Source organism: uncultured Bacteroides sp. (genome assembly GCF_905207245.1).
Taxonomy (GTDB): domain Bacteria; phylum Bacteroidota; class Bacteroidia; order Bacteroidales; family Bacteroidaceae; genus Bacteroides.
Window position 1 is genome coordinate 57,672 of record NZ_CAJLKP010000005.1, and the last position, 57,671, is coordinate 115,342.

42 protein-coding genes, 1 tRNA gene and 1 pseudogene (2 of these 44 cut by a window edge) are annotated in these 57,671 nt (G+C 40.6%); 27 read left to right on the forward strand and 17 right to left on the reverse strand.

What is annotated here, in order from left to right; genetic code table 11:
• On the forward strand, window positions 1–580 hold the final stretch of the coding sequence (locus QZ135_RS02915; protein WP_294605782.1) for a carbon-nitrogen hydrolase family protein. 953 nt of this gene lie to the left of the window's left edge; 580 of the gene's 1,533 nt are visible here — the last part of the coding sequence; its start codon lies beyond the left edge, outside the window; it ends in the stop codon at window positions 578–580.
• Between the two features lie 6 nt (window positions 581–586).
• Here QZ135_RS02915 and QZ135_RS02920 read toward each other — a convergent pair.
• The 5 genes and pseudogenes from QZ135_RS02920 to QZ135_RS02940 form a co-directional block, all read right to left on the reverse strand.
• Window positions 587–790, reverse strand: a pseudogene (locus QZ135_RS02920) (SIMPL domain-containing protein); the annotation flags it as partial.
• Window positions 791–887: 97 nt separating this feature from the next.
• Window positions 888–2,150, reverse strand: coding sequence for a TolC family protein (locus QZ135_RS02925; RefSeq protein WP_294605784.1), 1,263 nt, complete (start codon window positions 2,148–2,150; stop codon window positions 888–890).
• Window positions 2,137–5,229, reverse strand: a complete 3,093-nt coding sequence (locus tag QZ135_RS02930) for a CusA/CzcA family heavy metal efflux RND transporter (protein WP_294605786.1) — start codon at window positions 5,227–5,229, stop codon at window positions 2,137–2,139. The genes QZ135_RS02925 and QZ135_RS02930 overlap by 14 nt, the downstream gene beginning before the upstream one ends.
• Window positions 5,230–5,245: 16 nt before the next feature.
• The gene (locus tag QZ135_RS02935; protein ID WP_294605788.1) at window positions 5,246–6,352 is read right to left on the reverse strand and encodes an efflux RND transporter periplasmic adaptor subunit; all 1,107 of its coding nucleotides are present in this window, start codon (window positions 6,350–6,352) and stop codon (window positions 5,246–5,248) included.
• A gap of 682 nt (window positions 6,353–7,034) precedes the next feature.
• The gene (locus QZ135_RS02940; RefSeq protein WP_294605790.1) at window positions 7,035–7,592 is read right to left on the reverse strand and encodes an NAD(P)H-dependent oxidoreductase; all 558 of its coding nucleotides are present in this window, start codon (window positions 7,590–7,592) and stop codon (window positions 7,035–7,037) included.
• A 314-nt stretch (window positions 7,593–7,906) separates the two neighbouring features.
• Here QZ135_RS02940 and QZ135_RS02945 point away from each other — a divergent pair, with 314 nt between their 5' ends.
• The 6 genes from QZ135_RS02945 to QZ135_RS02970 all read left to right on the forward strand — a co-directional run bounded on the left by QZ135_RS02945 (window position 7,907) and on the right by QZ135_RS02970 (window position 14,568).
• The gene (locus QZ135_RS02945) at window positions 7,907–8,461 is read left to right on the forward strand and encodes an N-acetyltransferase (RefSeq protein ID WP_294605792.1); all 555 of its coding nucleotides are present in this window, start codon (window positions 7,907–7,909) and stop codon (window positions 8,459–8,461) included.
• A 253-nt stretch (window positions 8,462–8,714) separates the two neighbouring features.
• Window positions 8,715–12,140, forward strand: a complete 3,426-nt coding sequence (gene ileS / locus QZ135_RS02950) for an isoleucine--tRNA ligase (protein WP_294605794.1) — start codon at window positions 8,715–8,717, stop codon at window positions 12,138–12,140.
• Window positions 12,141–12,168: 28 nt separating this feature from the next.
• The gene (locus QZ135_RS02955) at window positions 12,169–12,549 is read left to right on the forward strand and encodes a TraR/DksA C4-type zinc finger protein (protein WP_009127435.1); all 381 of its coding nucleotides are present in this window, start codon (window positions 12,169–12,171) and stop codon (window positions 12,547–12,549) included.
• A 2-nt stretch (window positions 12,550–12,551) separates the two neighbouring features.
• A complete protein-coding gene (locus QZ135_RS02960; protein WP_294605797.1) occupies window positions 12,552–13,226 on the forward strand; it encodes a lipoprotein signal peptidase in 675 nt (224 codons plus the stop codon).
• On the forward strand, window positions 13,223–14,224 hold the full coding sequence (locus tag QZ135_RS02965; protein ID WP_294605799.1) for a DUF4296 domain-containing protein: 1,002 nt from the start codon (window positions 13,223–13,225) through the stop codon (window positions 14,222–14,224). The genes QZ135_RS02960 and QZ135_RS02965 overlap by 4 nt, the downstream gene beginning before the upstream one ends.
• Window positions 14,224–14,568: a hypothetical protein gene (locus tag QZ135_RS02970; protein WP_294605801.1), complete on the forward strand. Its 345-nt coding sequence runs from the start codon at window positions 14,224–14,226 to the stop codon at window positions 14,566–14,568. The genes QZ135_RS02965 and QZ135_RS02970 overlap by 1 nt, the downstream gene beginning before the upstream one ends.
• Here QZ135_RS02970 and QZ135_RS02975 read toward each other — a convergent pair.
• Window positions 14,519–15,280 carry an RNA methyltransferase gene (locus tag QZ135_RS02975; protein ID WP_294605803.1) on the reverse strand — a complete coding sequence of 254 codons (762 nt, stop codon included), beginning with the start codon at window positions 15,278–15,280 and terminating at the stop codon, window positions 14,519–14,521. The genes QZ135_RS02970 and QZ135_RS02975 overlap by 50 nt on opposite strands.
• 146 nt (window positions 15,281–15,426) lie before the next feature.
• On the opposite strand from QZ135_RS02975, the gene QZ135_RS02980 reads away from it, so the two are divergent.
• Window positions 15,427–17,727, forward strand: a complete 2,301-nt coding sequence (locus QZ135_RS02980; RefSeq protein WP_294605804.1) for a BamA/TamA family outer membrane protein — start codon at window positions 15,427–15,429, stop codon at window positions 17,725–17,727.
• Between the two features lie 85 nt (window positions 17,728–17,812).
• Here the strand turns inward: QZ135_RS02980 and QZ135_RS02985 are convergent, their stop codons facing one another.
• The 3 genes from QZ135_RS02985 to QZ135_RS02995 form a co-directional block, all read right to left on the reverse strand.
• On the reverse strand, window positions 17,813–18,367 hold the full coding sequence (locus QZ135_RS02985; protein ID WP_294605805.1) for a DUF3332 domain-containing protein: 555 nt from the start codon (window positions 18,365–18,367) through the stop codon (window positions 17,813–17,815).
• Window positions 18,368–18,509: 142 nt separating this feature from the next.
• Entirely contained in the window at window positions 18,510–18,944 is a 435-nt protein-coding gene (locus QZ135_RS02990) for a DoxX family protein (RefSeq protein ID WP_294605806.1), read from the reverse strand.
• Window positions 18,945–18,992: 48 nt separating this feature from the next.
• Entirely contained in the window at window positions 18,993–20,285 is a 1,293-nt protein-coding gene (locus QZ135_RS02995; RefSeq protein WP_294605807.1) for an NAD(P)/FAD-dependent oxidoreductase, read from the reverse strand.
• 219 nt (window positions 20,286–20,504) lie between these two features.
• Between QZ135_RS02995 and QZ135_RS03000 the strand changes: the two genes are divergently transcribed.
• Both QZ135_RS03000 and QZ135_RS03005 read left to right on the forward strand, forming a co-directional pair.
• Window positions 20,505–21,695: a BamA/TamA family outer membrane protein gene (locus QZ135_RS03000; protein ID WP_294605808.1), complete on the forward strand. Its 1,191-nt coding sequence runs from the start codon at window positions 20,505–20,507 to the stop codon at window positions 21,693–21,695.
• The gene (locus QZ135_RS03005) at window positions 21,682–23,403 is read left to right on the forward strand and encodes a phosphoethanolamine transferase (RefSeq protein WP_294605809.1); all 1,722 of its coding nucleotides are present in this window, start codon (window positions 21,682–21,684) and stop codon (window positions 23,401–23,403) included. The genes QZ135_RS03000 and QZ135_RS03005 overlap by 14 nt, the downstream gene beginning before the upstream one ends.
• Here QZ135_RS03005 and QZ135_RS03010 read toward each other — a convergent pair.
• The 4 genes from QZ135_RS03010 to QZ135_RS03025 all read right to left on the reverse strand — a co-directional run bounded on the left by QZ135_RS03010 (window position 23,359) and on the right by QZ135_RS03025 (window position 27,189).
• Window positions 23,359–24,582, reverse strand: a complete 1,224-nt coding sequence (locus tag QZ135_RS03010) for an MFS transporter (RefSeq protein ID WP_294605811.1) — start codon at window positions 24,580–24,582, stop codon at window positions 23,359–23,361. The genes QZ135_RS03005 and QZ135_RS03010 overlap by 45 nt on opposite strands.
• A gap of 174 nt (window positions 24,583–24,756) precedes the next feature.
• Window positions 24,757–24,829: transfer RNA gene (locus QZ135_RS03015), tRNA-Lys, on the reverse strand.
• Between the two features lie 93 nt (window positions 24,830–24,922).
• Complete coding sequence (locus QZ135_RS03020; RefSeq protein ID WP_294605813.1) at window positions 24,923–25,726, reverse strand: MBL fold metallo-hydrolase; 804 nt, start codon at window positions 25,724–25,726, stop codon at window positions 24,923–24,925.
• 74 nt (window positions 25,727–25,800) lie between these two features.
• A complete protein-coding gene (locus tag QZ135_RS03025) occupies window positions 25,801–27,189 on the reverse strand; it encodes a peptide MFS transporter (protein ID WP_294605816.1) in 1,389 nt (462 codons plus the stop codon).
• Between the two features lie 162 nt (window positions 27,190–27,351).
• Between QZ135_RS03025 and QZ135_RS03030 the strand changes: the two genes are divergently transcribed.
• Complete coding sequence (locus QZ135_RS03030; protein WP_294605818.1) at window positions 27,352–27,777, forward strand: BT0820 family HAD-type phosphatase; 426 nt, start codon at window positions 27,352–27,354, stop codon at window positions 27,775–27,777.
• A gap of 81 nt (window positions 27,778–27,858) precedes the next feature.
• Here QZ135_RS03030 and uxaC read toward each other — a convergent pair whose 3' ends face one another.
• The gene (gene uxaC / locus QZ135_RS03035; RefSeq protein ID WP_294605820.1) at window positions 27,859–29,265 is read right to left on the reverse strand and encodes a glucuronate isomerase; all 1,407 of its coding nucleotides are present in this window, start codon (window positions 29,263–29,265) and stop codon (window positions 27,859–27,861) included.
• A gap of 236 nt (window positions 29,266–29,501) precedes the next feature.
• Here uxaC and QZ135_RS03040 point away from each other — a divergent pair, with 236 nt between their 5' ends.
• The 4 genes from QZ135_RS03040 to QZ135_RS03055 all read left to right on the forward strand — a co-directional run bounded on the left by QZ135_RS03040 (window position 29,502) and on the right by QZ135_RS03055 (window position 39,746).
• Window positions 29,502–30,563 (forward strand): substrate-binding domain-containing protein, encoded by a 1,062-nt coding sequence (locus QZ135_RS03040; RefSeq protein ID WP_294605822.1) that lies wholly within the window; start codon window positions 29,502–29,504, stop codon window positions 30,561–30,563.
• Between the two features lie 37 nt (window positions 30,564–30,600).
• The gene (locus tag QZ135_RS03045; protein ID WP_294605823.1) at window positions 30,601–32,040 is read left to right on the forward strand and encodes a tagaturonate reductase; all 1,440 of its coding nucleotides are present in this window, start codon (window positions 30,601–30,603) and stop codon (window positions 32,038–32,040) included.
• Window positions 32,041–32,347: 307 nt separating this feature from the next.
• Window positions 32,348–38,977, forward strand: a complete 6,630-nt coding sequence (locus tag QZ135_RS03050) for a DUF6443 domain-containing protein (RefSeq protein ID WP_294605824.1) — start codon at window positions 32,348–32,350, stop codon at window positions 38,975–38,977.
• Window positions 38,964–39,746, forward strand: coding sequence for a hypothetical protein (locus tag QZ135_RS03055; protein WP_294605826.1), 783 nt, complete (start codon window positions 38,964–38,966; stop codon window positions 39,744–39,746). The genes QZ135_RS03050 and QZ135_RS03055 overlap by 14 nt, the downstream gene beginning before the upstream one ends.
• Before the next feature lie 325 nt (window positions 39,747–40,071).
• Here QZ135_RS03055 and QZ135_RS03060 read toward each other — a convergent pair whose 3' ends face one another.
• Window positions 40,072–40,686: a DNA-binding protein gene (locus QZ135_RS03060; protein WP_294605828.1), complete on the reverse strand. Its 615-nt coding sequence runs from the start codon at window positions 40,684–40,686 to the stop codon at window positions 40,072–40,074.
• Window positions 40,687–41,084: 398 nt separating this feature from the next.
• Between QZ135_RS03060 and QZ135_RS03065 the strand changes: the two genes are divergently transcribed.
• Window positions 41,085–43,184, forward strand: a complete 2,100-nt coding sequence (locus QZ135_RS03065) for a VapE domain-containing protein (RefSeq protein WP_294605830.1) — start codon at window positions 41,085–41,087, stop codon at window positions 43,182–43,184.
• Between the two features lie 138 nt (window positions 43,185–43,322).
• Here the strand turns inward: QZ135_RS03065 and QZ135_RS03070 are convergent, their stop codons facing one another.
• Complete coding sequence (locus QZ135_RS03070; protein WP_294605832.1) at window positions 43,323–43,862, reverse strand: FHA domain-containing protein; 540 nt, start codon at window positions 43,860–43,862, stop codon at window positions 43,323–43,325.
• Window positions 43,863–43,888: 26 nt separating this feature from the next.
• On the reverse strand, window positions 43,889–45,025 hold the full coding sequence (locus QZ135_RS03075) for an SPOR domain-containing protein (protein WP_294605833.1): 1,137 nt from the start codon (window positions 45,023–45,025) through the stop codon (window positions 43,889–43,891).
• Between the two features lie 453 nt (window positions 45,026–45,478).
• On the opposite strand from QZ135_RS03075, the gene QZ135_RS03080 reads away from it, so the two are divergent.
• The 11 genes in view from QZ135_RS03080 to QZ135_RS03130 are tightly spaced (at most 57 nt apart) and all read left to right on the forward strand, a layout consistent with a single transcriptional unit that may run on beyond the window.
• Window positions 45,479–46,282 (forward strand): polysaccharide biosynthesis/export family protein, encoded by an 804-nt coding sequence (locus tag QZ135_RS03080; RefSeq protein ID WP_294605835.1) that lies wholly within the window; start codon window positions 45,479–45,481, stop codon window positions 46,280–46,282.
• A 13-nt stretch (window positions 46,283–46,295) separates the two neighbouring features.
• Window positions 46,296–47,852, forward strand: coding sequence for a GNVR domain-containing protein (locus QZ135_RS03085; protein ID WP_294605837.1), 1,557 nt, complete (start codon window positions 46,296–46,298; stop codon window positions 47,850–47,852).
• Between the two features lie 4 nt (window positions 47,853–47,856).
• Window positions 47,857–49,041, forward strand: a complete 1,185-nt coding sequence (locus QZ135_RS03090) for a hypothetical protein (RefSeq protein ID WP_294605838.1) — start codon at window positions 47,857–47,859, stop codon at window positions 49,039–49,041.
• Complete coding sequence (locus tag QZ135_RS03095) at window positions 49,016–50,323, forward strand: lipid II flippase MurJ (protein ID WP_294605839.1); 1,308 nt, start codon at window positions 49,016–49,018, stop codon at window positions 50,321–50,323. Before QZ135_RS03090 ends, QZ135_RS03095 begins: the two co-directional genes overlap by 26 nt.
• 14 nt (window positions 50,324–50,337) lie before the next feature.
• Window positions 50,338–51,315: a glycosyltransferase gene (locus QZ135_RS03100; RefSeq protein ID WP_294605840.1), complete on the forward strand. Its 978-nt coding sequence runs from the start codon at window positions 50,338–50,340 to the stop codon at window positions 51,313–51,315.
• Complete coding sequence (locus QZ135_RS03105) at window positions 51,312–52,205, forward strand: glycosyltransferase (protein ID WP_294605842.1); 894 nt, start codon at window positions 51,312–51,314, stop codon at window positions 52,203–52,205. The genes QZ135_RS03100 and QZ135_RS03105 overlap by 4 nt, the downstream gene beginning before the upstream one ends.
• 11 nt (window positions 52,206–52,216) lie before the next feature.
• Window positions 52,217–53,413, forward strand: coding sequence for a glycosyltransferase (locus QZ135_RS03110; RefSeq protein WP_294605844.1), 1,197 nt, complete (start codon window positions 52,217–52,219; stop codon window positions 53,411–53,413).
• Window positions 53,414–53,452: 39 nt separating this feature from the next.
• Window positions 53,453–54,466 carry a radical SAM protein gene (locus QZ135_RS03115; protein ID WP_294605846.1) on the forward strand — a complete coding sequence of 338 codons (1,014 nt, stop codon included), beginning with the start codon at window positions 53,453–53,455 and terminating at the stop codon, window positions 54,464–54,466.
• A gap of 3 nt (window positions 54,467–54,469) precedes the next feature.
• The gene (locus QZ135_RS03120) at window positions 54,470–55,567 is read left to right on the forward strand and encodes a glycosyltransferase family 4 protein (protein ID WP_294605848.1); all 1,098 of its coding nucleotides are present in this window, start codon (window positions 54,470–54,472) and stop codon (window positions 55,565–55,567) included.
• A gap of 57 nt (window positions 55,568–55,624) precedes the next feature.
• Complete coding sequence (locus QZ135_RS03125) at window positions 55,625–56,245, forward strand: sugar transferase (RefSeq protein ID WP_294605850.1); 621 nt, start codon at window positions 55,625–55,627, stop codon at window positions 56,243–56,245.
• Between the two features lie 4 nt (window positions 56,246–56,249).
• Window positions 56,250–57,671, forward strand: partial view of a capsule assembly Wzi family protein gene (locus QZ135_RS03130; RefSeq protein ID WP_294605852.1) — the 5' portion only. Its footprint extends 15 nt past the window's final position; the window shows 1,422 of its 1,437 coding nt (coding positions 1–1,422); its start codon is at window positions 56,250–56,252; its stop codon lies off the right edge, out of view.

Below are 57,671 nucleotides of genomic sequence, written 5' to 3' on the forward strand. Positions count from 1 at the left end.
TAAGGAAGACGGGTTGTTATATAATGTCGGCTTCCTTTGCCGTCGCGATGGCAGTTACGAGATGTACGAAAAGCTACATGTGACACCCGATGAAATTAAAAGTTGGGGATTGAGTGGCGGAAAAGCTTTGCAAACATTTGATACGGATTGTGCTAAAATAGGTGTGCTGATTTGTTATGATGTGGAATTCCCCGAATTATCCCGAATCATGGCAGACCAAGGCATGCAGATATTGTTTGTTCCTTTCCTGACGGATACGCAGAATGCTTATTCCCGAGTGAAGGTGTGTGCACATGCCCGTGCCATTGAGAATGAATGTTTTGTGGTCATTGCCGGCAGTGTGGGAAACCTTCCGCGTGTACACAACATGGATATCCAGTATGCCCAGTCAGGCGTATTTACGCCTTGTGATTTTGCTTTCCCTACGGATGGCAAGCGGGCGGAAGCTACGCCAAACACAGAAATGATTCTTGTTTCTGACGTAGACCTGGATTTACTGAACGAATTGCATACATATGGCAGTGTGCGCAATCTGAAAGACAGGAGAAGTGATTTGTATGAGGTGAGGATGAAGAAATAAAATCACCCGATAGTTTTCCGGTTTAGATTTTCCGTCAAACTCTTCTGCCCAAAACTCTTTTATTTCAATCAGGTAATGAATTTCGTCGGGCACAAGCGTTATTTCCGAAGTCCCGGTCACCTCGATATACTTATTATTATCACTCTCTTGGCCGAAGGCAATGGTGCCGACAAATAGTAATGCTGCAAATAGTAAAAGTCTAGTTTTCATAACAGAATGTTTTCTTAGAGAATTATTATTTGTAATGATACAAAAAAATGCAATTCAATCAAATAATTGAATTGCATTTTTTTATGTAACTGTTGGTTTATCCTTTGATATCCCAAATGCCGCAACTACGTTCAAGCTCCACAAGCGCTGCATTATAGTTGAACAACGTTTCAATATATTGTGCCTGTACTTCATTGTATGTACGTTGTGCATTCAATATTTCAAGCAAGGAGACTTCTCCCCGGTTATAACTATATATCTTCCCTTCAAGCACGTCTTGTGCTTGTTTCAGTATGCCACCTTCATAATGCTTCAATTGGAGTGTTTGTGACTGAAATTGCTGATAGGCTCCCATCACCTCCTGCTGCACTTGCAGGCACATCTGTTCGTATTGCAACTCGGCTTGCCGGGCTCGGAAACGGGCAGCATTTACAGCCCCCCTGTTCAGAGAAGAGAAGTTTAAAGGAATAGCGATTCCCGCACTGACTCCATTGAATGCCGGTGCCGGAGCTTCCTCATTACGCACACGCTTATTGTGGCTCCATCCTAACGAAAACTCTACATCAGGACGTTTTTCACGTTTGGTTAAAGTCAGTTCCCGACGTGCAACTTCCGTATTTTTTAAAGCTGCCAGCAGGTCAGAGCGATGTTCTACAGCAGTTTCAATCAGTGCGCCCAGCACGAATGCCTGTTCCGGTTTCTTCAGTTCCTCTACCGGATGGAAAAGTGTATCTGTGACTGCGGTGCCAGTGAAAAGAGACAACTGCATGTAAGCTTGTTTCAGGTTTGTCTCGGCTTGCAGCACTTCGTTATACATGATGTCCGCTTCCAGTTTGCTTTGTATGGCTTCCACCTCCATTATTTTGCCGGATGCCAGACGGATGCTATCCGATTGTGCCAAATCGTACATATTGCTCCATGCACTTCTTTTGATGTCATAAAGCTGTTTTTGTTTCATTACCTCCAGATAGGAAATAGTGGCATCTGCCTGCAAATTCCGGAAATAGTCATTTAATACAATCTCCGCCAGTTCGCTCTGGCTACGTGCTAATCTGATACCCGCCGTACGCTTCCCCAATGTTACATTTTGTGAAAGCCCCAACTCATAACTTTGCCCCATCTGCAAGGTATGGTCTTCATTGTTTGAATAGGTGAAGGAAAGTGACGGGTCATCGAATACCCTGGCAGCTATCACATCGGCATGTGCTGCACTGACGTTCATCTTCTCTGCGGCATATTCCAGATTATCCATACTTACTTTATGCATATACTGCTTGTAAGTAATTGGTTCCACAGTTTGTGCCTGCATTGAGCAAGCACAAACCATAGCCGTAAATAATGCAATACTATCTTTCTTCATTTTCCTCATTTTTATCTTTCTTTTTTTCCATCATATAATATAAAGTAGGGAGAATATATAGCGTCACCACAGTGGCAAACAGTAATCCATACACAATAACTGTTGCCAGTGGCCGCTGCACATCAGAACCAATTCCTGTGCTCAGGGATGCCGGAAGCAACCCCAACACGGCAACAGTAGCCGTCATCAAAATAGGGCGGAAGCGATGACGGACACCGGTAATTACGGCATCGCGTAAATTGCGCCCCCGTCCGCGCAGGTTATTGATATGTGAAATCATAATCACCCCATTCTGTATGGCTACCCCAATCAGGGCAATGAAGCCTACGGCAGATGAAACATTCAGCGTCATTCCCCGTACATTCAGTGCCAGCATGCCTCCGAAGAGTGCCAAGGGAATGATACACATCAGCAAGGCAGCTTTCCGAAATTTGCCAAGAGCGGCAAATAGCAACAACAACATGATGCCTAGTGCCAATGGAACCACCACGCCCAGACGACTGTATGCACGGTGTTGGTTCTCAAACTGTCCCGCCCATTTCAGATGATAATCTTCAGGATTATAATCCACTTGTTCATCAATCATCCTGTTAGCTTTCTGCAAGAATGAAGTAAGGTCGATGCCACGCAGGTTGACACGAATGGTCAGATGCCTCTTATTCATCTCACGCGAGATGGTGCTTGCCCCTGTCGTAAGTTTGATTTCCGCAACCTGGCTAAGTGGAATCTTTGCCCCTGTACCGGAAGTTAGCATCAGATTGCCGATGCGTTCCGGCGTGTTACGCGTTTCCTCACTGAAACGGCAGATTACATCATAAGATTTGCTACCCACGAATATTTGTGAAATCGCTTTTCCTCCGATAGCAAGTTCTATCAAATCGGCTACGTCCGAAACATTCAATCCATATTGGGCAATGCGGTCACGGTCGGCTACAATTTGGAGTTGGGGAAGGGGAGGTTCCTGGTCTACAGCTACATCCGTTGCACCAGGAATCTGTTTGATGATGTTGACAATCTTGTCGGCAATGTGGCGTGTGCCTGTAATATCTTCACCGTATATTTTCAGTGCAAGGTCACTGTGTGCACCTGCTATCTGGTCCATCACCATATCTATAATAGGTTGTGAAAAGCCAACGGAATATCCCGGCATTGTCATTAGCGTATCATTCATGGCTTCAATCAATTCTGCCTTATTTCGTCCCGTAGTCCAGGTATCGTAAGGCTTCAGACCTACACCGCACTCCACATGCGAAAGCGAAAATGCCTCGGCACCTTCATCATCACGGCCCACTTGAGTCATCACATACGATACTTCCGGAAACTGCCCGAGCTTCTGTCTCAATTCAGCTCCCATTTCTTTGGAACGTTCAATGGAGATGCCCGGAGGCAATTGTACCTGAATCCAGATGGCGCCCTCATCCAGAGGAGGGAGAAAATCCTTCCCCACCGTATAACTCAGGACACCGGCCAGAATCAGAATCCCTGCCAGCACACCCAGCACCGCTTTAGGGCAATCGATGACACGAACCACTTGTGCATGATACACCATTTGCAGTTTTTCCAGCCAACGGTTATGATATACTTTGCGCGGCTTGCGATAAGCCATATATGCCAATCCCGGAATCAGGAACAAGGCTACACACAAAGCACCAATCAGTGCATAGCCTACCGTATATGCCATTGGAGTGAAAAGTTTCTTCTCGATATGCTCGAATGCGAACAACGGCAAATAGGCAGTTATGATGATGAGGATGGAAAAGAAGATAGGACGCGCCACTTCCGTTGTACGTCGCAGAATGGAATCTTCTTCCAATATTTCTCCGGGATGCCGCTCACGCTTTTTCAAAATAGTTTCCATCATTACAATGGAACCATCCACAAGGATACCGAAGTCAATAGCTCCCAATGAAAGTAAATTGGCGGGAATATCAGTGGCGTGCATCAGGATAAAAGCAATCAGCAATGAAAGAGGAATGGTAACCGCTACCAGCAATGCCCCCCGCCAACTACCTAAGAACAGAATCAGGACAACTATCACCAGAATCATCCCCATGAACAAAGTATGTGAGACCGTATGTAGTGTCATTTCTACCAGATTCGTACGATCCATGAAAGGATGGATGCGCGTTCCTTTAGGAAGCACTTCGTTGTTCAATTCATCAATAGCGGCATGCACTTCTTCAAGTACCTGCGAGGGGTTTTGCCCGCGAAGCATCTGCACAATACCTTCCACACCGTCGGAATAATTACGTTTGCCATCATAGAATCCCAGTACACCTTTGCGCTCCAAGCTTCCATATTTCAGTCTACCGATGTCATCCAAATACACAGGCACGCCATTATCTGTTTTGATAACGATACGTCCCAAGTCCTTCAAATCTTTCACCAGACCGATACCCCGGATTACATAGCTCAGATCACCCCGGCTCAACATACTGCCACCGGCATTCACATTGTTCATTTCCACTTTTTCGGTTACGTCAGAAAGTGAGATATCATACTCTTCCATTTTCCGCGGGTTCAGTTCAATCTGATATTGGGTAGTAATGCCGCCATAATTGCTGACATCGGCCACCCCCGTTACTTGTTTCAGCCGGGGAATAATCACCCATTTATGCAAATCGGTCATCTCGCGCAAATCCAGATTATCACTTTCAATAACATAGCGAAATATCTCACCGGTGGGAGAGGTCAGGGGATTCAATCCCGGTACGGCATCATAAGGCAGCTCTACATCTACCAACCGCTCTTGTACGCGCTGGCGTGCCCAATAGTCATCAATACCATCATCAAACACTAATACCACAGTGCTCAGCCCGAAAGTATTCTTGCTTCGCATCACATTTAGCCCTGGCAGACCGTTCACGGCTCGTTCTATAGGAATCGTAATCTGCTGTTCTATTTCCTCGGCTGCCAGTCCCGGTACTTGGGTTACAATCTGTACGGTGGTATCCGCAATGTCCGGATAAGCATCAATTGCCAGCCTTGTCCACGAATAATAGCCCACCACGGCAATGAAGCTAAACAAGACGAACATCAGTCCTCGACGATGTATCGCCAGATAAATTAATTTCTTCATATGTGCAAGCCGGTGTTTAGTTGGCGTTCAGTAGATAGAAAGCGCCATCGGAGATGAATTTCTCTCCCGGTTGCAGACCGGAGATGATGACGCACTTGTCACCATCGGTAGCGGAAGTTTCCACTTTTCGTTTCAGAAACTGATTGTTGCCTAAAGATACCAGTGCATACGCCTGCTCTTCCTCTTGTAAGATGGCGGAAGTGGGAATCAGGACGCTTTCGGCAGGTTCATCAGTCAGTTTTACTGTGGCATACATGGCAGGTTTCATCAATCGTTCTTTGTTGTCACATGCCACCAGTACTTCTACCGAACGTGTATCCTCGTCCAGCATTTCGTTGATGTGATAGATACTACCATTAAAGGTGCGCCTTGGCTGCGATACCAATGAAATTTCCACTTGTTTCAAAGAAGAAAGTAGCGGCATATCTTTCTCTTTCACATTGGCAGCCACCCATATTTCATTCAAATCTGCAACAACGACAATGGGGTCTGCATCATCTTTCATGAACTGTCCGATAACAATATCATTCTTTACTACTTCACCGGAAATGGGTGAGCGGACAATCATAGGTTGCCCCAACACCAACTCATCCGGTTCTATCTGGAAGACTTTCAGTGCTGCCAACGCATTTTCATAATCTTTCTTTTTGAGTTCGTAGTTCACTTCGGCTTCTTCCACCTCTTTCTGTGCACTGACCTTATGCGCATACAAATCCTGTTCCCGGCGCAGGTTTTTGGAAGCCAGTTCCATTTCTTGTTTGGCCTGATAATAGACTTTTCCCGTTTCAAAAAAGTCGGGCGAGCTGATTTCAAATAGCGGGCTGCCTTTATCCACTTTCTGTCCCAGACGGATAAAGGAGCGCGTTACGCGTCCTGCAAATGGGGAGGCAATTTCTGCATAATGATTTGGGATGGCTTTCACTATACCGGATACAGTGAATGTCGTTTCATGCAATTCTTTATGTACTTCGCTTATTATCAGTTTTTTTGCTACGGGAGATTCTGAAGATACAGTAATAGTATCTCCTGAGACAGAAAACTCTTGCATTTCCTGTTCTTTTTGCCGACCGGTACAGGCATAACACATCATGCCGGTCAGGCACAATAAATATATGTATTTCATTTCTTTGTTGTTATGTTGGAAACTTGTTTTTACTCATGTATTAAGAATAACAGGCATAGTCACCTGTTCGGAATACATGGCAGGGAGGAGAACGTAAATGGAATAATCGGAAAGGGCGTACAATCCGATTCGTTCCATCCGGCAAAAAAATGAAACCTAAGAAGAATAAGATAAAGGGGACAACCGGTAACTCATGCGAACTGTCCAGGCATAACAGATTAAAACAGGAGACAGTTTCCCATTCTGTTTCTGTATGCGAATGATGTGTACCTGGTAGGTATGGATGGGAGTGAGTTACGAGGAAATGATCGACTACATGTGTATGGACAAAGGCTGTGTTTCCTACATAGTAATAAGCGAATACTACTATTAGTAAAAACTTTATGGTATTAGAAAGTAACCTTTTCACATGCAATGGTTTTGCTTTGGCGGCAAAGGTAGTACATATTTCATACTCCATCAAAAAGGATGCTGAATTATTTCTTAAAATAATTCAGCCAAGGAGGATATTGTTATCAAGTCCGTACTTGCTCCGTATCTGCTCCGTACCAGGCCCGTAGCATCTCCGTACTCTATAGCACGGACTTAGTACGGAGTTGGTACGGAGCAGATACGGAGCAAGTACGGACTTGATATGGAGCAGGTAAATGAATGAGCTCAAAAAAGTTCTTTTAATCGATAATCACCAAACATCTTCAGTTTTGTCTTCTCCTACAAATGCTGTCAGCTTTTTCTTGTAAATATCCACTCCTTTGGCTATATTTCTTTCTGCATCAGGAGTTCCCATCCCATATACCACAAAAGGAGTCTGCCACATCATTCCACCATGTACGGCACCTGCCTGATAGGGACGCAACAATTCATCTACCGTGAAACCGTTCCTTCCACCGCTTCGGTATGCCTCGAATTCAGAACCGGTGGTTGTAGCTACCATCAACGGTTTACCTGCCACTGCGGGAGTCTTTGCCAGATGGGTAAATATCTGGTCTTGCCATTGTTTTAACAAAGAAGGGGCCGACATCCAATAAAACGGAAACTGATATACCACAGCCGTGGCATGTGAAATAATGCGACTCCATGCGTCCATATTGAAGACATCATCTGCCGGCATCTCATACAAATTATATACAGCCACTTCTTCTATATCCTTTATAGCATCGACCAAGGCTTTGTTTGCTTGCGATTTTTCCATGTTGGGGTGTGCCAGCAATACCACAACTTTCTTCAGAACTTTATCCATATTATTTTTGAGGTTTTGGTGAATAATCAATGTGACAGGCAAAAGTAATAAAATATTTGATAAATAAATATCTGTTTATTCAAAAACAATTGCTTATATTTGCAATGATAAAAAAAGTTTTATGTTTAAATCTAAGAAGAGTTTGGTGAGGTAAATAATCTGTAGCTCTATTTGCAGATTATCCATTCGTTTTTTGCTCGGGCATATTCTTGTCCGGGTTATTTCTATATTATATAAGTTATTAACAAATAGCGAATTCGCATAGGGATAAGTGTATTCTTATATGTAGTTTGCATCCTAAAGTAACAGAAGCAATGAACTTAAACAATATTCAAATCAGAGAGACTCAAATAGAAGATTTTAACGCCGTTATGGAAATCCACGAGCAGGCATTCCGCAATAAAAAAGAACCTGAATTAGTTGCTAATCTGCTGGCTGACGAGAGTGGTCAACCGGCAATTTCATTACTTGCCCTATACAATGGTCGACCCGCCGGACATATACTTTTTACCCGAGCTTATTTTGACGGGCAACAGGTGCAACCCATGATGCACATTCTGGCTCCATTGGCCGTGAAGCCGGAGTTTCAACGTCAGGGTGTAGGAGGAGAATTAATAAAAGCAGGCATCAGACTGCTGCAGGAAATGGGAACCAATCTTATTTTCGTATTAGGGCATAAGGAATATTATCCTCAATATGGATTTTTGCCACATGCTGCACGCATGGGCTATCCGGCCCCCTATCATATCCCCGATGAATCAGGTGAATACTGGATGGTTCAGTCAATCTGTAAAACTGGTTTTGGCATAGGAAAAGGAAAGATTAAATGTGCCGATGCCATGAACAGACCGGAGTACTGGAGGGAGTGATGAATAAAGCAAATTATCATTATAATGAAAATCTTGTTTGATATATATCTTATGAAATTTTCATTATAATGATAATTCGCGACGATTATCCAGAAACTTCAATAGGGTTGTTTTTTTGTTTTTTTCTATTCAAAAATATCTTTTCTCTAACTTTTTTGTAACTTTGCACCCTTAAAATAAAGAGGGTTATTGTTTCATATAGAAAAGTACCCCCGAATCGTAAAATTGTAACATCGTTAAATTGCAAATAAAGATGGGTAAGAAGTTTGCCGAATATTCGCAGTTCGACCTCTCAAAGGTAAACGCGGAAGTGTTGAGGAAATGGGACGAGAACCAGGTTTTCGCCAAGAGTATGACAGAACGTGAAGGCTGTCCTTCTTTCGTTTTTTATGAAGGACCGCCCTCTGCCAATGGTATGCCGGGCATTCACCACGTAATGGCTCGCTCCATCAAAGATATTTTCTGCCGCTACAAAACCATGAAAGGTTTCCTGGTGAAACGTAAAGCCGGATGGGACACACACGGACTTCCTGTGGAACTGGGGGTGGAAAAAGCAATGGGCATCACTAAGGAAGATATCGGTAAAACGATCTCCGTAGCCGACTATAACGCTGCCTGCCGCAAAGATGTGATGAAGTTCACCAAAGAATGGGAAGACCTGACTCACAAGATGGGGTATTGGGTAGACATGACCGATCCTTATATCACCTACGACAACCGCTACATCGAAACTTTGTGGTGGCTGTTGAAGCAACTCTATACAAAAGGGTATCTTTATAAAGGATACACCATACAGCCGTATTCTCCCGCTGCCGGAACAGGACTGAGCTCACACGAATTAAACCAGCCCGGTTGCTACCGCGACGTGAAGGACGTGACTTGTGTGGCACAGTTCAAGATGAAGAACCCGAAGCCGGAAATGGCAGAGTGGGGAACTCCGTACTTTTTAGCATGGACCACCACTCCGTGGACATTGCCTTCAAATACCGCGCTTTGCGTAGGTCCGAAGATAGATTATGTAGCCGTACAAAGCTACAATGGATACACCGGAGAGAAAATCACCGTTGTACTTGCCAAAGCTTTGCTCTACACGCACTTCAATAAAAAAGCGGAAGACATCGCTCTGGAAGATTACAAACCGGGAGATAAGCTGATACCGTTCAAAATTGTAGGAGAATATAAAGGTCCGGACCTTGTGGGTATGGAATATGAGCAACTGATACCGTGGGTAAATCCGGGCGAAGGCGCATTCCGTGTAATCTCAGGTGACTATGTGACTACGGAAGACGGTACAGGTATCGTACATATTGCTCCGACATTCGGTGCGGACGATGCCCAGGTAGCGAAAGCCGCCGGCGTTCCGCCTTTGCAACTCATCAATAGGAAAGGTGAACTCCGCCCGATGGTGGACCTGACCGGTAAGTTCTATAAATTGGACGAACTGGATGAGAACTTCGTGAAAGAGCGCGTAAACGTAGACTTATATAAAGAATATGCAGGCCGTTTCGTGAAGAACGCTTACGACCCGAATCTGACAGATCAAGACGAAAGTCTGGACGTAAGTCTCTGCATGATGATGAAAGCCAACAACCAGGCATTCAAGATAGAGAAGCATGTGCACAATTATCCGCACTGCTGGCGTACGGATAAACCCGTATTGTATTATCCGTTGGATAGCTGGTTCATCCGCTCTACCGCTTGCAAAGACCGCATGATAGAGCTGAACAAGACGATCAACTGGAAACCGGAAAGCACCGGTACGGGACGTTTTGGCAAGTGGCTGGAAAATCTGAACGACTGGAACCTGAGCCGTTCACGTTACTGGGGTACTCCGTTGCCTATCTGGCGCACGGAAGACAACAGCGAGGAAATCTGCATCGGTTCGGTTGAAGAGCTTTATAATGAAATAGAGAAATCCGTAGCTGCCGGATTCATGAAGTCCAATCCTTATAAGGATAAAGGTTTCGTACCCGGTGAGTACAATGGAGAAAATTATGATAAGATAGACTTGCACCGTCCGTATGTGGATGACATCATCCTCGTATCCAAAGATGGCAAGCCCATGAAGCGTGAAGCGGACTTGATAGACGTATGGTTCGATTCCGGAGCCATGCCGTATGCACAAATCCACTATCCGTTCGAAAATAAAGAACTGCTGGATAGCCATCAGGTTTACCCTGCCGACTTTATCGCCGAAGGTGTGGACCAGACACGCGGTTGGTTCTTTACACTCCATGCCATCGCTTCAATGGTATTCGATACCATTTCTTACAAGGCTGTTATCTCTAACGGATTGGTACTTGACAAGAATGGTAACAAGATGTCCAAGCGTCTGGGCAATGGTGTAGATCCATTCTCAACTATCGAGAAGTATGGGTCCGACCCCTTGCGCTGGTACATGATCACCAATTCTTCTCCGTGGGATAACCTGAAATTCGACGTAGACGGCATCGAGGAAGTTCGTCGTAAATTCTTTGGTACCTTATATAATACGTATTCTTTCTTCTCACTCTACGCCAATGTAGACGGATTTGAATACAAGGAAGCTGACGTGCCGATGGCTGAACGTCCTGAAATCGACCGTTGGATACTCTCCGTACTGAATACACTGGTGAAAGAAGTGGATACTTGCTATAGCGAATACGAGCCGACAAAAGCCGGACGTCTGATATCCGACTTCGTAAACGACAACCTATCCAACTGGTACGTTCGTCTGAACCGTAAACGTTTCTGGGGTGGTGAATTTACACAGGATAAGTTGTCTGCATACCAGACTCTGTACACTTGTCTGGAAACCGTTGCCAAATTGATGTCTCCCATCGCTCCATTCTATGCCGACAAGCTCTATATGGACTTGATCACCGCAACGGGACGTGATAACGTGGTATCCGTACACTTGGCCAAATTCCCCGAATACAACGAGGAAATGATAGACAAGGAACTGGAAGCCCGCATGCAGATGGCACAAGATGTAACTTCCATGGTATTGGCTTTGCGCCGTAAAGTGAACATCAAAGTACGTCAGCCGTTGCAATGTATCATGATACCGGTAGTGGACGAAGAACAACGTGCCCACATCGAAGCTGTAAAGGCACTTATCATGAGCGAAGTGAACGTGAAGGATATCAAGTTCGTAGACGGCGCTGCCGGCGTGTTGGTGAAGAAGGTGAAATGTGACTTCAAGAAGATGGGACCGAAATTCGGAAAACAGATGAAAGCCGTAGCTGCCGCTGTAGCGGGAATGTCACAGGAAGCTATCGCCGAACTGGAAAAGAACGGTTCCTATACCTTGCAACTGGATGGTGCGGATGTAGTTGTGGAAGCTGCCGATGTAGAGATATTCAGCGAAGACATTCCAGGATGGCTGGTTGCCAATGAAGGAAAACTGACTGTTGCCCTGGATGTAACCGTTACAGAAGAACTTCGCCGCGAAGGTATTGCCCGTGAGCTGGTTAACCGTATTCAGAACATCCGTAAGTCAAGCGGTTTGGAGATAACAGACAAAATAAAGATTACATTATCAAAAAATCAGCAAACAGATGATGCGGTAAACGAATATAAAGACTATATTTGTAACCAGGTTTTAGGAACCTCACTGACGCTGACCGATGAGGTGGAAAACGGCACGGAACTAAACTTTGACGATTTCTCCCTGTACGTAAGCGTTGTAAAAGAATAATAATACTAACGATTAAACACGTAAAGTTATGGCAGAAAAAACAAGATACTCGGATGCTGAATTGGAAGAATTCCGCGCCATTATTAATGAGAAGTTAGAGTTGGCACAACGCGATTATGAATTGCTGAAAGCCAGTTTAACCGGAGCCGACGGTAATGATACCGACGATACATCTCCGACATACAAAGTTTTAGAGGAAGGTGCCAACACCTTATCTAAAGAAGAAACTACGCGTCTGGCGCAACGTCAGCTGAAGTTTATCCAAGGGCTGCAAGCCGCATTGATACGCATTGAGAACAAGACGTATGGTATTTGCCGCGAAACCGGCAAATTGATTCCTGCTGAACGTCTACGTGCTGTGCCTCATGCTACATTGAGCATTGAAGCCAAAAATAACGGTAAAAAGTAAGGATGAACAAATATCTTACGAAAGGTCGTATTGCGCTGCTCGTTATTTTCTCGGTGCTGATTATCGATCAGGTAATCAAGATATATGTCAAAACGCACATGTATTGGCACCAGAGCGAGAATGCTATAAAGTGGATATACGAGAAATTGGGAATAATAAATGCAGAACCACCAACGTGGTTCTACATTTATTTTACTGAGAATAACGGCATGGCATTCGGTATGGAAATATTTGGCAAGCTGTTTCTCACTTTATTCCGCATTATTGCTGTAACAGCAATAGGATGGTATCTGATAAAGATTATAAAACAAGGTCTGAAAACGGGCTATATCGTATGCGTTTCCCTCATATTTACGGGGGCATTGGGTAATATCATCGATAGTGTATTCTACGGTGTATTGTTCAACGAAAGTACGCATTCACAGATAGCTTCATTCATGCCCGAAGGTGGAGGATATTCTTCATTATTCCATGGAAAAGTGGTGGATATGTTCTATTTCCCTATTATTGATACGAACTGGCCTCAATGGATGCCATTTGTAGGTGGGGAACATTTCATATTCTTCAGTCCGATATTCAACCTTGCCGATGCTGCTATCAGTTGCGGTATCATAGCTTTGTTACTGTTTTACAGCAAATATTTGAATGATTCTTATCATGCAATAAAGAAATCATGAAAAGGTTGCATCGAATTCAATGGCTTAATATATTCCTGTTAGCACTCTGTTTTACTGCCTGTCAGGTCAAAAGACCTAAGGTAGTTATTTCAGATGCTAAAATGGAAAATGTACTCTATGACTATCATATAGCAAAAGCTATGGGAGAAGAAGTCCCATATACCGATGGTTATAAACGGGTGTTATACATTGAATCGGTGTTCAAAAAACATGGTATTACGCAAGCTGTTTTCGACTCCTCTATGGTTTGGTATACGCGTAATCCGGAAGTCCTCACTAAAATTTATGAGAAAGTAAATGCAAAGTTGAAAGCTGAACGGGATGGCATTAACCACCTGATTTCCATACGTGACAACAAACCTAAGGAAAGCCTTCCGGGCGACAGTATTGACGTATGGGCATGGCAACGTATCTATCAGTTGACGGGTATGCCAATGGATAACAAGATAACTTTCTCATTACCCTCCGACACTAATTTCAAAGATCGCGATACTTTGCGATGGAACGTGCGTTTCCGCTTCCACAACGGCGCGGTGGATTCTATGTATGCTCCTATTATGGCTATGCAGATTATATATAAGAATGATAGTATCATTAGTGATCTTCAGAAGGTATATAAATCAGGAATGGAAACTATATCCCTCTTCGCCGATACTTTGGGAGAAATCGTAGAAGTACGTGGCTCAATCTACTATCCGGCGGCACAAGCCACTCACACATTGTTGACCGACCGTATTTCTCTTATGCGTTATCATGCTACAGATACCTTATCTTTCGCAAAAAATGATTCTATCCGGAATGATTCTATTCAAGAAAAAAAGGAAGTGAATAATGCTGAACAAAAAGAGGAAATCAAGTCTGTAGAACAAATAGAAGAAAAAACAGACGGAAATCCCCGTAGACGTGATGTAGGACGTCCTCGTCCGGTTTCGACAGAGCCAATAAAGAAAGTAGAAAAACCCGGGAGTCTTCAATTCCGTAAAGATAAGCCGCAATAATGAAACGATACGCTGCGCATTTCATTTTCATTCCCGAATATGGTTATCTCAAACAATATGTGGTAGAAGTGGAAAAAGGATGTGTTGTGTCTGTTTTTCCACTGACAGAAGAAATGGAAGGAGTGGAGTGGTTTCCTGGAGTAATTGCTTTGCTTACAGATAAAGATGATATTTCAGCAAAACTTCATGATATTTTTCAAAAGCAAAAGGAAGTATTGAAAAAAGTGCCGGAAACCCTCTACAAAGAACCATTTTTTGCAAGGTTAGTGCCTTATCTGTTTTACCCCTTTGATTTTACAACGATGCAGCCTGTCGGCGGAACTCGGCACAGACAACTGCTGTAGCAATAGCAACATTCAGTGACTCGGATGTTTCCCGTTCTGCCGGATAATTGGGAATATAGAGTTTGCGATTGATGAGTTGCTCTACTTCTTTTCCTATCCCGTTACCTTCATTACCCATCACTATCAGTCCGTTGGAAGATAATTGTCGCGTATATATGTTCTCGCCGTCGAGGAAGGTACCGTAAACCGGAATGTCGGACAAACTACGGATAAGCTCGGGCAGGGGAGTATAATGCAGTTTCACACGGGCAATACCGCCCATAGTAGCTTGAATGGTCTTGGGATTGAAAACATCTACGGTATTCGGAGAGCAAAAGATATGCTCTATACCGAACCAATCGGCCAGACGAATGATGGTACCCAAGTTTCCGGGATCTTGTACATCATCCAGAGCTAAACAAAGGGAATGGTTGATAACAGAAGCATCCGTTTTATATTCCGGCTGCTCAAAAACAGCAAGTACCTGTTGCGGTGTCTTCAGCAAACTGGCACGAGAAAGTTCTTCAGCAGAAACTTCCGAGATATCTTCTACCGGAAGTTGAGGGTATTGCGACAACCATTCTGCTGTAGCCACCAGAAAACGACAAGGAAAATGCCCTAACAAATCTCCTACTAGTTTAGGACCTTCGGCCAAAAATACTTTCTCCGTTTTACGGTTCTTTTTCAATTCCAGCGAATGGATATATTTGATGCGGTTCTTGCTTAGTGCCATAGCTTAAATGTTATCGTTTGGCAAAAGTACGTGATTATTTCTATATAATCAAAAAACGGAACACACTTCATCCGGTTTTTTATTTCGGGAAAGAAAAAATAGATTTATATTTGTAGTCTATTTATGCGCAATTTACAAAATCTGGTATGAAAAAAGGTTTCCACTACGCAATACTTACTGCTGTCATACTTACATTGGCTTCCTGCTCGACTACCAAATATGTGCCCGATGGCTCATACTTGCTGGATGAAGTGCGCATACATACCGATAGTAAAAATGTGAAGCCCTCTAATTTATCCATTTATGTACGACAAAACCCAAACTCCAAATGGTTTAGTTTAATTAAGACCCAGTTGTATGTTTACAACTGGTCGGGGCGTGACTCTACCCGTTGGGTGAACCGTGCGTTGCGCAGATTGGGAGATGCACCGGTGATATACAGTCAAGAAGATACTGAACGCTCCCGTGAAGAAATGACGAAGGCTGTGCAGAACATGGGATACATGAGTGCCACCGTAGAATACATTCCAAAAGTAAAAAAGAAAAAACTGAAACTGGCCTACAAAGTGACTACCGGTGAACCCTATATAGTTCGTAGCCTTAAATATGATATTGCAGATGAAAAAATATGGGATTATATGCAGAAAGACTCTGCAACTACTTATATTTCTGAAGGTATGTACTTCAATGTCAACATACTGGATAGTGAACGCCAGCGCATTACGAATAATCTGCTGCGGAATGGGTATTATAAATTTAATAAAGACTACATCTCATATACAGCAGATACAGTGCGTGGTACCCACCAGGTAGACTTGACCTTGCATCTGGCACGCTACAAACAACACTCTGATGATGAACCACGGAATCATCCCCAGTACACTATCAGTAAGGTGAACTTCATTACAGACTACAATGTGTTGCAATCATCCGCCTTGAGTAGTGTTGAAATCAATGATTCAATTCATTATAAAGGATTTCCCATTTATTACAAAGACAAATTATATCTACGTCCCAAGGTACTGACTGATAATCTAAGCATAACCCCCGGGGAACTTTATAATGAACAGGAGGTGCAACGCACTTATTCTAATTTCGGACGTTTGCCGGTACTGAAATATACAAATGTCCGCTTCTTTGAGACACAGTCAGGAGACAGCACAAAGTTGAATACCTATGTAATGTTGACGAAGAACAAGCATCAGTCTGTTTCCTTTGAAGTGGAAGGCACCAACTCTGCCGGTGATTTGGGAGCTGCAGCATCAGTTTCTTTCCAGAACCGCAATGTATTCAGAGGGTCTGAAACTTTCCTGGTCAAACTTCGTGGAGCTTACGAGGCTGTTTCCGGCTTAGGTTATGGACACAATAATTATACAGAGCTTGGTGTGGAAAGCAGCATAAACTTTCCCCGCTTCATGTTCCCCTTCCTATCCAATGATTTCAAACGAAAAATACGGGCAACTACTGAATTCGGCGTGCAATATAACTACCAGATACGCCCGGAATTTGCCCGTATCGTCGCATCGGCCTCCTGGAGCTACAAATGGGGATTGCAACGCCAACGCTCACAACATCGTATAGATTTGTTGGATGTCAACTATCTGTATATGCCTTGGATCGGAAAAGAATTCGAGGATAAATATCTGAATAATGAACAGAACTACATTCTGAGGTATAACTATGAAGATCGTTTAATTGTACGCACCGGTTATAGCTACACATATAATAGTGCCGGGCAGGCATTAATGAACAATACAGTTATCGGTAATTCTTATAGTGTACGCTTCAACTTCGAATCCGCCGGAAATCTGCTATATGTGATTTCCAAGATGAGCCATCTGAAGAAAAATGATCAGGATGAATATACGATATTGAATATTCCATATGCACAATATATAAAAGGAGATTTGGATTTTGCCAAGAATATCGTGATCGACAATCGTAACTCGATAGCATTCCACATCGGAGGCGGCATTGCTATTCCTTATGGAAATGCACAGGTTGTTCCTTTTGAAAAACGTTATTTTTCGGGTGGTGCCAACAGTGTGCGCGGATGGTCGGTTCGTAGTCTTGGCCCTGGTTCTTTCCCGGGTGACGGCAATTTCCTGAATCAATCGGGAGATGTCAAGCTGGACGCGAGTATTGAATATCGCACACGGCTGTTTTTGAAATTCAGAGGTGCAATGTTTATAGATGCAGGAAATATCTGGACGCTTCGTGAATATGAAGATCAACCGGGGGGTAAGTTCAGATTTAATACGTTTTATAAGCAGATAGCAGTAGCTTACGGATTAGGATTACGCCTTGATTTGGACTTCTTTGTACTTCGTTTTGATGGAGGTATGAAAGCCGTCAATCCTGAAAAAGGAAAAGACCGTTTCCCAATTATACGCCCTGATTTCGGACGTGACTTCGCTTTTCACTTTGCAGTGGGATACCCATTCTAATAAATTTAAAATTGAGAATTAAAAATTGAGAAATAGGCTGCGCTTTTATGCCGCATGGCTATTTCTCAATTTTTATTTCTCAATTTTAATTCTCTGCAAAGTAAGTGTTGATCATTGTAGCCTGACGAGCAGCAGCTACGCCTTGTGCATCCAATGTCACGTTCATTGCTTCTCCATTTGGCAGATACATTTGTGCAGTACCATCACCGTTCATTTGCAATAATTCAGTACTAACACCTTCTGCAACAACATTCCAAGTGCTTAATTCCTTGTCGTAAACTAACTCCATAGCAGTAGTTTCACCCTCTTTTGTAATAGAGTAACCATTCTCCAATGTCTTTACGAGATAGTTTCCGTTTTCACCTTTCACTTTTTTCACGTCACCCACATTAGCCATAGGATTAGAACCGCTCCAAAATTCAATGGAGTTGATTACCAATGCATCTGCCAAGTAGCAAACAGGGTATACAGGAATAATGTTGCAAGCCAGATAAACAAGCTCATTTACAAACTTCGTACCAATACTCTGGTTCCAATTTACCAACTTGCTGTGCAGTCCGAAAGAACCGATACAAGAACTGAAAAGAAATGCGCCACAAATCATCACGGTTGCAGCCAAATTCAAATTACTCTTTTTCATAATTACTTTCTTTTATATTACTGAGTTTCTTGAGTTTAACTCTTTTGCTCTTTTTCTATCCAGCAAATATAAGTTGTTTTTGTGAAAAATTTGCCTGATTTTACTATAAAAACAAATTTTCAGTTAAAAAGAAGTGGCGGTTTTAAGCCTTTTTGGATGTCAGTACTTTACTCAACCAATGGTCTACAGCAAACTTTCCGGGACCGACAATGTACATCAGTATAAACACGACCAGATATATGAAGGCCAATTCTTTTACAGCAAACGGATCGTTACCGTGAATAACGAAAAAGGCTACCCCCATTGTAAATATCATCGGTAGCATTGCCAAGCGATAAAGGAACCCAATAATAAATGCCATAGAACAAGCCATCTCACCGAATATGGCCAAACCTAATGAAAGAGGACTGCCTATGCCCAGCGGATCAGGGAATGCAGTAGATAGTTCCTGGTAATTTGCCCATTTTTCAATACCGTGGTTCATTAATAAGATACCAAATACAATTCTCACAATCAATAATATAGTAGATGCTGCTGCACCATCCGGCTTCGACGGAAATAAAAATTTATAAAGCATAGTCGTTCATTTTAATTAGTTATATTTTATATAACAAAATATAAGGGGTTATGGTTTATCTCTGCGCAAAGGTTTTATGATTACCCGCAAAGAGGGATCGTATGTAAAGTAGCTCCACATCCAGTCCACGAAAATAAACAGTCGGTTTTTGACTCCAACAATACTCATTAAGTGAATGAATAACCATGCCGCCCATGCAAGAAAACCACCAAAACGTAACTTCTTCAATTCTACAACAGCATGATTACGGCCAATGGTAGCCATAGAACCTTTATTGTGGTATACAAATGGCTGCATTTCAAGTCCGCGCTCTGTTCTATCCAAATTGCTAATGAGGTTATGTGCCTGTTGAATGGCGGGTTGCACCACTTGCGGATGTCCCTTCGGGTATTCCGGAGAAATCATAAGTGCCGTATCACCAATGGCAAAAATATTAGTGTAGCCCCGAACACGATTGTAATTATCCACTTGCAAACGATTGCCGGGACCGTAAGCTTCTTTTGCCAGTCCATCTATACTGTTGGCGCGTACACCTGCAACCCAGAAAACGTTCATTGTTTCCAGTGTATTGCCGTCATTAAATGTTATCACACCATTTTCATAGTTGCTCACTTGTACGCCGGTTCTGATTTCAACATCGCGTTTCAACAGGTAATCCGCAACTTCTTCTGATGATTTCTCGGAGAAAGCGGAGAGAAGGCGGGGAGCACCATCCACTAAAATTATGCGCATGAGGTTTATATCGAGATCAGGATAATCTTGTGGAAGCACAAACTTTTTCATTTCTGCCAATGCACCGGAAAGTTCGATTCCGGTAGCACCACCACCCACAATGACAAACGTCATCAGGCGTTTCCTTTTTTCCAGATTACTGGTATTCTGGGCTTTTTCAAAACTTTCCAATATCTGGTTGCGGTTAAACAGTGCTTCTGCAGTATTTTTAAGAGCCATAGTCTGTTGAGCCAGTCCGTCATTGCCAAAGTAGTTGGTGCGACATCCTGTAGAAACGACCAGATAATCATAGGAAAGAGTTCCGATGGAAGTCTCCAGAGTATTTTCTTCAGGTACAACCCGTTGCGCCTCGCAAATACGTATGTGGAAATGCTTTCTTCTTTTAAATATCTTGCGGAAAGGGAATGAGATGGCACTCGGTTCAATGCCTGCTGTTGCCACTTGGTAAAGTAAAGGTTGGAAAATATGATGATTATTCTTGTCCAGTAATACTATTTGGAATTTATTGTTTTTCAACTTTCGTGCTAACTTCAATCCACCGAAGCCACCACCGACAATAACAAGTCGTTTCCGTCCCTCTTTATCGGGAATATCCATTTTTGTTTTCATAATAAGTCAGTTATTCGTTATGTAAGAATAACATCGCAAGAGAAATAAAGTTCGTTTTTTTTCCGGATAATCAATCTGGTCAGTTTTACTTTTTCTCTAATCACATTTTCTTATTACTGCGTAAAAGGAAATAAGCATGAACAAAATATATATCATTATTGTTGTATTAAAATTGAAATAAAACTAAATTTGCTGACGGAGTTTTCCGAAAGTAAGATTATGGACACTAAACTAATGAAATGGATACTTCCGGTACTGTTGTTAATGGCAGAAACCGATGTATGGGCACAAGCTAGCTCTACAGGAACTGATGTTCCGGTAGCATCTCCTGTTTCCATGACCGATTCGTTACCACTAAAGCGAAGTCTCTTCAGAAAATTCCTGGATTATTTTAACGATGCCAACAAAGAGAAAAAAAATAAAAAGTTTGATTTCAGCATCATTGGCGGACCTCATTATTCCAGTGATACAAAGTTCGGCATCGGGCTGGTAGCTGCCGGATTATATCGTACAGACTACAATGATTCTATTCTTCCGCCATCTAACGTATCTCTGTATGGCGACGTTTCTACGGTGGGCTTCTATCTTTTGGGTGTACGTGGTAATCATCTTTTTCCACAAGATAAATATCGTCTAAATTACAATCTTTACTTCTATTCGTTCCCTAGCCTGTATTGGGGAAAGGGGTACAACAATGGCTCTAATGATGACAATGAAAGTGAATACGACCGCTTTCAGGCACAAGTCAAAGTAGACTTTCTGACAAGGATATCCAGAAACTTGTACATTGGCCCGATGGCAGTCTTCGATTATATTTATGGCCACGATTTTGAGAAACCCGAATTGTGGGAGGGCATGAAGGCTCGGACCACAAATATCAGCCTTGGTTTTTCATTGCTCTATGATTCACGAGACTTCCTTACCAATGCCTATAGCGGCTATTATCTGAGAATAGACCAACGTTTCAGCCCTGCATTTCTGGGAAATAAATATGCTTTCAGTAGCACAGAACTGACTACCAGCTACTATCATCCTGTATGGAAAGGGGGAGTGTTGGCGGGACAATTTCATACATTGCTGAACTACGATAATCCTCCCTGGGGGCTGATGGCTACATTGGGCAGTTCTTATGCAATGCGCGGTTATTACGAAGGACGTTACCGGGACAAATGTGCTATGGATGCCCAGTTAGAGCTTCGTCAGCACGTCTGGAAACGAAACGGTGTAGCAGTATGGATAGGAGCGGGAACCGTATTTCCTAAATTCTCCGAGTTTGAAACTAAACATATCCTTCCCAACTACGGCTTCGGCTATCGCTGGGAATTCAAAAAGAGAGTAAATGTAAGATTAGATTTAGGGTTTGGAAAAGGCCAGACCGGATTTATATTCAATATCAATGAAGCTTTTTAAAAACATAAAACAATGGTTGAGCAATCAGGAGCATCTTTTTTATTTGTTTCTGATTATCCTGATAACACCCAATATCATCCTCTGCTTTACAGAGCCAATGCCTGTGGTGGCAAAAGTATGCAATGTACTGTTACCATTCGCTTTCTACTATCTGTTAATGACCTTATCGAGAAACTGCGGAAAAATGTTCTGGATACTTTTCCTCTTTATCTTCTTCGGGGCTTTTCAAATAGTATTGCTGTATCTCTTTGGACAGTCAATTATCGCCGTAGACATGTTTCTGAACCTTGTAACTACCAATTCGAGTGAAGCTATGGAGCTGTTGGATAATCTGATTCCGGCATTAGTAAGCGTAATTATCCTCTATATTCCTGCCTTGATTCTGGCAGCAATCTCTATTATAAAGAAACGAAAACTTTCTCCGGTATTTATCAGTCGTGAACGAAAAAGAGCACTTGTAGCCTTAATTGTCGGCTTCATATCATTAGGTGCTGCCTATGGACTGGATAAACGCTATGAACTGAAATCTGACTTATATCCGGCTAATGTATGTTATAATGTACTCCTTGCATTTCAACGTAATGCCCAGACACGAACTTACCATCAGACTTCAATGAATTTTACTTTCAAAGCCCAGGCTTCTCATCCGGAAGACAAGAGGGAAATTTACATCATGGTAGTGGGTGAGACATCCCGCGCCATGAACTGGAGTCTTTATGATTACAAACGGGAAACCAATCCTAAGCTTTCCAATATAGAAGGAATTATTGCTTTCTGCCATGTATTGACAGAATCTAATACTACACACAAGAGTGTACCGATGTTGCTTTCTCCGATTTCAGCTACTAATTTCGATTCCATTTATTACCAGAAAAGTATTATAACAGCTTTCAAAGAAGCCGGTTTTCAGACAGCTTTCTTCTCAAATCAACGCTACAACCATTCCTTTATCGATTTTTTCGGGATGGAAGCAGATACTTATGACTTCATCAAGGAAGATTCGGATGATTCCAAATACAATCCGTCTGATGACGAACTTCTAAAGTTGGTAGAGAAAGAACTTGCAAAAAGGAATCAGAAGCAATTCATTGTACTGCATACCTACGGTTCGCACTTCAATTACCGTGAACGCTATCCGGAGAACCATGCTTTTTTCCTGCCGGATTTCCCGGTAGATGCAGAAGTGAAGTACAAAGACAACCTGCTGAATGCTTACGATAACTCCATCCGATATACAGATGATTTTCTGGCACGTATTATAAATTTATTGAAAGAGCAGGAGGTAGATGCTACCATGCTTTACACCTCCGACCATGGAGAAGATATATTTGACGACAACCGACACCTGTTCCTTCATGCATCGCCTGTTCCTTCTTATTATCAGTTGCATGTTCCGTTCCTACTATGGACATCCGCAAGCTATCAGAAAACATACCCTGAAATACAGAGAGCAGCCCTGATGAACCGGCAGAAAAACATATCATCCAGCGCTTCCTTCTTCCAAACTATGATGGAACTGGCCGGAATAAAAACTCCGTACCGGAATGACAGCTTATCCGTCACCAGTCCTCTCTATACTGAGAAATCGAGGGTTTACCTAAATGACCACAACGAGCCACGCCCATTGGATGACATCGGGATGAGAAAGGAGGACTTTGAAATGTTACAAAGAAGAGGGATAGTCTTCTTTCTCCAGATTCCTCACTGAAGGAATACACATCATTAGAATGGCTGTCAGTACAATAGCAAACCCGCAATAGATAAATATATTGCCTATGCCCAAAGCATCTGCAACGAAACTCGTTACAAACAAACCGAAAATGGAAGGGAACAAACTTATGCTATCGAACAACGAAAACACACGCCCCAGATAAATCGGCTTGAATTGCGTTTGCAATAAAGCAGTAAAGGGACCGGAAAGAAACGGAACAATCAGTCCTTGCATTACTGTCAGTATGGCAAAAAGTACATATCCTGTACTGGGCAACATTCCACAAAGCGCCAATGCCAGACCAAGAATCGCATAAGAGAACGCAATCATCAATATCTTCCTTATCTTAGGGTTCCAGATTCCCAGTAAAGCCCCTCCGGCCAACATGCCCGCCCCGAAAAGCGTCTCTATCAAACTAATCTGATAAGCTGTTCCCGAGAAAGTGTGCAACGTCATCAATGGCATCAGAGCAACCACCGGCATCACAAAGAAAGTAATTAATATCTCTGTAACCATTACCCAACTCACCCCTCTGTTCTGCATAATTACCCGGAATCCATCACGCATATCATTCAATACACTCTTTGCAGAAATATTTTCTTTCTTAGGATTCGGAATATACACAAAAAGAAGAGCAGTACAAGCGATGATTGCGCCTGCCACGTCCAGCAACATAACAACACTCATATCAAACGCCAGCAGCAAAACTGCTCCCAACGCCGGACCACCAATATTACAAATAGACTGAATGGCCTGATTAATTCCCGCAATACGGGTCAGTTCCTTTTCCGGTGCCAACAACGGAACGGATGATTTCATTGCAGGCGAGTGAAATGCTCCGCCAATAGAACGAAGCGCCAGCAACACATAGATATGCCATAACTCTATCGTGTCCAGATAAAAGAGTAAGGCAATGATACCGGAGCAAAGTGCAACGAAACTGTCTGCGCCAATCATTGTCCATTTCCGGTTCCAACGGTCAACATATACCCCTGCAAAAGCTCCCAATAAGGCTTGTGGCAACAATGCCGCAATCATGGCGAAGGATAAAACTTCGGCAGAACCCGTTTTGAGACTAATCCACAAGACGATAGAAAATTGAGCTATGGAACTACTTAATATGGAAAATAGTTGTCCGCTCCATATTATGATAAACTTTTTCTTCCAATTATTCATGATAAGATCGAAACTATATATAAAAAACAGATAAATCCTTCCTGTTGTTGCATCGATACAGGAGATTTCAGGTACTATTTGGTCTAGTTATTGCAAAAATATGGCAATTAAAGAAAAAAGGTTCTGAAAACACTTGATTTTCAGAACCTTTTCAGTATTTCCTTAATTCACTTGTACACCCTCAGGGACTCGAACCCTGGACCCATTGATTAAGAGTCAATTGCTCTACCAGCTGAGCTAAGAGTGCATCGTTTTTTTCGTTTGCGGGTGCAAAAGTAGTTCTTTTATTTTATTCATGCAAACAAAATTAAGCCTTTTTTCTCGATGAAAGCGGCTTTTTTTAGTCAAATTCGTATAGTTCGGAAGGAGTACTACGCTTTAAAGCACAGAGTTGCACATCTTTACCTACCAATATCCCCTTACTCTTTAATTTCCATTCCACCGTCTTGTAAGCGAGTTCCGGATGATTATTGTCTTTACTTAAATGGCAAAGCCAGATATATTTCAAGTCTTCCGTAATATTTTCCGCCAGAAATTCTGCAGTCGCGATATTACTCATATGTCCTGTACGACTTGTGATACGATCTTTCAGATATTGTGGATACGTACCCATCCGCAGCATTTCATCATCGTAGTTAGCTTCCAATATCAGGTAATTGGCTTTACGGATAAACCGCGCAGCAGTAGGAGTGATTTCACCAAGGTCAGTGAGGAATGAGAATACCTTACCATCTATTTCAATACAATATCCCACATTGTCCGTACCGTCATGGGGTACTTCAAAAGACTCAATACGGAAATCTTCCAATTGCATGGGTTGTTCTTTCTCCAGATAGTGAACGGAAGAGTGAAGTTTCTCCGTCATACAATAACTCTTATTGATTCCTTCATGAATGCGTGCAGTGGTATAAATAGGAATATGCAATTTCTCCCCCAATCCGCCTACCGATTTAATATGGTCGGCATGATCATGAGTTACAAATACAGCTCGTATCGTCTCCATGCTGATGCCTGCTTCCTTCAATGATTTCTTGATGGTACGTGCTGCAATACCAGCATCAATAAGTATTCCGTATCTTTCAGTGCCTATATAATAGCAGTTACCACTACTTCCGCTAGCAAGGCTTATAAATTTTACTTTCATTCTATTCTCCTTAATTAGAAAAAGCCGCCACTTTTATGGCAAAGTGACGGCAAATATACAAAAAAATGAGATATTCAGACCCCAGCTTCCTTCTTTTTGTCGATGGATGCGGTGATTTTGGCAAATACTAATAAGGCAAGGGCGGATATCAGACCGATAGCAGCGAAATAATACCAGATATAATGTGCATTTACACTGGCAGCCTCCCATGCCTCACGGGTTTCAAAGAGCACAGGATCGGGACAGTATTTTGTCAACAATACTCCGGCAATACCAAAACCGAAAATAGAAGAAAGGAAGGAATGGAGATGACTGAAACCAAGATACATGCCTTCCTCACCCTTAGGCGCTTGCAAGGAGAAGTATTCCAAATAACGCGGTGAGATGAAGCATTCTGCCAAAGCCTGTATCACAATACCGGCTATCATCATCAACGTGATATTGCTCATTCCGGTTATCACATCGTTACCAAGAAGATTGCCGCATGCCATCAGCAGAGCCGAGAACGGAATAAGGAACATACCTATATTCATGGAAGTAATAGCCGAACGTTTTGCCATCAGTCGCGTTACAAAACTTACGCAGCAAACCACTACAAACGGATTCACATTGGCTATCCACCCCGGTTTTGCCGTTTCGCCCGCCATACGGATTACATATTTGGGCATCGTAGCATATAACTGTTGCTGCACCATCCAGAAACCTGTTACAATCAGAATAAGAATCAACAGGCGCCAGTTCGTAATAATACGCATAAAACCTTGCCCGATTTCGCGCATGCTTTTACCTTCGCCTGCCGTGTGGGTAGATTTATAGAGCAGAATAACCGAAAGCAGTGCCATTATCGTCATCGCTGCTGAGAAGTAGTTGATATAAATATAAGCTTGTTCACCGATGACGTTACGCAATGGGTCGATTACGGTCTTTCCGGTGAAAGCACCGATATTTACCATCATATAAAAGATAGAATAACCGCGTGCACGGGTTGCCTCCGTTGTCTCTTTTGCCACCGAAGCCGAAATGATAGATTTAATAAACGAGCCACCCACCATGATAACAAACAGTACGGGAACAATCATCCAGCGGTAGTCACTATTCGGCAACCCAATGAAACGGGTTACTTTGCCGTATTCCACTAAACCTGCAGCTTCAAGCAGGGTAGGGAGAATTCCCAATCCCAAATACCCGACAGACAGCAGCGAAAAAGCAACAATCATCGATTTTCGGAAACCTATTTTATCGGCATAAGCTCCCGTAAAGATGGGCAAAAGGTAAAGACCACCGGAGAATAAACCGGAAATCATACTCGCTTCAAAGTCATTGAAGCCTAAAATTGTAGAAAGATAAATGGTAAGAACAATGAAAACGGCATAATATGCCATACGTTCGAAGAGCTCGACCGTATTGCTTACCCAAAAGGCTTTAGTGAACCCTTTAGATACATTTCTGGGTGATTGAGTCATCCTAATATTATGTTGTTAGTGAAAAATTAAGCGCAAAAATACATTATTATGAAATTATATGCAAATTTGTTTCATATTTACCTATTGTAAAAAGAGAAAGAACACTTTGTTTTTTCAATAAGATTCGTATCTTTGTTCTGTAATTTTTTTCAGCATAAAACTATGACAATAGCAGTTGATTTCGACGGAACTATAGTAGAACATCGCTATCCCCGTATCGGTAAAGAGGTTCCTTTTGCAATAGACACTTTAAAACTGTTGCAACAAGATCAGCACAGGCTCATTTTATGGAGTGTGCGCGAAGGTGAGCTTTTGGAAGAAGCCCTTGTCTGGTGTAGAGAGAGAGGATTGGAATTCTATGCTGTCAATCGTGATTATCCCGAAGAAAAGCAGCAGGACTATGGATTCTCCCGCAAACTAAAAGTAGACCTTTTCATTGATGACCGCAACCTGGGCGGTCTTCCCGATTGGGGCATCATCTACCGGATGATAAACGAACATAAGACATTCCAAGATATCTACGCACAGGAAGAAGATGCTACTGTAAAACAGGGTAAAAAAGAAGAAACAGTGGCTTTGAAGAAATGACATTGTCATTGAGAATGAAAAAAGAGTGAGATAAAAATATAAAGAAATAGCCGGAACAAAATCCTGTTCCGGCTATTATTTTTAGAACTTGAAGAAATTCTTAGCGTTGTAGTAGCTAATATCTTCAATCATCTGGTTCACGCGTTCCATCTCAGAAGCCGGAATTTCACCATTTTCAATGTCACGACCAACAAGGTTACATAACGTACGGCGGAAATATTCATGACGCGGATAGGAGAGGAACGAACGGGAGTCCGTCAACATACCTACGAAACGACTCAACAGACCAAGTACGGAAAGAGCATTCATTTGTTTCTCCATGCCATCCTTTTGGTCGAGGAACCACCAGCCGGAACCAAACTGTATCTTACCTGCAATTGTACCATCCTGGAAGTTACCTAGCATAGTGGCTATAACTTCGTTGGCACACGGATTCAGGTTATACAGGATTGTCTTCGTCAATTTACCTTGAGAATTCAGGCGATCGAGGAATTTAGACATTGCTTTAGCTGTAGTAAATTCGCCGATAGAATCGAAACCGGTGTCAGGACCAAGCAATTTGAGCATCTTGCTGTTATTATTGCGGATAGCACCATAGTGGAACTGTTGTGTCCAGCCTTTTTCCCAATCCATTTCGCCAAACACAATCAACATAGCCGACTTGAACTTCAAAATTTCTTCTTTTGTCAACTCTGTTCCGCCATACACTTTATTAAATATAGCCTTGATTTCAGCATCCGTATAGTCTTCGGCGTAGAACTCTTCAATACCGTGGTCGGACAGTTTACAACCTTGTTCAGCAAAGAAGTCGTGACGCTTGCGCAGGGCAGCCACCATATCATCAAAATTAGAAATAGCAACACCGCTAACTTCAGACAGCTTCTCAACATAAGCGCGGAAATCGGCGGGAACTTCTACAGCCATTGCTTTATCCGGACGCCAGGTAGGCAACATCTTCGTTTCAAAACCGCTTTCACGGGTCTGGATGTGATATTCCAAAGAGTCAATAGGATCATCTGTAGTACAAACAGCTTCTACATGATAACGGCGCATCATGCCACGGGCAGAGTATTCCGGCTTAGCCAATTTCTCGTTACACTCGTCATAAATCTCACGCGCAGTCTTCGGGCTCAGGATTTTGTCGATACCAAATGCCGTTTTCAGTTCCAGGTGTGTCCAGTGATACAACGGGTTACGGAAAGTATAAGGAACTGTTTCCGCCCACTTCTCAAACTTTTCCCAATCGGTGGTGTCCGTACCGGTACAGAAACGTTCGTCCACACCATTAGTGCGCATTGCACGCCATTTGTAGTGATCGCCGCCCAACCAGATTTCAGTCAGTGACTTGAACTGATAGTCGTCTGCTACCATTTTAGGGATTAAGTGACAGTGATAATCGATAATCGGCATCTTGGCCGCATGTTCATGATACAACTTCTGTGCAGTTTCTGTTTGCAACAGGAAGTTTTCATCCATAAATTTTTTCATTCTACTGTGTTTTAAGTATATAAAAATATTACTTTCCAATTATTATACCTATATAGTATTGATTGTAAAGCTAATAGGTGAGATATTGGTTTTTACTTTTATTAACCGTTATCGAACACAAAAGTAGAAAATTTACTTGGAGAAACAAAATAATTCGTATCTTTGCGGCAAATATTTATAATATTTAAGTTTTAGACATCGAACCTTTATCACCTTAAAACAAGGAGAAAGAGAATATGGAAAACAAGAACTACACCATTAAGGATATTGCCCGCATGGCAGGTGTTTCCGCCGGAACAGTGGACCGCGTGCTGCACAATCGGGGAGACGTTTCTGCTTCAAGCCGTGAAAAGGTTCAAAAAGTCTTGGATGAAATAGATTATCACCCTAATATGTTCGCCATCGGTTTGGCGGCCAAAAAGCGCTATTGCATTCTGTGCATTATACCTTATTATATAGAGTACGATTACTGGCATTCCGTTTCGGAAGGTATCAACCGTGCAGCGCAGGAGATGCGGCCGTTCAATGTCAGCATTGAATTTCTGTATTACCATCATGCCGACAGGCTTTCTTATGAAAAGGCGTGTGCAAAAATCCGCAGGGAACCGGTGGATGCGGTACTGATAGCTCCCAATTTCCGTGAAGAAACGATGGCGCTCACTTCCTATCTGGAAGGGAAGGGGATACCCTATGCATTCATCGATTTCAATATAGAGGATACTCACGCGCTTTGCTATATCGGACAAGATTCCAAGGCAAGCGGGTATATCGCCGCTAAAATCCTGATGCGCAAGTATGAGGAAGGGCAGGAGTTGATATTATTCCTTAATAACAAGAAAAATAGTCCGGCAGAAATACAGATGCAACGCCGCATGGATGGTTTCATGAGCTTTATTGCCCAAGAACATAGCAATCTGGTGGTTCATGATGTTGTACTGAACAAGGAAGATGATGCCGCCAACCGCCGGACACTAAAAGAGTTCTTTACAGCACATCCGCAAGCTGTGCTGGGTGCTGTTTTCAATTCACGCGTTTACCAGGTGGCAAACTACTTGCAGGAAACAGACCATCATCTGGCAGGCTTAGTCGGTTATGACCTTCTGCAAAAGAATGTGGAGTATCTAAAATCCGGTGAAGTGAATTACCTCATCGGGCAGCGTCCCGGATTACAGGGATATTGCGGCATAAAAGCGTTATGCGACCATATGGTCTTCAAACGTCCGGTGACCGCCGTGAAATATATGCCTATCGACATCTTGATGAAAGAAAACATCAATTTCTATTTTGAATTTGAATAAACATAATAGTATCAATCATTTAAAACGATTTTTTAAGATGAAAGCATTAAACAAACAAACCGCTCCCAAAGCTCAACGCCCGGAACGCATCATTCAGTTCGGTGAAGGCAATTTCCTGCGTGCATTTATTGACTGGATTATCTACAACATGAATGAAAAAGCTGACTTCAACAGCAGTGTTGTAGTAGTTCAACCCATTGATAAAGGTATGGTGGACATGCTGAATGCACAGGACGACCTTTACCACGTAAACCTGCAAGGTCTGGATAAAGGAGAAACCGTAAACAGCCTGACGTTGATTGATGTAATCAGCCGTGCACTGAACCCTTACTCTCAAAACGAGGAGTTTATGAAGCTGGCCGACCAACCGGAAATGCGTTTTGTCATCTCCAACACAACGGAAGCCGGTATTGCTTTCGACCCCTCCTGCAAACTGACTGACACCCCGGCTTCTTCATATCCGGGCAAACTGACTCAACTCTTGTACCGTCGTTTCAAAACTTTCAACGGTGATAAAAGCAAAGGTCTGATTATCTTCCCTTGCGAACTTATCTTCCTGAACGGCCATAAACTGAAAGAAACCATCTACCAATATATTGAATTATGGCAATTAGGCGATGAATTCAAGACTTGGTTTGAAGAAGCTTGCGGCGTATATGCCACGCTTGTTGACCGTATCGTTCCGGGATTCCCGCGCAAAGATATCGCAGCTATCAAAGAAAAATTGCAATATGATGATAACATGGTAGTACAGGCTGAAATCTTCCATCTTTGGGTTATCGAAGCTCCTCAGGAAATTGCCAAAGAATTCCCTGCTGACAAGGCTGGTTTGAATGTATTGTTCGTTCCTTCTGAAGCACCTTATCACGAAAGAAAGGTTACTTTGCTGAATGGCCCGCACACTGTTCTTTCTCCGGTTGCTTATCTGTCTGGCGTAAATATCGTACGCGATGCTTGTCAGCATCCGGTTATCGGCCAGTATATCCATAAGGTAATGTTTGATGAGTTGATGGAGACTCTGAACTTGCCGAAAGATGAGCTGAAGAAATTTGCAGAAGATGTATTGGAACGTTTCAACAATCCGTTCGTTGACCATGCCGTAACCAGCATCATGCTGAACTCTTTCCCGAAATATGAAACCCGCGATCTGCCCGGTTTGAAGACTTACCTGCAACGCAAGGGTGAACTGCCGAAGGGATTAGTTCTCGGTCTGGCTGCCATCATTACTTATTATAAAGGTGGTATTCGCGAAGATGGCGCTGAAATCGTTCCAAACGATGCTCCTGAAATCATGCAGTTATTGAAAGATTTGTGGGCAACAAACGATACTCAAAAAGTAGCCGAAGGCGTACTTGCCGCAACTTCTATCTGGGGTGAAGATTTAAATAATATTCCGGGACTTACCGCTGCTGTAAAAGCTGATCTGGATTCTATTCAGGAAAAAGGAATGCTGGAAACAGTGAAGGGTATCCTTTAATTAATCTACAAGTATCGTAAAGAAGGGTGGAGCAGTGGCTTCACCCTTCTTTTTTTATGTTAAGAAGCATAACTATGTATTTCTTGTTCCGAAAAATTCTTTTTATCATTCTCTTTTGGTATATTTAAAGCGTTAATTCTTAAAATCAAACTGCTATGGGGAAGACACTATGTACTGTTCTCGGGGTGGTCTTATTCTCTCATTCAACCCAATAAAGGTAGTAACCAACAAGTCTGGAATTTCACAGATATTAAGCTCCAGGATGCGAATTATGAATTAAAGTATGATATCATTAAAGACAATAATTATGAAAAAACATATTTTGATTATAATATATTTAGTAACAAATATATTTAGTATGCATTGTAGCCCGTTATCCAATGATACAATAGAATTGTTACGATTTTCTGCAGATAGCATAAATTCTTTGATTAGAAAACAGCAAAATGAAAGATATGAAACGAAATTCATGCAACGAAGTAATACAGACATGAACAATAACCTCTTAAATGTATCGGATTATACGCCACCAACACCTGAAGCTGCCGGTATGAATTTATATGGAAATATTCCTGTTAATGAATATACAGGCACTCCTGATATCTCTATTCCCCTATATACACTAAAAAGTGGTCAAATAGAATTACCCATTACTCTATCATATCATGCAAGTGGTATAAAAGTTGCACAAGAAGCAACATGGGTGGGATTAGGATGGAATTTGCTTGCAGGAGGATGTGTTACCTTGAACGCTATTGGTAATGTAGATGCATGTTCCGCAAATTATCCATCATGGGAGGAATGGGAGAAAATTAAATATCAATGGAAGGTTATTGGTGGAGATACAGCCAATATTCGCACAGGTATTGAAGATCAATTTCACAAATGGGGATGTTTATGCTATGATCAATACACAAGTACAACTACCGATGATGTATTAAATCAAGGGTTATTCGGACAAGGGGAAAGAGATGTTTTCGAAGTTTCTCTTCCTAACGGGAGTTCATTCAAATACATATTACATCCTAAAAATCAAACTCCTATCATTATCGGGCCACGTCATAATTACAAAATAATACACTCTACGGGAGATATAGTGGTAACTGATGATTCTGGAATTCAATATACTTTCACAGTCTATACTTTCAATGGCAAGTATGCACCATTGACATATTTGTTAACTACAATCAAAGACACGAGAGGTAATGTTATATCACTTTCTTATGTTGATGCGACCTGTTACTCTATTCCTGTTATCTCTGAATATTACACAATTGGCTATCCTCTTTATAATGATTTTACTAAACGGAACTTCAATTCAACAACTAATAAAGCTCCTTATCTATCGAAAATAGAATCTAATACTGAAGAGATAAAATTTACATTAAGCAACAGAGAAGATCTTTCTCCTGGAACAATAGGGAGACTAGTTTCCATCGAAATAAAGAATAAGTTAAACAATGAAATTATATACTCATATAATTTTGACTATAGTTATTTCATGTGTGCTACGAATGCAATTGGAGGTAATGCATTAAGTAGTGAAGATTGTATAGGAGCAGCAGGATATGTTTCTCAAAATCCAGAAGTAACTTTACGTAAACGTCTCAAACTACTTTCTCTTTCAAAACAAAATAACAACATGCAAGGAGAAACATATTCATTCATTTATAATGAAGAACAACCATTACCATATAAGACATCCTTCGCTGTGGATTATTGGGGATTTTACAATGGTGCAGAAAATATATCTTCACTTACCGGCTATCGCCACACACTTATACCTTCTATTGAAGGATTAGGAATTAACCAAGACGCACTTATAATTCAGGGACAGGAGCTACCAGCACAAACAGCTGTCAGGAATGCGAGTCATAAATATATAACGGCTAATATGCTAAAGAAAATAACATACCCGACGGGAGGTAGTATAGAATTCGAATTTGAACCTCATACTTTTACTAATGCCAAAGTCATTTCAAAAGAGGATTTAGAAAAGTATGCTCCTAAATTGGCATATTTAAATACGGTGAATAACAATAATGCAGAGTTTTCCACTCCATTTGTAACTTTCAATATTCCATTTGCACAAACTGTAACCATAAATGTAACAGTTCGTTTTGATGATTATTCAGCGAGTCAAGTCGAAGGTTCAGGAACAATTATCAGGCAGGTTGGTTCTACTGGAGGAGGAATTATAAAATCATATAAAGTAACATCACAAAATGCAACTGATGAACACTCATATCATGTTGTTGAATCATTTACCTTGGAAGCCGGAGATTATGTACTGTCATCCACTTTAGCGTCAATAGTCCCCAATCAAGGTTACACCGCCCGTAATGTTAGTGCTGCAACATTAACTTACAAATCACAAATATTCAATGTAGATATAGATACTTTGGAACATATTGGTGCCGGAGTGAGAATAAAAACTATTACCCAAAGGAATAACACAGGAGAAATCTTAGAGAGGACCAAATATCTTTACGAATTGGATAATCATAAAAGTTCCGGTCTGTTGATGATTCCTATTAACTTTGTGACTGATCACAATATTCGTCATGGTCTGGATAATTGCCCTATACATAGTATGGTAGATCATCAATTTCGTAGATATGATGCACAAACATTATCTCCTCCAGCTTCTGCTTCCAATGGAAATCCAGTCGGTTATAGTCGTGTGATTAAACAAAAGGAAATAATCAATATAGGAAAAGAAGTATTTGTCTTTGCTAATGAAAGTTGTGAAGTTATTGATGCTACACTTTGCTATTTTCCAGAGAACTATAGTGGACGCTTAATCAGGAAAAGTATATATGATGCAAATAATAAACTCGTAAAAGAAGAAAATAATAAATATTCCATTGTCAATAAGGTTAAAGAATTAGTCAATATAAAAGTCATAGACAATTATGTTGGCCCTGTAAATCATTGCCTTTCACTTGAAGGACATCCTTTTTGTAATCCATACATATATAATGGACGTTTTTTTATAACTTTATATCCATACATTGCTTATGACATCCAGTTAACTCAACAAACAGAAACTGAGTACCTCAATTCAGTACCAATAAGCAAAGAGAAACTTTATACATATAACCAACGCAATCAAATATCAACCTGTAAAACAAGTACCAGTCGTTCTGACTACATTCAGGAGACATATAAATATGCTGCCGATTCTTCTTTCTATAAAGATCACTTGGACTATAATGTACTTACTGCAGTAATGAGATATAAACGTACATCAGGCAGTTCAACTGCCATTTTAGAAAATAAGTATGGAAATGTATTTACTAAATTTACATTGCTTTCAAGTACGGAGTCAAGCAATGTATCGCCCAAAAGACGTACTGTTTCATATAAATATGATAGTAAATGGAATCCTGTCGAAGTAACCTATCAAGACAGTTCGTCGGTTGTTTATTTATGGGGATATAAATATTCCCGGATTATTGCAAAAATTACTAATATTACATATGCCAAAGTACTGTCCCGACTGGGAGAAAGTTCATTGAATACTCTATGCAACTCCAATATCCCCAATAGTACTTCAGTGTATAATTTGCAAAATATATTTCCTGATTGTGAAGTTACCACATGGCTTTATAATCCATCATACGGAGTTAGTGAAGTGAGGTCACCCAATGGATTAAAAACATTTTATGAGTATGATGCTGTAGGCAGAGTTTCTGAGATATTAGATTTAAACAGAAAAACAATCATGTCATTTCAATATCAGTTATCCCATAATGGAACATCACAAAATTTCTTCAAAACTCGTACTATGATGAATGAGGAAGGGAATAAATATATGGAAGTATATAGTTATTATGATGGTTTAGGCCGCCCATACCAGACAGTGGAATGTAAAATAACTCCATTCCAAAATTTAATCACTTTACAAGAATATGATGCTGCAAATAGGAAAACATATACATGGTTACCCGTTGAGTCTGCTACCAGTACATATATGCCATCTGCTTCTGTTAAAGCTCAAGCTGTAGCTGATTATGGAGATACACATCCTTATACAAAGACAGAATACGAAGCTTCTCCTTTGAATAAAATAGTCAATCAATACGGAGTAGGGGAAGATTGGAATAATCACCCTGTACACATTGAATATATGACAAACACCACTTCTTCTCCATTGAACTGTCTTAATTACATGGTTAATGACAACGGAGCTTTAGTGTCCAGCAATCAGTATTACGCCGCAGGACAGTTATATGTAACCAAAAGTACTGATGAAGATAATAACGTCGGGTATACCTTTACTGATAAGTCGGGACACACTATATTGACACGACAAATCTCAGGAGGTCAAAATCTTGATACCTATTATGTGTATGATGGACTCGACAATTTACGATACGTCCTTCAACCGATGTATCAGACAAATACCAATCTGAATATGTATGCTTTCCAATATAAATATATGGGAAGACAATTGTGCATAGAGAAAAAGATGCCGGGAGCAGAAGCTATTAAATATGTATATGATAAATTAGACAGACTTATATTCTCGCAAGATGGCAATCAACGATTACAAAACGAATGGACTTTCTATTTGTATGATAGATTGAATCGTCTTACAATACAAGGCATTTGTATGGAGATAGACCGGCTAAATTTAATTCCCGATGTAGTAGTAACTTGCTACAGAGAAAATAGCAATACAGGTTTAGGGGGAAGTGGATATTATTCTACATTTATACCGGTTGACAAGGTCAAAGAAATACATATTGTAAATTATTACGACGATTATAAGTTTTGTTCATTAACAGGATTTTCCGGTGTACCACATTTCTCAATGGGCAGCAATGCCAAAGGCTATCTAACCGGTAATGTCGTTACCATTTTGGAAGATGGTAAGAAACTATATTCCGCTAATTATTACGATGTTAAAGGCAGAATTACAAAAAAGGTCTCAAGCAATCATATGAATGAATATGAAGTGGATAACATTACTTATTCTTTTACTGATAAACCATTAACAATAAGTCATACCCATACAGCAATAAATACAACAGAATTATATACTTATGTTTATGATCATGCAGAACGCCTGCAAGAAGTAAGACACAAGTTAAATGGGAATAGTGAAGTAAAGCTTGTTATCAATACCTATGATAAGTTAGGGAGATTAAAAACAAAAACGCATCATGGCACTTCAGGACATAAGCTGACTTATGAATATAATATACGTAATTGGTTGACCCAAATCAGCGGAACACTTTTCGAACAAAATCTTTATTATAACACAGGAAATGGAAGTCAATGTTATAATGGCAATATTGGAAGTATGACTTGGAAGAGTGGGGAAGACGGTATACGTGGTTATAAGTTTACTTATGATAATATGAGTCGCATGAGAAATGCTATTTATGGCGAAGGAACAAGTATCACTCCTTCTACAGGAAAAAACTTCTCAGAGAATGTGATCGGTTATGATTATAATGGAAATATTACCGGTCTACAAAGATATGGTAAGATGAGTGGAAGTACTTATGGAAAGATTGATGATTTAACCTTAACGTATGTGGGCAATCAACTTAATAATGTGACCGATGCCGCAACAGATCCTCTTTATAATGGTGCATTTAACTTCGTTGATGGCAATAAAACTTCTATTCAGGAGTACAAATATGATGCTAATGGTAATTTAGAACAAGATTATAATAAGAAAATAGCTAATATTCAATATAATAGTTTAAATTTGCCAAGTACACTACAATTTGCAAATGGTAATAGCACGGATTACTTATATGGTGCTGATGGTATGAAACGACGAGTAACTCATAAAACAGCAATTGCCAATATTTCCGTACCAATGGGACAGATAAAGGAATTGGCAAATAGTCAGATTTCTCAGACTAATACTACTGACTATTGTAATAATGTGATCTATGAAAATGGAGTTCTAAGCATGATTCTCACTGAAGAAGGTTATGTGACGTTAAATGGAGATACTCCTATTTATCATTATTACCTGAAAGATCATCAAGGCAATAATCGCATAGTCATGAACCAAAATGGGACAACGGTTGAACAAGTTAATCACTATTATCCGTTTGGTGGCTTGTTTGGCGAGGGAATAGCTACTAGTAACCAGAATTACAAGTATAATGGGAAAGAGTTGGATCGTATGCATGGATTAGATTGGTATGATTATGAAGCGAGGCATTATGATATGGCATTAGGAAGATTTACGACGATAGATCCATTAACAGAAAAATATTATTGGATTAGTTCTTATACATATTGCCTGAATAACCCTGCAAATCTCATTGACCCGGATGGTAGGGACTGGTATCGTATTAAAGATGAGAATAATGAATGGACATACCAGTGGAGTACGGAAATTCATTCACAAAAAGAATTGGATAAGACTATAAAAGGAGCAGAATATTTAGGACTAACATATAAGTCTGATAATACATATTATAGTTTATTTGGTCAAACAGAAGATGCAAACACAAAGGAGGGTAAAGCTATGAGCAAATTGGACGCTGCGATAATTAACTATGTTGATTTTCTAAAAGAGAGTGTAATTGATCCTGAAATAAAACAAAGACAAACAGATTTTGACATTGGGGCATACGCAAGAACATCCGCTCTTGGTTTAACAGAAGATACCTATTTTAGTTTTGAATATGGAGCACAGGGAAATACTGGTATAGCCTATTATTATATGATAGGTAGAGGGCAACAAAATAAGGGAATTTTTGAAAGCTGGACAACAACAAATAGCTTCATTTATAATTCAAACAGGGGAACTGGTAGTATGAAATCTGGATATAATTTAAGATTTCCGAGAAGTGGTGGATCAAGCAACAACTGGAGTGCACGAGTCGTCTTTACTACTAAAGAAGCAAAAAATAACACCTATTCTATATTCAAAAAACTATTTTTTTATGAAAACAAATAATTTTTTTTGTATATACATTGTATTATGTCCATTCTTTATTTTTTTCACCAACGAGATAGATAAAGAATTATCATCCCCCTTTTACTCTAAAGATGGAAAATTTGAAATTGACAATAAAGATACAATCTCTGCGCGCTTCCCCTTTTTAGCAGACATATTAGACTTCTATTATGTCTATTACTTGGCAATGCCTGATAACCTTGATGAATTGGAGGAGTTTATTGATAGTATGCATGTTGCATATCCAGAAGAATTATATTATTATGACATACTAAAAAAACAAACTCTTGTAACTCTGAAAGAAAATAAAGTACATCTATTTTTTAGAGAAAATGAGTGTGAATTTCAACTGTGGATGCAAGAAAAGGATAGTACTATATTATTGTATAATGTGGGTAAGAAATGTTGTGATTTGGATTGTTTCCCACATCCGGAGGAGAAATTTGCAATAACAAATCAGTTAGTTAATTCTACACCAAAAGCATTTAATGCAAAAAATAAAATTATTATAATGAAAACACAGCTCTCTAATGTTCTTCTAAATGAGATAATGACCATTTCTCAGAAATATAAGATGGATAAAGATAAAGCTATTTTAATTGGCTATATAAGGAATGATGGGCTCTTTAATTATTGCAATAAAGAAAGAATCGATAACAATGAACCTTATTTCAAAGAAATAGAAATCATGTTGAAGCAATTCTGTGATGAGAATGGTATATATAGATTGGTATTTTATACATACTGCCCTCATAGCAGCGTTCTTTAGAATCTTTTCCCGCTAGTATGTGATTATGTATGAAGTAACATCAAATGACATAGGTTCTTATTTATCAGATAACATCAACTGATAGTCCCTTTGTGGAATGGAGTCTCGAAAGACCAGAAAGAGTGATAAAGTGCAAGGCTAACAATAAGATATTGCAATCTGCTCATACTAAACTAAAATAAAAGTTTTCATCAATATTGCCTACATCCTACACCAATTAGCATTTTCCTCTGAATATCAGCTATATATCGGGGAGGAAAGAGGTGTAGGTAGGTGTAGGGAAAAAGTTGCCTACACCTGAAATATACCCTGAAACGCCCTCCGATTATTTCGTAACCTCCTTATTATCAGCACGTACATATACTTTATGCGAACCTTGCCCTATCACATTCAGATATCCCTTTTCTACGAGCAAATTGAGGTCATTTAGCGCTTTATTCTTCAGAAGTCCCGTAATTCCGCTGTAATCATGGCGGGTAATGAAAGGATGTGTCTCCAGAAAAGCCAGTAAACGACGATAACGTTCCGCACCAGTAAGCTCAGCGCTTTTCCGAAAACCATATTTGGCACGTTCCACATAACCCGCACAGCGTTTGCGAAAGTCGGGAGATACACGCAAATGTACTTTTCCAAAGAAAATAGTCTGCGAATGAATTTCTTTAGGATCCATCACCGGACGGGCTTGCAGGCCTGCCGAAAAATATCCGATATCACCCAATTGCACATGGTGCCCTTCGGATAGATAATAAGAGATGCGATCCTCAATCAAAGCCATTACGCCCGTCACATCACCGGGTGTAAAACTGGACATACCGGCTATATCCTGAACCAGACGTTCCATCTTAATCGTACCCTTATTTACAATACGCGGATACAAAGGTTGTAATTCGTCATCTCCTTTCGGATTGGGACGCCTTTGAAAATCATATTCTGCTGCCATAATGCTATGTTATTAAGTTATTAATCATCATTTGCCCTATTCCTTTTCCTCATTTGCTTCAAGGAAAATGCCATTAAGCTATAGACAAAACTTCGTTTTCCAACCGGGGGCTGTCCATCCTGCAATCGCAGGCTGCACAGCCCCCGGTTGAAAACCGTCCGGCACACAACTGCAAGACGAAGTTTTGCTACTGACAAAGATACAAAAACAATAAGGGAAAGTCAAGTTTTCAACCGACTATATTTCAATTTTTATTATTATTTTCAGACAACAAAAAGAGGGAGGAGTTATTTCAATAAAAGCCCTGATTTATTTGATTCAAATGTATTTTATGCGTACCTTGCAGCTTCTTAGAAAGGCCTCCTTATTAATAAATTATTTTTTAAATAGAAACGCAAATGAAAATAACTCTAATCAGAGAAGAAAAAGAAAGTGGTAAAGAAACCGTCAGCACCTGCAAAGCAGACGTATTATTAGAAAAAATAAGAACAGAAACCAAAGCAGCACACGTCACGGCACTACGGACTATGCTACTGTACACCACCCCTGATGCCTGTGGTCGCTACGAGCATATCGACAAATTGCCACGTATCTATCCGTCTATTGAATACGGGAGAAACCGCGACGGCAGCAGGAAGATGAAGCGCTACAATGGTGTAGTGATGCTTGAAGTGAACAACCTGGCCGGATTGTCCGAAGTGGAACTGGTGAAAGAACAGGCAAGGCTGTTGCCACAAACCTGGACAGCAATCACCGGAAGCAGCGAGCGAAGCGTAAAGATATGGGTAAAATTTGTGCTTCCCAACGGAAACTTACCCGTAAAAGAGGAAAATATCACTCTCTTTCATGCCTGCGCCTATCGCATGGCCATACAGTGCTATCAACCCATATTGCCGTTTCCCATAACCCTGAAAGAACCCATTCCCGCACAAAGTTGCCGAATGACACTGGATACTGACCCTTATTTCAATCCTGATGCCATACCTTTCTGCCAGGAGCAACCATTCAGTATGCCCGGTGAACAGACTTTCCAGCAACGGAAATTGGCAGAAAGAAACCCGTTGCTGAGACTGAAACCCGGATTTGAAACATCAGAAACCTTCACCATACTGTTTGAAACAGCCCTCAGCAAAGCATTGGACGAAATGCACGACTGGAAGCGGGGAGATGACTTACATCCGTTACTGGTGTGCTTGTCGGAGCATTGTTTCAAGGCTGGGATACCGGAAGAAGAAACCGTACGTCAGGTTATGATGCACTATTACAGGCAGGCCGACGAACAGGCTGTCAGAATAACCATTCACAATCTGTATCGTGAATGCAAAGGCTTCGGCAAGAAGTCGGCACTAACACCGGAACAAAAACTTTCGCTGCAACTGGAAGAATTTATGGAGCGCAGGTATGAATTCCGTTTCAACACCGTCAGCAATGATCTGGAATTCCGCCAAAAGGACTCCATCCATTTCTACTTCCAGCCCGTTGACCAACGGGCGCGGAACAGCATATCGATGGATGCCCTACAGGAAGGTATCAAAGTGTGGGACAGGGATGTGAACCGCTATCTGGCATCCAACCGCGTGCCGCTATACAATCCGGTGGAAGATTACCTATGCAGCGTAGGACGTTGGGACGGTAAAGACCGCATTCATGCGCTCGCCGACCTCGTGCCTTGCAATAATCCGCATTGGCGGCAACTTTTCTATCGCTGGTTTCTGAATATGGTGGCCCATTGGCGCGGGCTCAATAAACAATATGCCAACAGTACGTCGCCGCTTCTGGTCGGTGCGCAAGGTTTCCGGAAATCAACCTACTGCCGGATTATTCTTCCACCCGAACTTCGTTTCGGCTATACAGATAGTCTGGATTTCGGCAGCAAGCGGGATACGGAAATGTATCTGGGACGTTTTATGCTGATTAATATTGATGAGTTTGACCAGGTCAGCATGAATCAGCAGGGTTTTCTGAAACATCTATTACAGAAGCCTGTTGCTAATCTGCGTAAACCTTATGGCAGCAGTATCCGGGAAATACGGCGCTATGCTTCATTCATCGGTACCAGCAACCAGAAAGACTTGCTGACCGATCCGAGTGGCAGCCGCCGTTTCATCTGCATTGAAGTAACGGCACCCATAAATACGAACGTCACCATCAACTACCGCCAACTCTATGCACAGGCGATGGAAGCCATCACAAAAGGGGAACGCTACTGGTTTGATGATACGGATGAAGCTGTCTTGAAGGAATCTAACCGGGAATTCGAACAAACCAGCCCATTAGAACAGCTTTTCCATTGTTATTTTCGTTCACCGGAAGAAGGTGAAATGGGAGAGTGGATGACCTCAATGGAAATCATCGAATACCTGCAAGGTAAATCAAATACTATCTCATTGTCCAATAGTTGCATAAGTACATTTGGACGCATCCTTAAGAAAAATCAGATAGAGTCAAAACGAACCAAAAGAGGGATGCAATACGAAGTTATATTGTTGAATAAATAAAAAAACAGCGGTGTAGGGAAGCATTTTGCCTACACCGCTATTCATATTCTTTATATAATATAATCAGCAGATAATAAGAGGATTAAAAGAGCGGGTGTAGGATGTAGGCAACTTTATCCAAAACTCTGATTGTAATTGCTACTTACTGAGTTCATCGCTTGTTCCGCTATGCAAAATAAACGTGGTAGCTCCAATGGTGACAATTGCACCATCTTCAATGCGGATACGGTCTTTATCACTCAGGATTTCATTATTCAGGAAGGTTCCTGTCAGGCTGGGAGCATCTCTCAATGTATAAATCAGTCCACCTTGTTTATTGCGTTTCACATTAATGATGCAATGGCGGCGATCCATACTCATATCCGATGTTTCAATGGGAGTATTTATATTAGTCCCCACACAGCGACGACCTATTACATTATCTCCTTCTTGCAAGGGCAACACTTGTTTGAAGCCAAATACATTCTCAATCACTGTAATATTACCAAAAGCTTCCTTAAATTCCTCTTCATCCGGGCGTTCTTCCTTTCGGGGAGCAAGCATCTTTGTTTTCCCCAAGCGAATACTGAATTGCTTGCCGCAATGCTCACAAACAAAGACCAAAGACTGACCTTCGCTGTACTTTGTTTCATCAAATAAAAGATAGTTCTCACACTTGGGGCAACGGATACGCTTCATGAAAATTAAAAATTAAGAATTAAAAATTACTTTTTTAGTACCCAAGCATTCTTATAGGTCTCGTTCTCACGAACTCTTGCCAAAGCTTGATAGGCTTCCACTTCTGTTCCGCAAGACTCAATGCTGACACGCATCTTACCATCTCCTACAATAGCTTTCGCACCGGAAAAACCTTTGGCAACCAATTGCGCCGCCATAGCTTCTGCGTCTTTCTCAGTGCCTACGCTGGCAATGATAATATGATAAGGTCTTTGGGGAGCGGCAACTGCAGGTTTGGCAGCAACAGGCTGTACATTTTGTTTAGGTGCATCGGCAGTCGTTGCAACCGAGTGGGAAGCTTGTTCTTTTGCTTTTGTTTCAGTAGATGCAGCAGACTCCTTAGCAACTTTAACCTCTCTGACAGCAACCGGAGCTACAACCTTCTTTGGTGTTCCTGTTTGTTTGTTAGCGGTTTTACGCGTAGGAGTATTTTGTTTTAAAACAATCGGTGTAATTGCCAAGGATTGCTTTTCTATCTTTTCAAACAATTCATCCGGAAGCAATGTCGCATAGTTTTCTTCTATCACTTCCGTATTCTCTATTGGAGTGGAAAAGAAGAAAGAGAGGATAATGACAGCCGCTACTGCAGCCGCATTGGTCAGATACGCCCGATTGATTTTGATTGCAAAAGTACGTTTCTCCTTCTTGGTGGTAGTAGGAACTATGGAGAAAGCTTCTTTCTCTGCCTTCGGTTTTTCCAAAGCAGATAATTCCTGCATTTCAAATGCGTCCAGCCCGTATAAATAAGGAGTTGTGATCTTGTTGTCATAAGGTGCGAAGTCAAACGTATTATAAATCGTATAACGTACTTCGCCAACATTTGGCAGGTCTACTTTACCTTCTTCATGTAAAGCGGCAATCAGCTCATCAACCTCACGCTCCACCATTTTGGTGGCATCTGAAAAGTTGGTCCCATACACTGACATATAAGATTGAACCAGTAAGCCATCATTCATCTTCAGTTGCGGATTAAAACCGATGATGCGGGTAGGGGGCAGAAATATGTTTTCTTCTTCCACTCTCGTAGCCGGAGCATAATGAGCTACAAATCCTCCTAAACCCGGAACAATGACGCAGTCATTTTCCAATAACAAAGCTTCTATATGTTGTGCCAATTCAATCATGGTGCAAAAGTAAGGGAAATCTCGGATATAAGCCAGTTTCAGGGGATTTTCTTTTCAACAAATTATAAACAATATAATCGGCTTAGTGCTTTTTTATCTTAAAAAGCTGACTGACTCACTCATGAATCTGCCGACTTTTAATGTCAAATCGATACAATAGCTATAAAATTATACTTTAGCTACAATCATCCTCTTTGTATCAATCCAATTACCATCTGCGAGCAATGAACAGAATAGGGAGCATTAATCTAAGTATAAATTATATAATTCAATAAAAGCATCACATCATATAAAAATAAGGCAATTGGACTTACATTTCATGAAAAGCGTTCCAAAATCAATGAACAAATTATAGACAACCCAACAATAAACCCACCTGACTAACGTTTATTGACTATAGAACTATTACTTTTGCGATAGTTCATATTAATTAAATAACAGATTAGATATACGATGAAAATAAGAACGCTGATACCCGCTCTCTCATTGCTGCTACTGATGTCGTGCAAAACGGCGACTAATAATATTACCTATTTTCAGGATTTAGATAATCAGGCGACAATTATTACCGAGCAGGCTATTAATTATGCCCCACGTATTGCTCCAGATGATCAGTTGTCAATCATCGTATCAGGAACAGAGCCGAATGCAGTAGCAGCATTCAATATGCCACTTGCCAGTTATTTGGCCCCAGGAGAAACAAACGTTACCTCTACACCTGTACTCCATACTTATTTGGTAAATTCCCGAGGGGAGATTGATTTTCCGGTACTTGGGAAATTGCAGGTTGCTAACATGACACGCAGTGAATTGACAGACATGTTGACTGAAAAAATCTCAGCTTACGTCAAATCCCCCATTGTCACAATACAAATAAGGAATTTTAAAGTTTCAGTATTGGGAGAAGTTAACAAGCCTGGAACAGTAAATGTACCCAATGAACGCTTATCTGTGCTTGATGCGCTTGGTATGGCAGGCGACTTGACTATTTATGGCAATCGTGCCAATGTACTTCTGATTCGTGATAACAATGGACGAAAAGAATATCATCGCTTCGACCTTACTTCTGCAGAAATACTAACATCTCCTTATTATTATTTGCAGCAAAATGATGTACTTTATATAGAACCAAATAAAGCAAGAAAGGGAAATGCCAAATATAGTCAGAGTGGGCAGTTCAATGTTTCTTTGGCATCAACAATAATCAGCGCCTTATCGGTATTGGCATCATTGGGCATTGCACTGCTGGTAAAATAAATATCTCTCGCTTATGAATGATGAAAATATACATATCGGAGCTCTACTAAAGCAATTCCTCGGTTACAGGAAAATATACGTGCCTATCGGGATCATTTGCCTGATTGCCGCTATCTGCTTTCTTATGGTTACCCCCAAAGAATATGGTTTTACTGCCCGAATGCGACTAATTGGCGATAATCAAGGCATGATGTCTGAGTTGAAAATGTTAAAAAGCAGTGGTCTTAATGCTTTACTTGGTGGTAGCGCTTCAGGCATTAGTGTAGAAGATGAAGTTATCGTTTTAATGTCACGTAGCAATATGACTAAAGCGATTCTCCAAACCGGTTATCAGGTGGAGACACGGCAACAGCGCGGTCTGAAAAAAGTATTACTTTATGGAAAGGACAATCCTATAACCCTTCTCTTTCCCGAACAGTTTTTAGATACTATCAGTGAATCAATAAAGATAAAGATGACATTATCTGATGGAATGTTGCAATCAGCCAAAATACAATCAAAGCTGTTTGAAACAGTGAAAATACAGGAACAAACTTTACCTTACCGTTTACAACTCCCGGTCGGCACGATAATGGTTGCCCCCAATGCTGACATTTCAATTTCCGGTAAGCAAACGTTCAATATTCAAATCACTCCGCTGCAAAAGGTATATGAAGATTTATATAAAAACATAGCAGCCGGAGCGGAAGAAACCATTTCAGATATTATTCTGTTAGAATTTGATAACGAAAATAAGCAACGCGGGTGTGATTTTCTGAATGAACTAATGTCCGTCTTTAACCAATACTCACGAGATGTAAAAGTAGAGGAAGCTGATCTGAACGCCCGGTTTGTAAGAGTACGCTTGGATACCATCACTACAGAACTTGCTTATTTGGAACATCAAATTGAAGCTTACAAAAAGCATAACAATATTCCAGAACCAACTCTGTATGCCAAAGCCGCCATGACAGGGAAAATGGAATTGGAAAGTTTGATTCTGGAAACGGAAGCACGTGTGAAAATGATGGATTATGTAGTGGAATATATGCAAAAAGAAGAGAATGAATATGCTTCCATTCCCTCCTTTGACGGAATAGGAGAGAAGTCCATCGCTTTGTACAATCAATTGGTACTTGACCGAGAACGCCTGCTTCTTGCTTCTGAGAAAGGTAATCCTGCTTTGATTCTTGCCGATAAGCAACTGGCAGAACAACGCAAAATGTTATTAGAAACAATTGCTGCAACTCGGAATAGTGTCAAAGCCAGCCTGGAAGAACTCCATAAGAAAAATCAGGTATTCAACGGTCAACTGAACGAGTTACCCACACAAGAGCGGGAGTATATTGAGATGAAACGACAACAAAAAATCAAGGAAACCATTTATCTGTTTCTAATGCAGAAACTACAGGAAAAAAGTCTGGTGAACTCTCCCGACGAACAAGCCGGAAGAGTTGTCGATGCAGCTTATTGTTCCGCAAAACCGGTTTTCCCCAAAAAACTGATTGTACTGGCAATAGCTTTTGTCGCAGCTTGCATCCTCTCCCTGATTGCGATTTATATGAAAGTATTTGTTTTCACTAAAAGATAATCTCATGCTTTCACAGCTGGTCTGTTCCAAAAATAATTTATTTTTCGCCTTTCTTGTAGCAGGCTACATCTTTGGTGTCATATTATATGACTTCATTGAATTTAAATATACAGATGAGCTAATGGCACTTTTCCTATGCCTGTTTGCAGGTATCATTGCTTGGGAAAGAAAAAACTGGAAAGAATTGATACCTGTCATCATAATTATTTCTATATTTCTTTTTTACGCCATTTATTCTTTCATCATACAAAGTAATGTCCCTAAAGCCATTTTTACCGACCTGCTCATTCAGATAAAACCTTTTCTCGGTTTTTATTGTGCCTATTTAATAGCACCACAATTTTCATCCTCCCAGAAATATTTTATCAGCATTCTCTGCTTAGTTGTGGGAGGATTACTAATTATTGTCGGATTGTCGGGTCAGCTTTATACCCTATTCGGGCATCCTTCCCGCTTTGCGACGGCTGCCATCGCCACCGCCTTTTTATTTCTTTATTGCAGTACTTATAAATGGAGTGATATTTTCATATTTCTATTTTTGTTGACCATAGGCTTCTTCTCCACCCGGGCGAAATTTTATGGTTTCTGGGCAGTAGCCACCAGCCTCATAATATTCACCAAATTGGGCGGACAGATACGGTTAAGCTGGAAAAGCATTATAGCAGGTATCTTTATATGTCTTCTTGCCATTTGGTTTGCCAGAGAAAAAATAATAATCTATTATATTGATGGAATGATGAATTCCCGCGAAATGTGGAGCCGACCTGCCATGTTATTCACCTCCGGACAAATCTTATATGACTATTTCCCATTCGGCTGTGGGTTAGGCAGTTTTGGCACATTTGCTTCTGCTGAATATTATTCTCCCATTTATGAAACATATAGCCTCAACCATATATGGGGACTATCAAAAGATATGCCCATCTTTATTTGTGACGCTTTTTATCCTGAACTGGCTCAGTTTGGGGTAGTCGGAGTCATCCTGTATTTCTTCTTTTGGTATACAATTGTTCGGAAGTCTACTGACATGAGCATACATAAAAGTGCATATATCTGGATGGTCTTTTTGTTCTTCCTTATAGAAGGTATAGCAGATTCCACTTTCACACATAACCGTGGATTATTTGTTTTAATTATATTATCCCTCATGATGAAAAGAAAAGATGAAGTTGAACAGCGAAACATATAAGAAAGGTGCCATCCATTCATCTTTCTTTAGCGTGTTGGCTAAAGGAGTGGCATTTGTGCAACATTTATTGATTGCCTATTATTTTGGTGCCAATACCGGAACCGACCTGTACTTTTATCTCTTCAATCTAGTGATACTGATAGGAGGGATGATACAAACAATCGCAACTTCAATTCTCATACCGCAATCTATGTTGTTGCGGCATTCTGTTTCAACAAAAGCGGAAATGAAATATCTGAATGCTTTTATGTACAGTTTCATTTCTCTTATTCTTTTATTCATATTGCTTGTGAGTCTGGCAGGAGATGGAGTACCGGAACTAATAACCAATTTTCCATCGGAAGATATAGAAAAGTACATACATATCTATTATGCGTCGCTTTGGCTAATGCTACTTATGGCTACCAATTTGTATCTGACAGAAATATTAGTTTCATTCAAATTTTTCTCTTTACCCTTAGTCTGCAACCTGCTATTGAACGGCGGAATCATTCTGGCCTTACTTTTATTTAAAGAGACTATCGGTGTCACATCCATGATATATGGAAGTTGTATAGCCAGCGTGATTAATTCAGTTATACTGATTATTCTCATGAAGAGAAAATTACAATGGAAATTCCTCCTGACAGACTTCTCCGCTATATCTCATCAATGGAAATCCATAACAGGGTTGGCTTTTAACCAAGGAGTTGTCATTTTCGCTTCAACATTCCCCATGTATCTGTTATCATATTATCAGCCAGGTGTCATAACTATAATCAATTATGCACAAAAGTTCATCCAAGCACCTTTAGCATGGATACAACAATTTGCAGCCGTACTTCAAATTAAACTCAATAATCTGAAAGGAGATGGAAAAGAACATGAAATCTACCAATCCGCATCCCGGATAGCAGTCCGCTTATTCTTACTCACTTTTTTCACATCATTGGTGATATTCCTGTTGCGCGGCTTCATTGCCGAAACCCTTTTCGGATTAGGGAAAATGCCCGCTGAAGCAGCAACTAAGCTTTCATATCTTATCGGTCTGCTCACATTTAGTATGCCTTTCACTGCCATGAGCTTGGCTTATATGAAAGTCTTTTTTACACAAGGGTACATCCGGCAATATGTTGCCATTATGCTATTTGTGAATGCAGTATCATGTATCATGTACGCCATATCCATTTTCTACTGGCAAGAAAACGGATATGCCTTTGTATATATACTCATTGAGATGCTTACCACTTTAATCATATGGCTCTATTTACAAAAGCGATTGAAAAAGAAAGTATACTATTAATAATCTGAGGATATATGAACTATATTGTATTCGATAATTCCTGTGATAATCATGAATATATAGCTGGTGCATTGAAAAAAAATGGTATCAGCATAGAAGAGATATATTCTCCTAGCAGCAAATATAAATGGATAGCCTGGCTAAAAGGAGCATCGAGTGCTATTTGCAAGTCTTCATCCAATGACACGCTAATTTTTTGGTATGATTTTCAGGGGATTATCTCTTTTTGGATTTGTAGATTACTGTTCATGAAAAGAAGAATCATCATATTGAATCTTTTATTAAAGAACAAACCGACACTAAAAAATAAGATGGTATCATACTTGTATAAATCAGCATTACAATCAACCAACCTGGAAGCTACCGTCACATCTATGGAATATGGAAAAGCGTTAAACCATCAACTAGGAATAAGGAAATCATACACACTGCTACATGATGTCTATCCTTTCAGCGAGGAAGAAGAAAGAGAATATAAAGACTGTGGCAATAAAGTGTTTTGTGGAGGAAACAATGGCAGGGACTGGGAACTAATCATAAAAATAGGCCAAAGTATGCCGGATGTGCAATTCACTTTGGTTATGCCCGATTCGGCTTGGAAACATTATTCAAAGATGACATTACCCGAAAACATACATATTTTTAATAATGTACGGCTAGCTGAATTTAACAAGTTATTGCAAGAATCATCTATTGTGGTGCTCCCTCTAAACACTGATGCACCAGCAGGGCTAATTGTGATATTTCAGGCTGCATTACAGCAAAAACCGATTATTACAACATCCACTCCGGTCACCAAAGAATATATTGATGAAAAATCAGGAGTATTATGTAAAAGCATTCCTGATCAATACATTAAAGAAATTAAATATCACTTGCAGCATACCGATATTGCCAGAGCAAAAGGAAAGGCATTACGTGATAAACTGAAATCAGAGTGCTCTAAAGATATATACACCAAAAAACTTTATAATATCTTACTTCAAAAATGAAAACAGTATCAATCATACTCGCATCATATAATGGTGAGAAATATATTGAAGAGCAATTAGACTCCATCTTGGCTCAGACTTACCCCATCCATGAATTACTCGTAGGAGATGATGGGAGTACGGATAACACAATGACTATTCTGAATGATTACGCACATAAATATAAGAATATCAAAATCATCAGTCCAGATGATAAGCATCATGGAGTCAACTACAATTTTAAGCGATTGATGGATATGGCATCAGGCGATTACATCGCTATTTCAGACCAGGATGACATATGGTTTCCTGAGAAAATAGAAGTTATGATGGAAGAGATAGGAAATCATGCGCTTGCCTATAGCAGTGCCATACCTTTTTCTGGGTCTATCTCCGGTTTTAAAGACCTAACCTTTGAATGTAATTCTTCTATACCTGAGAATCAGATTGAAGATATCATGTTCAATAATATAATCTCAGGACACCGGATGTTGGTAAAAAAGGAGTTTATTAAGGAAATTCACGAATGGAACTTTGATGTTTATTATGATTGGTGGTTGGCTATTTCGGCAGCATATCGCAATAGTATAGTGTATATTTCTTATCCTCTGGTCCTTTGGAGAAGGCATAACGACTCCATGACACTCCTTAACCACAAAAAACAAAAGAAAATATTCAAGATATTTAAATTTATCAAAAGACGATATTTGTATTTTCAATCTCTGCTAAAGCTATTTGAAAGTTTGGGTATCGAGAACAGAAAGCAGCTTATAATCTATAAATTAGCTCACAGGTTCGCCTCAAAATCTTTATGTATTAATCTATATGGTTGTCTCTATTATTGCATTAAAATAAAGTCTGAAATATCATATACTAACTTTATAAAGCCACTGAAAATGTGGTCTAAATAAATATATCAGCAATGAAAATTCTTCTTGTCAATAAATTCCTATATCCCCGGGGAGGTGATTGTATTCATACCCTGACCCTTGGCCAGATGCTGCGCGAAGCGGGGCATACGGTACGCTTTTATGCTATGGATTATCCGGAAAACATACAGGATAAAGACAAACCTTTCTTTGCAAAAGAAATCAACTTCGCTTCAGCAAATCTATCCGGTAAAATAAAAGCCGCCAAGCGTATCTTATGGGGTACAGGAGTAAAAGAAGCTTTTAAAGAACTCTTGAGAGATTTTCAACCGGACATTGTGCATCTGAATAATATTCACTCTTATCTTTCTCCTCTGGTTGCCCAGCTTGCGCACGAACAGGGAATTAAGGTTATCTGGACACTGCATGATTACAAGTTGCTATGCCCTGCATATAATTGTCTATGTAAGGGAAAAGTATGCGAGGTCTGTTTCTTCCATAAAAAGAATGTAATACTCCGTAAATGCATGAAAGATAATCTGCTGGCAAGCATTTTAGCCTGGGCAGAAGCTAAAAAATGGAATAAGAAAAAACTGATGGAATGGACAGATACATTTATTTGTCCCAGCCGTTTTATGGCAGAGAAAATGCAACAGGGAGGTTATTCGGCTGAAAAGCTACAAGTTATTCACAATTTCGTATCAGAGGAGCAGAGCAAATCCAATGTAAATCCATCCGGCTCGGAACGAGAAAAATCCTATGCATATATCGGACGTTTATCAAAAGAGAAAGGAGTGGAACCACTCTTAAAAGCTGCAATCCGGTTACCTTATACATTATATATTGCCGGTACAGGACCTTTAAAGAATGATTTAGTACGAAAATATACAGCAGATAATATTGTCTTTCTTGGACATTTGACGTCGAAAGATATTACAGAGCTTTTAAAGAAAGTATCATTTACCGTAATTCCTTCTATCTGGTATGAGAACAATCCTCTCAGCGTCATCGAATCTTTGTGTTATGGTACTCCTGTATTAGGCAGAAATATCGGCGGTATTCCGGAACTATTGGAAACCGACAAATGTAATTGTCTCTTTGAACAGGATAATGAATTGCCGGCACTCATTACCAAAATGTTTGCTTCTGCAACTTCTATAAATCGGGACAGTCTGGCAGCAACTTCACTCCGGCGTTTTTCCGGTGAACGATATTATCAAAAGTGGCTTCAAATAGCAGCAAGAGAGTAAAAAGTACCAAGTTTGTAAACTTATTAATTTTATATATACATGAAATCAGCCATTAGCTCACCTACTGATATTTGTATTATCGTCACATACCGCTGTCCTATGCAGTGCCAAATGTGTAATATCTGGCAAAATCCGACCGATAAAGATAAGGAGATTACTCCTGCAGAGATAGAGAGACTACCTAAAGTGAAATTCATTAATATAACCGGCGGAGAGCCGTTCATCCGGGAAGATTTGGAGGAAATAGTAGAAGTAGCATTCCGCAAATCTCCCCGTGTTGTTATTTCAACTTCAGGATGGTTTGAAGAACGCATCATTCATTTGGCTGAGAGGTTTCCCAATATAGGAATACGCATCAGTATCGAGGGATTATCTCAAAAGAATGATGAGCTTAGAGGACGTCAAGGTGGATTTGATAGAGGAATACGTACTTTATTACGATTAAAAGAAATGGGTATCAAAGATATAGGCTTCGGCATTACAGTTTCCGATTCTAATTCAACTGATATGCTTTCTCTCTATCGTTTGTCACGTTCACTCGGTATGGAATTTGCAACTGCTGCTTTGCATAATTCGTATTACTTCCATAAAATAGATAATACTTTTACCAATAAGGAAGAAGTTTGTAGCAACTTCGGCAAATTAATTGAATGGCAATTGAGAGAGAAGCATCCCAAAGCTTGGTTTCGCGCTTACTTCAATTGGGGATTAATAAATTATATACAGGGAAAACCACGTTTGCTTCCTTGTGAAGCCGGACTGGTAAACTTCTTTGTAGCTCCTTATGGTGATGTGTATCCATGCAATGGATTGGAAAGTAAATACTGGAAAGAAAGCATGGGAAACATCCGCACAATGTCTTCTTTTCAGGACTTATGGAGAAGTGAACAAGCCGAGCGTGTCAGAGACCACGTACGTAAATGTCCTAAGAATTGCTGGATGGTAGGCACTGCCGCTCCCGTAATGAAGAAATATATTGCCATCCCATTACGGTGGGTGTTACATCAAAAAATACAGTCCGCAATGGGACACCCTATAAATCTGAAAGGCTAAAAAATGAAAATCGTAGTTACAGGTACCAGAGGTATTCCCGGCATACAAGGAGGAGTAGAGACGCATTGCGAAGAGCTATATCCTTTAATCGTAGATGAACAACATGAAGTGATTGTGGTTCGGCGGTCAGATTATGCAGTAGACCATACCGTCAAAAGCTATAAACAAGTTACTATAAAAGACATAAAAGTACCTCGAAACAAACATCTGGAAGCTTTCTTACATACGTTTCTGGCTGTATTGTATGCACGAAAAATAGGAGCAGACATCGTGCACATTCATGCAGTAGGCCCGGCTCTGATGGCTCCTATTGTACGTATGTTAGGAATGAAAGCGGTAGTAACACATCATGGTCCGGATTATGACCGGGAAAAATGGGGAGCATTTGCCAAATGGATACTTCGGATAGGAGAAAAGGTCGGCGTACGTTATGCAAACCATATGATCGTGATTTCAGGGCACATACGGAATATGATACAGCAACGGTATCCATCGAAAAACAATATCACTTTAATACACAACGGAGTCAATGTTAGCTCCGAGATATCTGATACAGGCTATCTTCACAGTCTGGGGCTAACCGAATACTCTTATATTCTGGCTGTTGGCCGTCTGGTAAAAGAAAAAGGATTCGACAGGCTGGTTGAAGCATTCAAAGAACTGCCTCCATCTTCCGTAAAGTTAGTAATAACCGGTGATGCCGATCATCAGGATGAATATGCCCAAAAATTAAAGGGAATATGCCAAAGAGAGGAAAATATACTTCTGACCGGTTTTATAAAAGGAGATAAATTAGCACAATTATACACATATGCCCGAATATTTGTATTACCGTCAACTCATGAAGGATTGCCTATTGCATTGCTCGAAGCTATGAGTTATGGATGCCCTATACTTGCAAGCGACATACCTGCCAACAAGGAAATAGGATTGCCGGATGAATGTTACTTCAAAAATGGTAATCTTGCCAGCTTGCAACAGGCATTAGAAAAGAAAATAAAAAGTATTCAGACTGAACGGATTGCTTATGAACTTTCCTCATATGATTGGCACCATATTGCCCGGCAGACTAAAGAAATTTATGATTCTTTGATAATCTAAAACAATATAGAATCAGATTTACCGTTCTATTAATCAAAAGTATTGTAATATTTTAGCATGAATATACATTATCCATCATATCATTTTCCGCTGCAACGGAAATGTAATAGAATCCTTAAACGTATACTAGATATTGTATTTGCATCTACAGTCTTAGTCCTGATATACCCATGGGCTTATATCATCATAGGATGTTGCATCAAAATTAAGATGCCCGGTAACATTATATTTTCTCAGAAGAGAAACGGACAGTATGGCCGGGAATTTACCTGTTACAAATTCCGTTCTATGCTGCCTAACTGTAAAGCAGATACCCAACAAGCCTATGATGACGATCCCCGCATCACTCCATTCGGACGCATCCTGCGTGTTACCAGTATTGATGAATTGCCCCAATTTTGGAACGTGCTCATTGGAGATATGTCGATAGTGGGTCCCCGGCCCCATATGCTGATACATACAGAACAATACTGCGGCATCATTCCTGACTATAACAAGAGATTACTGGTGAAACCGGGGATAACCGGTTGGGCGCAGATACACAACCTGCGTGGAGAAACGGAGAAATTGGATAAAATGAAAAAAAGAGTGGAATATGATATTTGGTATATTGAACATTGGTCATTTGCACTGGAGCTGAAAATCATGCTCAACACCCTGAAAATTATATTCCGATAAGCCTATGCGTACAGTCTGTCATATTCTTGCCATTCTATTTTGCTGTTCCACCGGATTGGTAGTAAAGGCGCAAAATGGGTGGAAACGGCAAAATTTATCTTCTTTTGTAGAATATGGTGCCTCTGTCCACACAGGGAAGAATACTCCTCTATGGCAAGTGAGCAACCAGCACGGCTTCTCCTCAATCGACAATAATACTTACCTGAGAGGAGGAGTTTTTTATACGGATACACTTCGTAATTGGCGTTTCGAAGGTAGCTTGGATATGGCAGTAACTTCCGGTTTCACATCTACCTTTGTACTGCAACAAAGCTATACGGATATTCGGTACAAATGGATAGGATTACTTATTGGTAGTAAGGAGATTGATTCTCCATTATTAAACCAACAATTGAGTAGTGGTGGATTGACCTGGTCGGGAAATGCAAGACCCATTCCGCAAGTATGGATAGGGCTTCCCGAATATGTACAGATACTTCCGAGGCTTGCCCTGAAAGCGGAAATTTCGTATGGATGGTTTACTGACAACAATTATCAAAAGAAACAGGTAGGAGAGGATTATTGGTATACCAAGAGTATTAAGTATCACCACAAAAGCGGTTTCCTTCGCATCGGTGTGCCGCAAGGCAAATGGCAACTGGATGTAGGCATGAGTCTGGATGTACAATTCGGCGGCTATAAAAGTGCCGGAATGGATGCAGGAGATTTGGGAAATAGCTGGAAAGACTATTTCAAAGTATTCATCCCCAGCCGTGGAGATGAAAGTAGTCCGGAAGGAGAACAAATAGCTTACCAAGGCAATTTCATGGGTAGTGAGCATATCCGCATGACCTATCGTCATGACGACTTCTCCATAAGTGCCTATCTGGAAAATTATTACGACGATTTCAGTGGAATGGGGAAATTGAATGGTTTTGATGGTTTGTGGGGAATTGAATATAAATCCAACCACCGGCAAGCCATCAATGGCTTCGTGCTGGAATATTATCAGACTACCAACCAAAGCGGCCCCATGCATGGAGTGGATTTCACAGTAGTGGAAAAGACGGGTGGGGCTGATGACTATTATAATAATGCCTGGTATCCCGGCTGGGTGCATTGGGGAATGGCGATGGGGAATCCACTGATCGCTTCTCCCATCTACAATAAAGATGGTGATATGAGTTTCAAATACAACCGCATCCGAGCCATGCATTTAGGCTGGAGCGGAAACATCAATAATGAGTGGACTTATCTCGCAAAACTATCGTATAATAAAACTTGGGGAACTCCTTTCAAACCTATACCCGATATATTAGAAAATTTTTCTACTTTTGCATCAGTTTTCTATTCTCCCCGAAAATGGAAGGGATGGCAGTTCAATGCTTCCATCGCTTTCGACATAGGAGAGATATATGGCGACAATTTGGGTTGCCAACTGAAAGTA

Coding starts and splice junctions, on each gene's coding strand:
- QZ135_RS02930 (WP_294605786.1), bottom strand. CDS start 5,229: ATGAAGAAATTAATTTATCTGGCGATACATCGTCGAGGACTGATGTTC.
- QZ135_RS03115 (WP_294605846.1), top strand. CDS start 53,453: ATGAAATCAGCCATTAGCTCACCTACTGATATTTGTATTATCGTCACA.
- QZ135_RS03070 (WP_294605832.1), bottom strand. CDS start 43,862: ATGAAGCGTATCCGTTGCCCCAAGTGTGAGAACTATCTTTTATTTGAT.
- QZ135_RS03000 (WP_294605808.1), top strand. CDS start 20,505: ATGGACACTAAACTAATGAAATGGATACTTCCGGTACTGTTGTTAATG.
- QZ135_RS03090 (WP_294605838.1), top strand. CDS start 47,857: ATGCTTTCACAGCTGGTCTGTTCCAAAAATAATTTATTTTTCGCCTTT.
- QZ135_RS03100 (WP_294605840.1), top strand. CDS start 50,338: ATGAACTATATTGTATTCGATAATTCCTGTGATAATCATGAATATATA.
- QZ135_RS02985 (WP_294605805.1), bottom strand. CDS start 18,367: ATGAAAAAGAGTAATTTGAATTTGGCTGCAACCGTGATGATTTGTGGC.
- QZ135_RS02935 (WP_294605788.1), bottom strand. CDS start 6,352: ATGAAATACATATATTTATTGTGCCTGACCGGCATGATGTGTTATGCC.
- QZ135_RS02960 (WP_294605797.1), top strand. CDS start 12,552: ATGAACAAATATCTTACGAAAGGTCGTATTGCGCTGCTCGTTATTTTC.
- uxaC (WP_294605820.1), bottom strand. CDS start 29,265: ATGAAAAAATTTATGGATGAAAACTTCCTGTTGCAAACAGAAACTGCA.
- QZ135_RS02945 (WP_294605792.1), top strand. CDS start 7,907: ATGAACTTAAACAATATTCAAATCAGAGAGACTCAAATAGAAGATTTT.
- QZ135_RS03095 (WP_294605839.1), top strand. CDS start 49,016: ATGAAGTTGAACAGCGAAACATATAAGAAAGGTGCCATCCATTCATCT.
- QZ135_RS03010 (WP_294605811.1), bottom strand. CDS start 24,582: ATGAATAATTGGAAGAAAAAGTTTATCATAATATGGAGCGGACAACTA.
- QZ135_RS03005 (WP_294605809.1), top strand. CDS start 21,682: ATGAAGCTTTTTAAAAACATAAAACAATGGTTGAGCAATCAGGAGCAT.
- QZ135_RS03065 (WP_294605830.1), top strand. CDS start 41,085: ATGAAAATAACTCTAATCAGAGAAGAAAAAGAAAGTGGTAAAGAAACC.
- QZ135_RS03080 (WP_294605835.1), top strand. CDS start 45,479: ATGAAAATAAGAACGCTGATACCCGCTCTCTCATTGCTGCTACTGATG.
- ileS (WP_294605794.1), top strand. CDS start 8,715: ATGGGTAAGAAGTTTGCCGAATATTCGCAGTTCGACCTCTCAAAGGTA.
- QZ135_RS03125 (WP_294605850.1), top strand. CDS start 55,625: ATGAATATACATTATCCATCATATCATTTTCCGCTGCAACGGAAATGT.
- QZ135_RS02940 (WP_294605790.1), bottom strand. CDS start 7,592: ATGGATAAAGTTCTGAAGAAAGTTGTGGTATTGCTGGCACACCCCAAC.
- QZ135_RS03105 (WP_294605842.1), top strand. CDS start 51,312: ATGAAAACAGTATCAATCATACTCGCATCATATAATGGTGAGAAATAT.
- QZ135_RS03050 (WP_294605824.1), top strand. CDS start 32,348: ATGAAAAAACATATTTTGATTATAATATATTTAGTAACAAATATATTT.
- QZ135_RS03085 (WP_294605837.1), top strand. CDS start 46,296: ATGAATGATGAAAATATACATATCGGAGCTCTACTAAAGCAATTCCTC.
- QZ135_RS02970 (WP_294605801.1), top strand. CDS start 14,224: ATGAAACGATACGCTGCGCATTTCATTTTCATTCCCGAATATGGTTAT.
- QZ135_RS02925 (WP_294605784.1), bottom strand. CDS start 2,150: ATGAAGAAAGATAGTATTGCATTATTTACGGCTATGGTTTGTGCTTGC.
- QZ135_RS03040 (WP_294605822.1), top strand. CDS start 29,502: ATGGAAAACAAGAACTACACCATTAAGGATATTGCCCGCATGGCAGGT.
- QZ135_RS02995 (WP_294605807.1), bottom strand. CDS start 20,285: ATGAAAACAAAAATGGATATTCCCGATAAAGAGGGACGGAAACGACTT.
- QZ135_RS02965 (WP_294605799.1), top strand. CDS start 13,223: ATGAAAAGGTTGCATCGAATTCAATGGCTTAATATATTCCTGTTAGCA.
- QZ135_RS03025 (WP_294605816.1), bottom strand. CDS start 27,189: ATGACTCAATCACCCAGAAATGTATCTAAAGGGTTCACTAAAGCCTTT.
- QZ135_RS03030 (WP_294605818.1), top strand. CDS start 27,352: ATGACAATAGCAGTTGATTTCGACGGAACTATAGTAGAACATCGCTAT.
- QZ135_RS02975 (WP_294605803.1), bottom strand. CDS start 15,280: ATGGCACTAAGCAAGAACCGCATCAAATATATCCATTCGCTGGAATTG.
- QZ135_RS03060 (WP_294605828.1), bottom strand. CDS start 40,686: ATGGCAGCAGAATATGATTTTCAAAGGCGTCCCAATCCGAAAGGAGAT.
- QZ135_RS02980 (WP_294605804.1), top strand. CDS start 15,427: ATGAAAAAAGGTTTCCACTACGCAATACTTACTGCTGTCATACTTACA.
- QZ135_RS03120 (WP_294605848.1), top strand. CDS start 54,470: ATGAAAATCGTAGTTACAGGTACCAGAGGTATTCCCGGCATACAAGGA.
- QZ135_RS03110 (WP_294605844.1), top strand. CDS start 52,217: ATGAAAATTCTTCTTGTCAATAAATTCCTATATCCCCGGGGAGGTGAT.
- QZ135_RS03045 (WP_294605823.1), top strand. CDS start 30,601: ATGAAAGCATTAAACAAACAAACCGCTCCCAAAGCTCAACGCCCGGAA.
- QZ135_RS02990 (WP_294605806.1), bottom strand. CDS start 18,944: ATGCTTTATAAATTTTTATTTCCGTCGAAGCCGGATGGTGCAGCAGCA.
- QZ135_RS03020 (WP_294605813.1), bottom strand. CDS start 25,726: ATGAAAGTAAAATTTATAAGCCTTGCTAGCGGAAGTAGTGGTAACTGC.
- QZ135_RS03055 (WP_294605826.1), top strand. CDS start 38,964: ATGAAAACAAATAATTTTTTTTGTATATACATTGTATTATGTCCATTC.
- QZ135_RS02955 (WP_009127435.1), top strand. CDS start 12,169: ATGGCAGAAAAAACAAGATACTCGGATGCTGAATTGGAAGAATTCCGC.
- QZ135_RS03075 (WP_294605833.1), bottom strand. CDS start 45,025: ATGATTGAATTGGCACAACATATAGAAGCTTTGTTATTGGAAAATGAC.